This window comes from Streptomyces sp. NPDC029164 (genome assembly GCF_055563995.1).
Window position 1 is genome coordinate 7,273 of sequence record NZ_JBVHWW010000027.1, and the last position, 45,675, is coordinate 52,947.

Annotated in this window: 39 protein-coding genes and 2 pseudogenes; 11 read left to right on the forward strand and 30 right to left on the reverse strand. The window is 72.5% G+C overall.

The genetic code is table 11. The annotated features are described in order from the left end of the window. Positions 1-132: 132 nt before the first annotated feature. Positions 133-1,686, reverse strand: coding sequence for a nucleobase:cation symporter-2 family protein (locus tag ACZ4VT_RS24855; RefSeq protein WP_467952801.1), 1,554 nt, complete (start codon positions 1,684-1,686; stop codon positions 133-135). 466 nt (positions 1,687-2,152) lie between these two features. On the opposite strand from ACZ4VT_RS24855, the gene ACZ4VT_RS24860 reads away from it, so the two are divergent. Continuing rightward, positions 2,153-2,509 (forward strand): alpha/beta fold hydrolase, encoded by a 357-nt coding sequence (locus ACZ4VT_RS24860; RefSeq protein WP_467952803.1) that lies wholly within the window; start codon positions 2,153-2,155, stop codon positions 2,507-2,509. Here ACZ4VT_RS24860 and ACZ4VT_RS24865 read toward each other — a convergent pair. Beyond that, on the reverse strand, positions 2,506-3,201 hold the full coding sequence (locus ACZ4VT_RS24865; RefSeq protein WP_362852562.1) for a TerB family tellurite resistance protein: 696 nt from the start codon (positions 3,199-3,201) through the stop codon (positions 2,506-2,508). The genes ACZ4VT_RS24860 and ACZ4VT_RS24865 overlap by 4 nt on opposite strands. A gap of 216 nt (positions 3,202-3,417) precedes the next feature. Between ACZ4VT_RS24865 and ACZ4VT_RS24870 the strand changes: the two genes are divergently transcribed. Further along, on the forward strand, positions 3,418-4,176 hold the full coding sequence (locus ACZ4VT_RS24870; RefSeq protein ID WP_362812230.1) for an SDR family NAD(P)-dependent oxidoreductase: 759 nt from the start codon (positions 3,418-3,420) through the stop codon (positions 4,174-4,176). 75 nt (positions 4,177-4,251) lie between these two features. On the opposite strand, the gene leuA is transcribed toward ACZ4VT_RS24870, so the two are convergent. Next, positions 4,252-6,015: a 2-isopropylmalate synthase gene (leuA, locus tag ACZ4VT_RS24875; protein WP_467952806.1), complete on the reverse strand. Its 1,764-nt coding sequence runs from the start codon at positions 6,013-6,015 to the stop codon at positions 4,252-4,254. A gap of 366 nt (positions 6,016-6,381) precedes the next feature. Between leuA and ACZ4VT_RS24880 the strand changes: the two genes are divergently transcribed. From ACZ4VT_RS24880 to ACZ4VT_RS24895, 4 genes are all read left to right on the forward strand, one after another. Continuing rightward, positions 6,382-7,455, forward strand: a complete 1,074-nt coding sequence (locus ACZ4VT_RS24880; protein ID WP_467952808.1) for a M4 family metallopeptidase — start codon at positions 6,382-6,384, stop codon at positions 7,453-7,455. 9 nt (positions 7,456-7,464) lie between these two features. Next, the gene (locus tag ACZ4VT_RS24885; protein WP_467952810.1) at positions 7,465-7,734 is read left to right on the forward strand and encodes a protealysin inhibitor emfourin; all 270 of its coding nucleotides are present in this window, start codon (positions 7,465-7,467) and stop codon (positions 7,732-7,734) included. A 27-nt stretch (positions 7,735-7,761) separates the two neighbouring features. Next, positions 7,762-8,583 (forward strand): GNAT family N-acetyltransferase, encoded by an 822-nt coding sequence (locus ACZ4VT_RS24890; RefSeq protein ID WP_467952812.1) that lies wholly within the window; start codon positions 7,762-7,764, stop codon positions 8,581-8,583. Positions 8,584-8,762: 179 nt separating this feature from the next. Continuing rightward, positions 8,763-9,440 carry an SAM-dependent methyltransferase gene (locus ACZ4VT_RS24895; RefSeq protein WP_467952814.1) on the forward strand — a complete coding sequence of 226 codons (678 nt, stop codon included), beginning with the start codon at positions 8,763-8,765 and terminating at the stop codon, positions 9,438-9,440. A 94-nt stretch (positions 9,441-9,534) separates the two neighbouring features. Here the strand turns inward: ACZ4VT_RS24895 and era are convergent, their stop codons facing one another. The 3 genes from era to ACZ4VT_RS24910 all read right to left on the reverse strand — a co-directional run bounded on the left by era (position 9,535) and on the right by ACZ4VT_RS24910 (position 13,865). After that, a complete protein-coding gene (era, locus tag ACZ4VT_RS24900) occupies positions 9,535-10,485 on the reverse strand; it encodes a GTPase Era (RefSeq protein WP_467952937.1) in 951 nt (316 codons plus the stop codon). A gap of 908 nt (positions 10,486-11,393) precedes the next feature. After that, entirely contained in the window at positions 11,394-12,686 is a 1,293-nt protein-coding gene (locus tag ACZ4VT_RS24905) for a WxL domain-containing protein (protein WP_467952816.1), read from the reverse strand. A gap of 117 nt (positions 12,687-12,803) precedes the next feature. Further along, positions 12,804-13,865, reverse strand: coding sequence for a GlxA family transcriptional regulator (locus ACZ4VT_RS24910; protein ID WP_467952818.1), 1,062 nt, complete (start codon positions 13,863-13,865; stop codon positions 12,804-12,806). A 71-nt stretch (positions 13,866-13,936) separates the two neighbouring features. On the opposite strand from ACZ4VT_RS24910, the gene ACZ4VT_RS24915 reads away from it, so the two are divergent. Then, entirely contained in the window at positions 13,937-15,259 is a 1,323-nt protein-coding gene (locus tag ACZ4VT_RS24915) for an MFS transporter (RefSeq protein ID WP_467952820.1), read from the forward strand. A gap of 296 nt (positions 15,260-15,555) precedes the next feature. Here the strand turns inward: ACZ4VT_RS24915 and ACZ4VT_RS24920 are convergent, their stop codons facing one another. From ACZ4VT_RS24920 to hrcA, 12 genes are all read right to left on the reverse strand, one after another. Further along, the gene (locus ACZ4VT_RS24920) at positions 15,556-15,912 is read right to left on the reverse strand and encodes a cytidine deaminase (RefSeq protein ID WP_467952822.1); all 357 of its coding nucleotides are present in this window, start codon (positions 15,910-15,912) and stop codon (positions 15,556-15,558) included. A gap of 73 nt (positions 15,913-15,985) precedes the next feature. Continuing rightward, the gene (locus tag ACZ4VT_RS24925) at positions 15,986-16,339 is read right to left on the reverse strand and encodes an MmcQ/YjbR family DNA-binding protein (RefSeq protein WP_030710957.1); all 354 of its coding nucleotides are present in this window, start codon (positions 16,337-16,339) and stop codon (positions 15,986-15,988) included. Further along, complete coding sequence (locus ACZ4VT_RS24930) at positions 16,336-17,640, reverse strand: hemolysin family protein (protein WP_467952824.1); 1,305 nt, start codon at positions 17,638-17,640, stop codon at positions 16,336-16,338. Before ACZ4VT_RS24930 ends, ACZ4VT_RS24925 begins: the two co-directional genes overlap by 4 nt. Beyond that, a complete protein-coding gene (gene ybeY, locus ACZ4VT_RS24935; protein WP_467952826.1) occupies positions 17,637-18,134 on the reverse strand; it encodes an rRNA maturation RNase YbeY in 498 nt (165 codons plus the stop codon). Before ybeY ends, ACZ4VT_RS24930 begins: the two co-directional genes overlap by 4 nt. 13 nt (positions 18,135-18,147) lie before the next feature. Then, positions 18,148-19,191: a PhoH family protein gene (locus ACZ4VT_RS24940; RefSeq protein ID WP_467952828.1), complete on the reverse strand. Its 1,044-nt coding sequence runs from the start codon at positions 19,189-19,191 to the stop codon at positions 18,148-18,150. Positions 19,192-19,346: 155 nt separating this feature from the next. Next, complete coding sequence (locus tag ACZ4VT_RS24945; protein WP_467952938.1) at positions 19,347-20,456, reverse strand: carbohydrate kinase family protein; 1,110 nt, start codon at positions 20,454-20,456, stop codon at positions 19,347-19,349. 78 nt (positions 20,457-20,534) lie between these two features. Next, on the reverse strand, positions 20,535-21,440 hold the full coding sequence (locus ACZ4VT_RS24950) for a ribonuclease Z (RefSeq protein WP_467952830.1): 906 nt from the start codon (positions 21,438-21,440) through the stop codon (positions 20,535-20,537). 3 nt (positions 21,441-21,443) lie between these two features. Continuing rightward, a complete protein-coding gene (locus ACZ4VT_RS24955) occupies positions 21,444-21,803 on the reverse strand; it encodes a histidine triad nucleotide-binding protein (RefSeq protein WP_467952831.1) in 360 nt (119 codons plus the stop codon). A 79-nt stretch (positions 21,804-21,882) separates the two neighbouring features. Then, positions 21,883-22,626 (reverse strand): 16S rRNA (uracil(1498)-N(3))-methyltransferase, encoded by a 744-nt coding sequence (locus ACZ4VT_RS24960; protein WP_467952833.1) that lies wholly within the window; start codon positions 22,624-22,626, stop codon positions 21,883-21,885. Then, entirely contained in the window at positions 22,623-23,714 is a 1,092-nt protein-coding gene (locus ACZ4VT_RS24965; RefSeq protein WP_467952835.1) for a nitronate monooxygenase, read from the reverse strand. The genes ACZ4VT_RS24960 and ACZ4VT_RS24965 overlap by 4 nt, the downstream gene beginning before the upstream one ends. Positions 23,715-23,870: 156 nt before the next feature. Next, entirely contained in the window at positions 23,871-25,004 is a 1,134-nt protein-coding gene (gene dnaJ, locus ACZ4VT_RS24970; RefSeq protein ID WP_467952837.1) for a molecular chaperone DnaJ, read from the reverse strand. Then, positions 25,005-26,021 carry a heat-inducible transcriptional repressor HrcA gene (gene hrcA / locus ACZ4VT_RS24975; RefSeq protein ID WP_467952839.1) on the reverse strand — a complete coding sequence of 339 codons (1,017 nt, stop codon included), beginning with the start codon at positions 26,019-26,021 and terminating at the stop codon, positions 25,005-25,007. It abuts the gene before it with no gap. Positions 26,022-26,167: 146 nt separating this feature from the next. Between hrcA and ACZ4VT_RS24980 the strand changes: the two genes are divergently transcribed. Further along, positions 26,168-26,896 (forward strand): MBL fold metallo-hydrolase, encoded by a 729-nt coding sequence (locus ACZ4VT_RS24980; protein ID WP_467952841.1) that lies wholly within the window; start codon positions 26,168-26,170, stop codon positions 26,894-26,896. Positions 26,897-26,924: 28 nt separating this feature from the next. After that, complete coding sequence (locus ACZ4VT_RS24985; RefSeq protein ID WP_467952843.1) at positions 26,925-27,728, forward strand: DUF3097 domain-containing protein; 804 nt, start codon at positions 26,925-26,927, stop codon at positions 27,726-27,728. Between the two features lies 1 nt (position 27,729). Here ACZ4VT_RS24985 and ACZ4VT_RS24990 read toward each other — a convergent pair. The 4 genes and pseudogenes from ACZ4VT_RS24990 to lepA all read right to left on the reverse strand — a co-directional run bounded on the left by ACZ4VT_RS24990 (position 27,730) and on the right by lepA (position 33,839). Beyond that, positions 27,730-28,282: pseudogene (locus ACZ4VT_RS24990) on the reverse strand (Uma2 family endonuclease). Between the two features lie 100 nt (positions 28,283-28,382). Then, complete coding sequence (gene hemW, locus ACZ4VT_RS24995) at positions 28,383-29,615, reverse strand: radical SAM family heme chaperone HemW (RefSeq protein WP_467952844.1); 1,233 nt, start codon at positions 29,613-29,615, stop codon at positions 28,383-28,385. A 234-nt stretch (positions 29,616-29,849) separates the two neighbouring features. After that, positions 29,850-31,739 (reverse strand): AMP-dependent synthetase/ligase, encoded by a 1,890-nt coding sequence (locus tag ACZ4VT_RS25000; RefSeq protein ID WP_467952846.1) that lies wholly within the window; start codon positions 31,737-31,739, stop codon positions 29,850-29,852. A 234-nt stretch (positions 31,740-31,973) separates the two neighbouring features. Further along, complete coding sequence (gene lepA, locus ACZ4VT_RS25005) at positions 31,974-33,839, reverse strand: translation elongation factor 4 (protein ID WP_033224019.1); 1,866 nt, start codon at positions 33,837-33,839, stop codon at positions 31,974-31,976. Between the two features lie 199 nt (positions 33,840-34,038). Here lepA and rpsT point away from each other — a divergent pair, with 199 nt between their 5' ends. Further along, a complete protein-coding gene (gene rpsT, locus ACZ4VT_RS25010) occupies positions 34,039-34,305 on the forward strand; it encodes a 30S ribosomal protein S20 (RefSeq protein ID WP_351295561.1) in 267 nt (88 codons plus the stop codon). A 171-nt stretch (positions 34,306-34,476) separates the two neighbouring features. Here the strand turns inward: rpsT and ACZ4VT_RS25015 are convergent, their stop codons facing one another. Together ACZ4VT_RS25015 and holA are read right to left on the reverse strand one after the other, a co-directional pair. After that, positions 34,477-34,707, reverse strand: a complete 231-nt coding sequence (locus tag ACZ4VT_RS25015; protein WP_467952848.1) for a hypothetical protein — start codon at positions 34,705-34,707, stop codon at positions 34,477-34,479. A gap of 31 nt (positions 34,708-34,738) precedes the next feature. Then, the gene (gene holA / locus ACZ4VT_RS25020; protein ID WP_362808323.1) at positions 34,739-35,731 is read right to left on the reverse strand and encodes a DNA polymerase III subunit delta; all 993 of its coding nucleotides are present in this window, start codon (positions 35,729-35,731) and stop codon (positions 34,739-34,741) included. A 76-nt stretch (positions 35,732-35,807) separates the two neighbouring features. On the opposite strand from holA, the gene ACZ4VT_RS25025 reads away from it, so the two are divergent. Beyond that, positions 35,808-36,050 carry a hypothetical protein gene (locus ACZ4VT_RS25025; protein ID WP_467952850.1) on the forward strand — a complete coding sequence of 81 codons (243 nt, stop codon included), beginning with the start codon at positions 35,808-35,810 and terminating at the stop codon, positions 36,048-36,050. Positions 36,051-36,064: 14 nt separating this feature from the next. On the opposite strand, the gene ACZ4VT_RS25030 is transcribed toward ACZ4VT_RS25025, so the two are convergent. The 6 genes and pseudogenes from ACZ4VT_RS25030 to leuS all read right to left on the reverse strand — a co-directional run bounded on the left by ACZ4VT_RS25030 (position 36,065) and on the right by leuS (position 45,362). After that, positions 36,065-36,787, reverse strand: coding sequence for a YceI family protein (locus tag ACZ4VT_RS25030; protein ID WP_467952852.1), 723 nt, complete (start codon positions 36,785-36,787; stop codon positions 36,065-36,067). A 136-nt stretch (positions 36,788-36,923) separates the two neighbouring features. Further along, positions 36,924-39,341, reverse strand: a pseudogene (locus ACZ4VT_RS25035) (ComEC/Rec2 family competence protein); the annotation flags it as partial. Further along, positions 39,338-40,231 carry a ComEA family DNA-binding protein gene (locus ACZ4VT_RS25040; RefSeq protein WP_467952854.1) on the reverse strand — a complete coding sequence of 298 codons (894 nt, stop codon included), beginning with the start codon at positions 40,229-40,231 and terminating at the stop codon, positions 39,338-39,340. The gene ACZ4VT_RS25040 and the pseudogene ACZ4VT_RS25035, both read right to left, overlap by 4 nt. A 320-nt stretch (positions 40,232-40,551) precedes the next feature. Further along, positions 40,552-41,397 (reverse strand): DegV family protein, encoded by an 846-nt coding sequence (locus ACZ4VT_RS25045; protein ID WP_362808331.1) that lies wholly within the window; start codon positions 41,395-41,397, stop codon positions 40,552-40,554. A 166-nt stretch (positions 41,398-41,563) separates the two neighbouring features. Next, positions 41,564-42,352 carry a hypothetical protein gene (locus ACZ4VT_RS25050; protein WP_467952856.1) on the reverse strand — a complete coding sequence of 263 codons (789 nt, stop codon included), beginning with the start codon at positions 42,350-42,352 and terminating at the stop codon, positions 41,564-41,566. Positions 42,353-42,491: 139 nt separating this feature from the next. Next, positions 42,492-45,362: a leucine--tRNA ligase gene (leuS, locus tag ACZ4VT_RS25055; protein WP_467952858.1), complete on the reverse strand. Its 2,871-nt coding sequence runs from the start codon at positions 45,360-45,362 to the stop codon at positions 42,492-42,494. Positions 45,363-45,675: the final 313 nt, after the last annotated feature.

The window sequence follows — 45,675 nt, forward strand, 5'->3', positions numbered from 1 at the left end:
ACCCCTCCCCCCCCCTCCCTCCCCCCCCCCCCCTCCCCCCTCCTCCCCCCCCCCTCCCCCCCCCCCCCCCCCCCCCCCCCCCCCCCCCCCCCCCCCCCCCCCCCCCCCCCCCCCCACCACCCCTTGGGAGGATCAGCCGGCGGAGGACGTCTCCGCGTCGTCCGCCTTCTCGGCGCCGGCCGGGGCGGCCACCGGCTGGGCGGGCAGCTCGGCCTTGGCGGCGTCGGGGGCGGCGTCAGGGGCGGGGGCGGGGGCGTCCGAGCCGGGCGCCGTGCCGACCTCGGCATCGGCGAGGGCCTGGGCTCCCGCCACCGGGGTGTCGTGGGCGCCGTCCTTGGCCGGGCCGTTGAAGACCAGGTTGAGGACGATGGCGGCCGTGGCACCGAGGGTGACACCGCTGTTGAGGAGCGAGGACAGGTCCGCGTCCATGTGCTTGGTGAAGAAGACCGGGACGGTCGCGGGGAGCAGGGCGAAGGCGAGGGAGACGCCGACGATCAGCGCGTTCTTCTCCTCCTTGAGGTCCACCTTGGCCAGGGTCTGGATGCCGGCCAGGGCGACCATGGCGAACATGACGGTCGCGGCGCCGCCGAGGACTCCGTGCGGGACGGCGGCGACGATCGCGGCGGCCTTGGGCAGCAGACCCAGGATGATCATGAACACACCTGCGGCGACGACCACGAACCGGCTCTTCACCTTCGTCATCCGCACCAGGCCGACGTTCTCGGCGAAGGCGACGTACGGGAAGGAGTTGAGGACACCGCCGAGGGCGGTCGCGGCGCCGTCGGCACGCAGGGCGCGGGCCACGGTCTCGCTGTCGACCTCCTTGCCCACGATGTCGCCGACGGCATAGGTGTCACCGGTCGTCTCGACCATGGTGATCAGCATGACGATGAGCATCAGGACGATCGGGAACCACTCGAACTTCGGGACGCCGAAGTGGAACGGGGTGCTGACGCCGACCCAGTCGGAGTTGCTCACGTCGCCGAACTTCGCGTCCCCGAGGAGGAAGGCGACGGTGGTGCCGACGACCAGGCCCAGGAGGATCGAGATGCTGGAGAGGAACGGCTTGCCGAGCTTCATCAGGACGAGGATGAAGAGCATCGTGCCGCCGGCGTAGGCGAAGTTCTTCGGGTCGCCGAAGTCGGGGCTGCCGAGGCCGCCGGCCGCGTCGTTGAGACCGACCGGGATCAGGACGATGCCGAGCACCGTGATCACCGTGCCGGTGACGACCGGCGGGAACAGCCGCATGACCGCCCGGAACGCCTTGGCCGGCAGCCAGGCGAAGGCGAAGGTCGCGATGCCGGCGGTGATGACCGCGCCGTAGATGACCAGCAGGGCGGCGGTTCCACCGCCCGCGCCGAGGCCGATGGCGATCATCGGGGACACGGCGGTGAAGGTCACGCCCTGGATCAGCGGCAGTCGGGCACCGATCCGGCCGATGCCCCAGGCCTGGATGATCGACGCGATGCCGCAGGTGAAGAGGTCCGCGTTGATCAGGTAGACCAGCTGTTCAGGGCTCAGCTTCAGCGCGTTGCCGACGATGATCGGGACGATCACCGCACCGGCGTAGAAGGCGAGTACGTGCTGGAAGCCGTACAGCGCGAGCTTGGGGAGGGGGAGCACCTCGTCGACCGGGTGCGTGCTCTGCTCTCCGCTTTCGGAAAGCCGGGCGGCGACACGTGCCATCTCTGCCTTGCCCTTCAAAAGGTAGGTAACTGAGAGGAATCTCTGGTTATCCCTGGCCGGAGTGGGTCGCTATCCCGTTTTCCGCCAGGGTTGTCAGTGCGTTCACGTGAATCGAAGCCCGCCTGTGTTACCGGCCGCGTCTCCCCGTGTGACCGGAATTGAACGCCTGTGGGGCCGCTCACAGATATCGTCGACTTCCACAAAGTGTTGAGGCGTGGCGATCTTCACTTTGGAGGGTTCTCCCATGGCGCGCAGACCATCGGCGGAGTAAGGCCGGATTCCGGCGAGATGTCCGTTCCTCCTGCGCGACTGCGAATACCACCTGCGGTGACCAGCCCGCGCAGGGTTCACCTCATTCCGTGGCGCAAATCTGAGGGCATGATTCCGGCCACGGGATTGGGTGATCGACCGAGCGCGGAGGGTGCGGCTCCACCCATTGCGCGAGCGTCGGCGGAACGCGGTTCACGTGCGCGAGGCCGGATCGTTACCTGAATTCGCCGTAGTTCGTACGCATTCCGGTATGGCTTGTACGTTTTCCGGGACATGCGCCCGTCGCGAGAGGAGAAGGGGTCAATCCCGCAAGGACATTTGCCTGCGGGCCGCCGAGCGGCTGCGCTCCTTCGACCGTCCGGCCTTCGTCGCCTGGGGCGCGGAGGACCGCATGGTGGCGCCCGAGACCGGCCGCCGGCTCGCCGGGCTGCTGCCGCACGGCCGGTACGAGGAGATCCCCGACGCCCGCACGCTGATCCCGCTCGACAACCCGGCGGGCCTCTGCACGGCCCTGCGCCGTTTCATCGCGCGGACGCCCCCGGACAGGGCCTAGGGGGCGCGTACCGCCGACAGCAGGCGCGCCACCTCGTCCGCGTCGATGCGCAGCGCCGCGCCGACGGTGGCGAGCACCTCGCGCTCGGCCGGGATGTACGGCCCGTCCGCGAGCGCGATGCGGGCGCCCTGCAGCAGGATCGACTCGCGGCCCGGGCCCGCCAGGTGCGGGGCCAGCGGCTCCAGGGCCTCGTGGAGCTCTATCGACAGCGCGGCCCCGCAGCACTCCGGGACGTCGTACAGCCCGAGCCGGCCCTCGTCGGTGGAGAGCGCCTCCACGAGGGACTCCAGCTGTTCCTCGGTGCAGTCCGGGAAGCCCGCGGCCCGGACGGCGCCCACCGCGGCCTCCAGCGCGCTGCGCGAGGCCGTCCCGCCCGCGGTCAGCACGGCCAGCGCGACGGTGTGCACGGCGTCGCGCAGCAGCGCCGTGAAGCGGGTGGTGGTGAGGTGGTCCAGGACGTCGGTGTCGAAGCGGGCACGGCAGCCCTGGCACTCGACGACGGGCCCCTCCTGCCCGCGCGGCAGCACCGGCACCCCGACGACGGTGAACCGGCGTCGCCCGGTGCGCCTGCGGTAGTTGCGGTCTCCACCGCAGGCGGGGCAGAAGAACTCCCCGTCGCCCACGGTGCTCCAGGTGGTACGGATGCCCCAGACCGTCAGCTTCCGGCCGTCCCCACCCCGAACTGGCAGCACGTCGCACCTCCGTAACTCCCCCGTCGCCCTGCGGGCGCGGGAGGGACCACCACGGCAGCATCGCCGGGTTGGCGTGATGTTAGCCACATCGGTGAGGATGCGTCAGTCGTGTGACAAGACAACATGTCCCGGGGCGCGCACTTGGCCGATCTGCGCCCCCCGCGTCCGCCCCTGTCCTCCCCGTGCCCCCGCCGCGCTCCCCCTAAGGTCGGCCGCATGGAAGAGAAGTCCTGTCTGGTGACCGGCGCCGCGAGCGGGATCGGCCGGGCCACCGCACTGCTGCTGGCCCGCTCGGGAGCCCGGGTCACCGCGGCCGATATCAACGGCCCCGGGGTGGAGTCCCTGCGTACGGAACTGGCCGCCGAGGGGTACGAGGTGACCGCGGTCGCCGGTGACGTCGCCGATCCGGAGGCCAACCATGCGATGGTCGCCGCCGCCGTCCGGGCGTACGGGCGCCTCGACGTGGCCGTGGCGAACGCCGGGGTGCTCCCTCTTTCGGACGTACGGGAGACCAGCCCGGAGGACTGGGACCACGTCATGGCCGTGGACGGCCGGGGGATGTTCCTGACCTGCAAGTACGCCATCGAGGCGATGACGGCGCAGCCGCGGCCCGGCGGGGCGCTGGTCTGCGTGTCCTCGATCTCTGGGGTGGCCGGGCAGGCGCGCCAGGCGGCGTACGGACCGGCGAAGTTCGTCGCGTCAGGGCTGACCAAGCACCTCGCGGTGGAGTGGGCCGCGCGCGGGATCCGGGTCAACGCGGTGGCACCGGGCACCATCCGTACGGAGCGGGTGATCGCGCTGAAGGACGAGCCGGGCGGGCCGGAGTACCTGGAGGAGATCGCCGGGGCGCACCCGATGGGCCGGCTCGGCGAGCCGGAGGAGGTGGCCCGGGTCATCGCCTTCCTGGCCTCCGACGCGGCCTCGTTCGTGACGGGTGTGGTGCTGCCGGTGGACGGCGGCTACCTGGCCCGCTGAGGCCGGGAACGACGGTGCCCCGCCCCTCCGGGAGGAGGGACGGGGCACACGTACGGGCGATGGCCGCCCGGGGGATCAGCGGCCCGCGCGGTTGACGGCGGAGATGACCGCCTTCAGGGAGGCGCGGGTGGTGTTGGCGTCGATGCCGATGCCCCACAGGACGCGGCCGTCGATCACGCACTCGATGTACGAGGCGGCCACGGCGGAGGCCCCTTCGCTCATGGTGTGCTCGGTGTAGTCCAGCAGGCGGGCGTCGATGCCGATGCCGGCCAGTGCGTCGAAGAAGGCCGAGATCGGACCGTTGCCGGTGCCGTTCAGCACGGTGTCCACGCCGTCCACGACCGCCTCGACGGTCAGTGTGTCCGTGCCGTCCTTGTCGGTGGCCGTCGAGCCGGAGCGCAGCTGGATGCGGCCCCACGGGTTCTCGGGGTTGGGCAGGTACTCGTCCTCGAATACGGACCAGATCGCCTTGGGCGTGACCTCGCCGCCCTCGGCGTCGGTCTTGGCCTGGATGATCCGGGAGAACTCGATCTGCATGCGGCGCGGCAGGTCCAGCTTGTGGTCGTTCTTCAGGACGTACGCGATGCCGCCCTTGCCGGACTGCGAGTTGACCCGGATGACGGCCTCGTAGGAGCGGCCGACGTCCTTCGGGTCGATGGGCAGGTACGGCACGGCCCACTCGATGTCGTCGACGGTCTTGCCCTGGGCGGCCGCGTCGGCCTCCATGGCGTCGAAGCCCTTCTTGATGGCGTCCTGGTGGGAGCCGGAGAAGGCGGTGTAGACGAGGTCGCCCGCGTAGGGGTGGCGCGGGTGGACCTCCATCTGGTTGCAGTACTCGCTGGTGCGGCGGATCTCGTCGATCTGCGAGAAGTCGATCTGCGGGTCGATGCCCTGGGAGAACAGGTTCATGCCCAGGGTGATCAGGTCGACGTTGCCGGTGCGCTCGCCCTGCCCGAACAGGCAGCCCTCGATGCGGTCGGCGCCGGCCATCAGGGCCAGCTCGGCGGCGGCGACGGCGGTGCCGCGGTCGTTGTGCGGGTGCACGGAGATGCAGATGTGCTCGCGGCGGGTCAGGTTGCGGGCCATCCACTCGAAGCGGTCCGCGTGGGTGGAGGGCGTGGAGCGCTCCACGGTCGCGGGCAGGTTCAGGATGATCTCGCGGCCCTCGGCCGGCTGCCAGACGTCACAGACGGCCTCGCAGACCTCCAGGGCGAAGTCCAGCTCGGTGTCGGTGAAGATCTCCGGGCTGTACTGGTAGCCGAAGGTGGTCTCCGGGCCCAGCAGCTTGTCCGCGTACTCCATGACCAGGCGGGTGCCCTCGACGGCGATCTGCTTGATCTGCTCCTTCGAGCCGCGGAAGACCACGCGGCGGAAGGTGGGGGCGGTGGCGTTGTACAGGTGGACGGTGGCGCGCTTGGCGCCGACCAGGGACTCCACGGTCCGCTCGATCAGGTCCTCGCGGGCCTGGGTCAGTACGGAGATCGTCACGTCGTCCGGGATCGCGCCCTCGTCGATGATCGAGCGCACGAAGTTGAAGTCGGTCTCGCCGGAGGACGGGAAGCCGACCTCGATCTCCTTGTAGCCCATGCGCACCAGCAGGTCGAACATCTCGCGCTTGCGGGCGGGGGTCATCGGGTCGATCAGCGACTGGTTGCCGTCGCGCAGGTCGGTCGACAGCCAGCGCGGAGCCTTGGTGACGCGGGCGTCCGGCCAGGTGCGGTCCGGGATGTCCACCTGCTCGTACTTGCCGTACTTGTGGATCGGCATCCCGGAGGGCTGCTGGGAGTGGGTCGCGTTGGTGATGGGCGTGGGGCGACCGACAAAAGGCTGCTGGCTCATGGCGTTGGGCTCCTCGCGTGTCCGCGTGTAGTTCGCTGGGACGGCCGACGGCGGTCGTAAAAACCGCAACACCAAACTCCGCGGGGAGGGGGCCGGCCTACGACTACAGACCCTCGCCGCGGCAGCTAAGGAGAAGCAGCCCGAAACGCATGATGGGCCGAGCCTAGCCGAGCCGCGCGGTGACGCGAGGACCTGTTTCAGTATGCAAGACCCCAGCGTCCGATTTGCACCAAATGTGAGCTAAGCCTCTTTCAAAGCGCCGGGGTCAGGGCGATCCGTCAATCCGGCGCCGCCGCTTTCAGACAAGCGAATGAATCATGGTCGCAGGTAGTGACACGGTCATGACCCACTGCCACATTGCCGGGCATGGATGCCTCCCACGCTCACCGCCACCCCGTCTTCTGCACCGTGGTGCCGCCCCACCTCCTCGACAAGGCCGCCCTGTCCGGGGACTCGCGGCGTGCCGATCTCGCCCAGCGCACCCTCGAACGCGACTCCCTGCTGCGTACCCGGCGCCGGGTCACCGCCGTCCGCGGGATCGTGCCGACGCTCGGCGCGCCGGTTTCCGACGAACCGAACCGGACGCTCTACGACGCCCAGCACCGCACGCAGCTGCCCGGGAAGAAGGTCCGGGGGGAGGGCGACCCGCTGAGCAAGGACGCCACCGTGAACCGCGCCTACGCGGGGCTCGGGGCGACGTACGAGCTGTTCCTGAAGGGCTTCGGGCGGCGCTCGATCGACGATGCCGGGCTCCCGCTGGACGCGACCGTCCACTACGACGAGGACTACAACAACGCCTTCTGGGACGGGCAGCAGATGGTCTTCGGGGACGGTGACGGGGACCTCTTCCTCGACTTCACCGTGTCGGTGGACGTCATCGGGCACGAGCTGACCCACGGCGTCACCCAGTACACGGCGAACCTGAGGTACCGCGGGCAGTCGGGCGCCCTGAACGAGTCGATGTCCGACGTCTTCGGCTCGCTGATCAAGCAGTACTCGCTGGAGCAGACGGCCGACCAGGCCGACTGGCTCATCGGGGCCGGCCTGCTGGGCCCCAGCGTGACCGGGGTCGCGCTGCGCTCGATGAAGGCGCCGGGGACCGCGTACGACGACGACGAGCTCGGCAAGGACCCGCAGCCGGCCACGATGGACGACTACGTCAACACCCACAGCGACAACGGCGGGGTCCACATCAACTCCGGCATTCCCAACCACGCCTTCTACATCGTGGCGACCGAGCTGGGCGGCAAGGCCTGGGAGCGGGCCGGGCAGATCTGGTACGACACCCTGACCGGCGGGGAGCTCGCCTCGAACGCCGGCTTCGAGGACTTCGCCCGGCTCTCGACGGCGGCGGCCGTGACCCGGTACGGCGACGGCGGCGCCGAGCACCAGGCCCTGCAGAAGGCCTGGTCCGCGGTGGGCGTCCCGCTCGCGGGGTAGACCGCTCCCATGCGCATTCAGGTGGTTCGGACGGGCGGCTTCGCGGGCATCGAGCGCCGGGCCGAGGTGGACACCTCGGGCCGGCCGGACGAGGACGAGTGGCAGGCCCTGGCCCAGCTGGCGCTCCGGCCCGCTCCCCCGGGCGATCCGGCGGACCGGGTGCGGGACGGGTTCTCGTACCGGATCACGGTCGACGGCCGGACGGTCTCCTGCGCCGAGCCGGGCCTGTCGGAGGCGCAGCGGACGCTGATCTCACGGGTCCTGAAAGAAGGTGCCTGAGCAGGACCGCTTTGCTTGGATGTCCGGATGACCGACCACATGATCGATTCGACGCTGTCCGAGCTTGAGCGGTACTACGACACGGTGCCGCGGGTGGGCGGGGCGCGGGCCGAGGACTTCGGCCCGCTGACCCTGTTCGTCCAGGAGGGCTCGGGCTGGCCGTACTACGCGCGGCCCTCCCTCGGCGGCTCCGGCGACGCGACCGCGGCGGACGTCCGGCGCGTGCTGTCCCGTCAACAGGAGCTCGGGATCCCGCAGGCCTTCGAGTGGGTGGCCGAAACCAGCCCCTCGCTGCGGGCCGCGGTGGAGGAGGCGGGACTGGACGTCCACGCCCATCCGCTGATGGTGCTGGACCCCTCCGCCGAGGCCCTCCCCCCGCATCCGGAGGTCCGTCTGCTCGGCGCGGACGACCCCCTGCTGAGGGCCGCGGTGACGGTCCCGGCGCTGGCCTTCGCGGCCCCGGGCACGACGGTGGGCGAGGCCGGACCCGCGGAACTGGCGGCGGCGACGGCGGAACCCTCGGCCGAGGAGGGCCGGGCCCGGGCGTCCGGCAAGCTGGCGGCGGGCACCTCGGCCATGGCGGCGGCCGTACGGGACGGCGTCGTGCTCTGCTCCGGCATGTACAACCCGGTCGGGGACGTCGCCGAGGTGGTGGGCGTCGGCACCCTGCCGTCGGCCCGCCGCCAGGGCCTGGCCCTCGGCGTCACGGCCGCGCTGGTCGCGCGGGCCCGGGCGCGCGGGGCCCGTACGGTCTTCCTCTCGGCCGGCGACGAGGACGTGGCCCGGATCTACGGCCGCGCCGGCTTCCGCCGGGTGGCCACGGCCCTGATCGCCGAACCGCGGACGTGATGCGCCCGCTCGGGCGGCCGCGGCCGGGCTGACCCGGCCCGGCCGGCGCCCTCGTCCGCCCGTCCCCGCCCCGCCCCGCCCCGCCCGAGCCCGTTTGCCGTAACGGCAACAAGGTTTGCCTGCGCGGGCGGGTCGGGCGGAGCATCGGCGTACCGGCACCCGTACTGGAAGAGGGACCCATGACCGAGCACGCGCACACGGACACGCACACGCACTCCCACCACTACCCCGTGACCGGACCCCCGGCGGGCGAGGAGTTCTGGGACGGCCGCTACGGCGAGAGCGACCGGATCTGGAGCGGCGAGGCCAACGCCATGCTGGTGCGCGAGGTGTCCGGCCTCGCCCCCGGGCGGGCCCTCGACCTCGGCTGCGGGGAGGGCGGCGACGCCGTCTGGCTGGCCCGCCACGGGTGGACCGTCACCGGGACCGACATCTCCGGGGTCGCCCTCGGCCGGGCGGCCGAGCACGCCGCCGACGCCGGACTCGCGGACCGGATCTCCTTCGCGCGGCACGACCTGACGGAGTCCTTCCCGGAGGGCGAGTTCGACCTCGTCTCGGCGTGTTTCCTGCACAACTACGGGGACTTCCCCCGTGATGTCATCCTGCGCACGGCCGCCGCGGCCGTGGCCCCCGGCGGCACCCTGCTGGTGGTCGGCCACGCGGGCTGGGCGCCGTGGCAGGAGGAGCGGGAGGAGGCCCACTTCCCCACGCCCGAGGAGGTCCTCGCGCAGCTGGAGCCGGTCACGGCGGGCTGGGAGGTGCTGCGGGCCGAGGAGACCGAGCGGGTCCAGGCGCAGCCCGACGGTACCCCGGGGACCCGTACGGACAACGTGGTGCGGGTGCGCCGGCCCGCGTAGCCGGACGAACGACAACGACAACGACGACGGCGCACGGACGCGGTCCCCGGGCGGGGGCCGCGTCCGTGCGCCGTCGTGTCGTTCGGTCCGGGCCTCAGAAACCGAGCTTGCGCAGCTGCTTGGGGTCCCGCTGCCAGTCCTTGGCGACCTTCACGTGGAGGTCGAGGAAGACCGGGGTCCCGAGCAGCGCCTCGATGTGCTTGCGCGACTTCATCCCGACCTCCTTCAGGCGGGAGCCCTTCGGGCCGATGATGATGCCCTTCTGGCTCGGCCGCTCGATGTAGACGTTGGCGTGGATGTCGAGCAGCGGGCGGTCGGCCGGGCGGTTCTCGCGCGGGATCATCTCCTCGACGACCACGGCGATGGAGTGCGGGAGCTCGTCCCGTACGCCTTCCAGCGCGGCCTCGCGGATCAGTTCCGCGACCATCACCATCTCGGGCTCGTCGGTGAGGTCGCCCTCCGGGTACAGCGGCGGGCTCTCGGGCAGCAGCGGCGCGATCAGGTCGGCCAGCAGCTGGACCTGGGTGTCGCCGACCGCCGAGACGGGGACGATCTCGGTCCACTCGAAGCCCAGCTCCTCGGCGAGCCGGTGGACGGCGATGAGCTGCTCGCCCACCACCTTCGACTCGACGAGGTCGGTCTTGGTGATGATGGCGATCTTGGGGGTCTTCTTGATCCCCGCGAGCTCCTTGGCGATGAACTTGTCGCCGGGGCCGAGCTTCTGGTCGGCCGGCAGGCAGAAACCGATGACGTCGACCTCGGCCCAGGTGGTGCGCACGACGTCGTTGAGGCGCTCGCCGAGCAGGGTGCGCGGCTTGTGCAGGCCGGGCGTGTCGACGAGGACGAGCTGCGCGTCGGGGCGGTGCACGATGCCGCGGACGGTGTGGCGGGTGGTCTGCGGCCGGTTGGAGGTGATCGCGACCTTGGTGCCCACGAGTGCGTTGGTGAGGGTCGACTTCCCCGCGTTGGGGCGGCCGACGAAGCAGGCGAAGCCCGCACGGTGCGGGCTGGTGGACTCGGGGGAACGATCGCTCATACGGGCCATTCTCCCCGATGCCGCTCCCAGCGCCGACCAGATCACCGCGGTGAGGGCGAGCACAGGCGTGAGCAGGGGGTGCGCGGCATGGGCGGCACGGCCCTGAGCTGTGGTTCCCTCGGCCCGGGCGCGCACCGTCAGCTCGGCCCATTCCGCGTCGGGCGGACCCTCCCAGCGGGTGCGCAGGCGCACTTCCTGACCCGGCAGCAGTTCGGCGGGCAGGCCGGTGAGCTCGCGCCGCAGCAGCGTGCGGCCGAGGGCACCGGAGGCGGTGAGGGCGGCGCGCGGGCGGAGGGTGACGTTGCCGGTGTTGTGGAGCGTGTACGAGATCTCCGCGCCCGCGCCGCGGCGGTGTACGGAGACCCCCTCGACGGCGAGGGCGGCGGCGGTCGGGCCGGTCACCCGCAGGTACACGCGGGCGGCGACGGCCTGCCGGACGCCGATCCCCCGGTCCGTGGCGGCGGCGGGCCGGTCCTCCTGGGCCACGATGGCGCCGGGGTGGTCCCCGGGCTCCGCCCGGTCGGGGACGGCGAGGGTGAAGCCGACGCGGACCTCGCCGCGGGCCGGTACGGTCACCCGCTCCTGGTCGAGCTTCGCCCAGGATCCGGTGGCCCGGCGCGGCTCGTCGGGGCCGCGCAGGGCGAAGCCGCCGTCGCGGGCGGTGTTGTAGGCGTCGGCGGCGTAGAGCCGGAAGGTGCGGGGGCGGTCGGTGCGGTTGGTCACGGTGACGGCGTCGGTGACGGCCTGGCCGGGCGCGGCGGCGAGGTAGAGGTACGGCCGCCGGCCGACGCCGTTCGCCGCCGGCAGCACGGACCACTGGCCGTTGTCCGCGGCTGCGGCCGGCGCGGCGAGCAGGAGGGCGGGCCCGGCTGCGACGAGCAGGGCCGCCGCCGCGCGGAGCCCCAGGAGGCGGGGCGTCACGACAGGGTCAGGGTCAGGACCGCCGTGTACGCCCCCGGCGGGGTGTACGGCGGGACCCGCAGCGTCACCGTGGCGTCGATGGTGAAGGTGCCGCCGACCAGCGGGGCGTCGGCGGTGGAGGCCAGGAGGGCGCCCTCCGGGCCGACCGCGCCCGCACTGCCCGCCGTACACGCGCTCGGGCTGGCGGCGGCCGCCACACAGGTCGGGGTCCAGGACAGGGACGCGCCCGGGATCCGCACCCCGCCCGGTCCCGTGAAGTCGGTGACCTTGCCGGTCAGGGACCAGCCGGCCGGGCCGCCGCGGGCGTCGGTGACGGTCACGGTGCCGATCCGGCCGGGGGCGGCGCCTCCGTCGCCGTACGGGACCGCGCCGAGGGTGATGTCCTCGCCGGCCTGGGTCATGCCGAGGGCGCCCGGTTCGACGGTGGCCGTGACCTTGCGGGTGCCCGCCGTCATCGGGGCGGTGTCGATGACGGTGTACGCGGCCGGGCCGGAGCCCCGGTTCGCCGACCAGGCCGGGCCCTCGTAGGCGATCACCGCGGTGGTGGCCTTGTCCGTGACGGGCAGCTCCACCGTGGCCGTGCCCAGCTCGTCGGCGGTGGCGGTCACCCGGTCCGCGGTTTCGGCCGCGCCGGCCCGTCCGGCCACCGTCACGGCCGTGCCCGGGGGGAATCCGGCGGCGGTGACCTTGACCTTGGCGCCCGGTTTTCCGGAGGCCGCGGCGAGGAAGACGCTGCGCAGGTTGGCCGTGGGGAGCGCGGTCGCGGTCAGGCGGGCGGAGGCGGGGGTGGCGGACGGCGCCGCGGCGGTGCAGGTGGTGTCGAGGTCCAGCGGGTGGCTGGTGTGCAGGGTGTAGTCGCCGGGGGCGAGGGTGGCCTCGCCGGGCGCGGTGACGGTGAAGGTTCCGCTCATGGTGACGGCGGGGAGGGGTTCGCCGGCCCGGACGGGGTCGTTGCGCTTGGCCCCCACGACGGTGACCTCGCCGCTCTGGGCTCCGGCCAGCAGGATCCGGCCGGTGGGGGTCAGCACGTCGGCGGGGAGTTCGCCGCCGGCCGGGTTGGCGGCGGGGGTCCGGACCACCTGGTAGGTCACGGTGACGGTGTCACCGACCTGTGGAGCCGGGTTGTCGACGGTGATCCGGGCGGTGGTCGGTCCGTCGGCGGGCGGGAGTCCGGCCTCCTGGGGCGGCAGGCAGTGCGTCGGGAACTCCACCTGGCCGGGCGGCGTCTCTCCCTCGGCTACGGCCGGTGCGCCCAGGGCGCCCCCGGCTGTGGCGGCGAGCACCGCCATGCCGACGGCGGCCGGCCATCTCCGCTTCCGCGCCCCTGTTCGCACTGCCCGCCCCCTGGGTTCCCTCGCGCCGAGCCCCTGCGCAGGGGGCCATTCACGAGCGGGCGGCGGAAGAAGTCAATGCACGGATCCGGCGTCAACTGATGGCCCATCAGGAGATGGCAGGTTCCCGCTCCCCGCCCCGCTCTCCCGCCCCTCTCCGCCCGCGTCCCCGCCCGACGCGCGGAACGTGCGCCGGTAGGCCGTCGGGCTCACCCCCAGCGCCGCCTGCACGTGCTTGCGCAGGGACTGGGCCGTCCCGAAGCCCGTCTCCCGCGCCACCTGTTCCATCGGCAGGTCGGTCCGCTCCAGCAGCCGCCGGGCCCGTTCCACCCGCTGGCCGACGATCCACTCGCCGGGGCTGATCCCGGCCTCCTCCCGGAACCTGCGCGTGAACGTCCGTACCGACATGGCCTCCTGGCGGGCCAGGTCGACCAGCCGCACCGGCTCGTGCAGCCGGTCCAGCACCCAGGCGCGGGCCGCCGCGGTGCTGGCCAGCTGCGGCTGCGGCACCGGGCGTTCGATGAACTGGGCCTGCCCGCCGTCCCGGTGCGGCGGTACGACGGTCCGCCGGGCCACGTCGTTGGCGACGGCCGCGCCGTGGTCGCGGCGCACGATGTGCAGGCACAGGTCGATGCCGGCGGCGACCCCGGCCGAGGTCAGCACGTCCCCGTCGTCGGTGTAGAGCACACCGGCGTCCACCCGCACGGCCGGGAAGAGGCGCTGGAAGTGCTCGGCGTGGAACCAGTGGGTGGTGGCCGGGCGGCCGTCCAGGAATCCGGCGGCGGCCAGTACGTACCCGCCCGTACAGATGGAGACGAGCCGCGTCCCGGCCCGGATGTGTGCGAGCGCCGCGGCGAGCTCCTCGGTCAGGCGGCCCTCCTCGTACACCGGCCCCAGCTCGTACGAGGCGGGCACCACCACGGTGTCGGCCGTGGCCAGCAGCTCGGGGCCGTGCTCGACCCGGACCGCGAAGTCGGCGTCCGTGCGCACCGGCCCGGGGGCCAGGGCGCAGGTGAGGATCTCGTACAGCGGCTCGCCGGCGGGACCCTTGGCGCGGCCGAAGATCCGGTGCGGGATGCCGAGCTCGAAGGGCAGCAAGCCGGTGAGCGCGAGGACGACGACACGGTGCGGGGCCATGGCCCGATCATATCGAAGGGTGTCAGTCAGGCCACTGTCGTACGGGAGCCTCCCGGCCGGAAGCTGTCCGGGTGACGCAGACAGCCCCCACCCCCGCCCCCACGACCACGCCTCCGGCCGTCCCGGGACGCGTCCACCGCGCCTGGTTCGTCGCGGCCGTCGCCTTCGTGACGATCATCGGCGCCGCCGCCTTCGCCTCGCTGCCCGGGCTGCTCATCGAGCCGCTGCACGAGGAGTTCGACTGGTCGCGCGGCACGATCGGCTTCGCCGTCTCGGTGAACCTCGCGCTGTACGGGCTCACCGCGCCCTTCGCCGCGGCGCTGATGGACCGCTTCGGCATCCGCAAGGTGGTGGCGCTGGCCCTGCTGGTCATATCCGGCGGCACCGCGGCCACCGTGTGGATGACGGCGTCCTGGCAGCTGGTGCTGTTCTGGGGAGTGCTGGTGGGGCTGGGCAGCGGCTCGATGGCGCTGGCCTTCGCGGCGACGGTGACCAACCGCTGGTTCACCGCCCGGCGCGGGCTGGTCACCGGCATCCTGACCGCGGCCGGGGCCTCCGGCCAGCTGATCTTCCTGCCACTGCTGTCATGGCTGGTGGAGCACCAGGGCTGGCGTCCGGCGGCGGTGACGGTGTCGCTGGCGGCCCTGGTCGTCGTCCCGTTCGTGTGGCTGCTGCTGCGCGACCACCCGGCGGACGTGGGTCTCGCGCCGTACGGCGGCACCTACGCGGACAAGCCCGCCCCGGTGACGGGCGCGGCGCGGCGGACGGTGACGGTGCTGTTCAAGGCGGCCCGGACCGGCCCCTTCTGGCTGCTGGCGGGGACCTTCGCGATCTGTGGGGCCTCGACCAACGGGCTGGTCAAAACCCACTTCGTACCGGCGGCCCACGACCACGGCATGCCGGTGACGGCGGCCGCGGGACTGCTCGCGGTGATCGGGGTGTTCGACGTCGTCGGCACCATCGCCTCCGGCTGGTTCACCGACCGCTTCGAGGCGCGCCGCCTGCTGGCGGTGTACTACGCGCTGCGCGGGATCGCGCTGCTGTTCCTGCCGCTGCTGCTGGCGCCGTCCGTGCACCCGCCGATGATCTTCTTCATCGTCTTCTACGGGCTGGACTGGGTCGCGACCGTCCCGCCGACCATCGCGCTCTGCCGTGAGCACTACGGGGAGGACAGCGCGATCGTCTTCGGCTGGGTGCTGGCCTCGCACCAGGTCGGCGCGGCGGTGGTGGCCTTCCTGGGCGGCCTGGCCCGTGACGCCTTCGGCTCGTACGACGTCGTCTGGTACGCCTCGGGCGCGCTGTGCGCGATGGCCGCGCTGATGGCGATGGTCATCCGCCGCCGGCAGTCTCCCGGCGGGGCAGCCGATCCCATCGGTGGGGCTCGATACGCCTGACGGCGACCCGCGCGGGGAGGCGCTGTCCTGGCCGGAGCCATTTCAGCCTCGCCGGCGTTTGAGTGGGGGTCCCCCCGGACGAAGTCTGGGGGAGGGTCCGGGCGGAGCCCGGTGCCCGGCGGAGCCGGGTTCCGGGCGGAGCCCGGTGCCCGGCGGAGCCGGGTTTACTGGGGCTCCGCCCAGACCCCACGCCTCAAACGCCGACGGGGCTGGATTTGCCCGGCGGGGCTGAACTGGCCCGGCGAAGCCGGGATGGCGCGGGGCGCGCGGGGATCGGCGGCCACCCCGCCGGGAGGCTAGGGGCCGGCCGGGGTGGTGGACTTCAGGGTGCCGTCCGGCGCGGCCAGCAGCACCGGGGTGTCCGGGCCGCCCAGGTCGCGTACGGCCGCGCGGTCGGCCTCGGCGGGGGTCTCGGCCGCGCTGACGACGGCCGCGGCCTCCAGGGAGCGCGCGCCGCTCGCCACGGCCATCGCGACCGCGGTCTGCAGCGCGCTCAGCTTCAGGGAGTCGAGCTCCACCGTCCCGGCGACGTACGTGCGGCCCGTCTCGTCGCGCACCGCCGCCCCCTCGGGCACCCCGTTGCGGGCCCGGGCGCTGCGCGCCAGCGTGATGATCTTGCTGTCCTCGGGGTCGATCCCGGTGCTCTCGGTCATGGTCGAAAGCATAGGGAGCGCCCCGGCCGGGCCGCGCAACGACCCCGCCGCGGCGCCCGGGGCACAGCCGGGCTCACGGCCGGTCGAGCCTCAGCCGCTCCGCCCGCGGCAGCCCGGCGACGACCAGGTCGTACGAGTCCTCGACGAGCTCGCGCAGCATCGCGTCGGGGATCCCGCCGACGGTCACCGTGTTCCAGTGCCGCTTGTTCATGTGGTAGCCCGGCACGATGGCCTCGTGCTCCTCGCGCAGCCGCACCGCCAGCTCCGGCTCGCACTTGAGGTTGACCTTCAGCGGCTCGGCGTCCAGCGCGGAGAGGGCGAACACCTTGCCCAGCACCTTGAACACCGAGGTCTCCGGGGTGAAGGGGAACTCCTCCACCGACGCGTTGAAGCCCAGACAGAATTCCCGCAGTTCCGCCGGGGTCATTCGCCCTCCGTCCCCGCGGTCTCCGCCGCGGCCACCGGTTCCACCAGCACCGTCACGATCTTGTTCCGCCGCCCCGCCGGGGACTCGGCCGTCATCCGCAGCGGACGCCCGTCGGGCAGTTCCACCACCGCCGAGGCGCCCGCGATCGGCACCCGGCCCAGTGCCTTCGCCAGCAGGCCGCCGACCGTCTCCACGTCCTCGTCGTCGAAGGCCTCGACCTTGAAGAGCTCACCGAGGTCGGTGATGTCGAGGCGCGCCGTGACCCGGTAGCGGTCCTCGCCCAGGTCCTCGACCGGCGGAAGCTCCCGGTCGTACTCGTCCGTGATCTCGCCGACGATCTCCTCGAGGATGTCCTCGATGGTGACGATGCCGGCCGTGCCGCCGTACTCGTCGATGACGACGGCGACGTGGTTGCGCACCTGCTGCATCTCGCGCAGCAGGTCGCCCGCGTTCTTGGTGTCGGGCACGAAGACGGCCGCCCGCATCGCCGTGGAGACCAGGTCGGACTCCGCCCCGCGGCTGATGTGGGTCTTGCGGACCAGGTCCTTCAGGTAGACGATCCCGACGATGTCGTCCTCGTTCTCCCCGGTCACCGGGATGCGCGAGAAGCCGGACCGCAGCGCCAGCGTGGTCGCCTGACGGACCGTCTTGTACCGCTCGATGCAGACCAGGTCGGTGCGGGGGACCATCACCTCGCGCACCAGGGTGTCGCCGAGCTCGAAGACCTGGTGCACCATCCGGCGCTCGTCGTCCTCGATCAGCGATTCCCGCTCCGCGAGGTCCACCATCGCGCGCAGCTCCGCCTCGGAGGCGAAGGGCCCCTTGCGGAAGCCCTTTCCGGGCGTGAGCGCGTTGCCGATGAGGATCAGCAGCTGCGGGATCGGCCCCATCACCCGGGCGAGGGGGACGAGGACGTACGCGGCCGCCGTCGAGGTGTTCAGCGGGTGCTGGCGGCCGATCGTGCGCGGGGAGACGCCGACGGCGACGAAGGAGACGAGCACCATCACGGCGATGGCCACGAGCAGCGCGGTCCAGTTCTCGCCGAACTCGTCGAGGCAGACGTAGGTGACGAGCACCCCGGCCGCCATCTCGCAGGTGACGCGTACCAGCAGCGCCACGTTGAGGTAACGGGTGGGGTCGCCGGCGACCTGGGCGAGCTTCTCGCTGCCGCGCCGGCCCTCCCGTACGGCCTGCTCGGCGCGGAAGATCGAAATGCGGGCGATCCCGGACTCGGCGCAGGCCGCGAACCAGGCCACCACCACCAGCAGTACCGCGCCGGTGATCAGCTGCGCGGCGTTCACGAGACGGTGGGCGCCGGGGACGGACCGGTCATGCCGCGCTCACCGCGCCAGCCGTCGACGATGGCCGCCTGGAGGCCGAACATCTCGGCCTTCTCGTCCGGTTCCTCGTGGTCGTAGCCGAGCAGGTGCAGCACTCCGTGGACGGTCAGGAGCTGGAGCTCCTCGTCCATGGAGTGCTGCGTCGGGGCTTCCTCGCCCTGCTTCTTCGCGACCTCGGGGCAGAGCACGATATCGCCGAGGAGCCCCTGCGGGGGCTCCTCGTCGTCCTTCGCCGGCGGACGGAGCTCGTCCATCGGGAAGGACATGACGTCGGTCGGGCCGGGCAGGTCCATCCACTGGATGTGGAGCTGCTCCATGGCGTCCTCGTCGATGACGATGACGGAGAGCTCGGAGAGCGGGTGGATCCGCATCCGGGCGAGCGCATAGCGGGCGATGTCGAGGATCGCCTGCTCGTCGACCTCGGTTCCGGACTCGTTGTTGACGTCGATCGACATGGTGCGCTGGGTTCTACTTCCGCTGGTGGCCGTTCGCGGCCGGCTGGCCGTCGTCGTACTTCTCGTACGCGTCGACGATACGGCCGACCAGCTTGTGGCGGACGACATCCTCGGACGTGAGCCGCGCGAAGTGGATGTCCGGCACCCCGTCCAGGATCTGCTGGACCTCGCGCAGACCGCTCTTGGCGCCGCCCGGCAGGTCGATCTGCGTGATGTCACCGGTGACGACGATCTTCGAGTCGAAACCGAGCCGGGTCAGGAACATCTTCATCTGTTCGGCGGTGGTGTTCTGCGCCTCGTCGAGGACGACGAAGGCGTCGTTGAGCGTGCGTCCGCGCATGTACGCCAGGGGCGCGACCTCGATGGTCCCGGCGGCCATGAGCCGCGGGATCGAGTCGGGGTCGAGCATGTCGTGCAGCGCGTCGTAGAGCGGGCGCAGGTACGGGTCGATCTTGTCGAAGAGGGTGCCCGGCAGGAAGCCGAGCCGCTCCCCCGCCTCGACGGCGGGCCGGGTCAGGATGATCCGGCTGACCTGCTTGGACTGCAGGGCCTGGACCGCCTTGGCCATGGCGAGATAGGTCTTGCCGGTACCGGCGGGGCCGATGCCGAAGACGATCGTGTTCTTGTCGATCGCGTCGACGTACCGCTTCTGGTTGAGGGTCTTGGGCCGGATGGTGCGGCCGCGGCTGGAGAGGATGTTCTGGGTGAGCACCTCGGCGGGCGTTTCCTCGGGCCCGTCCCCGTTGCCGTTGCCGCTCGCCTTGAGCATGGCGATCGAGCGTTCCACTGCGTCCTCCGTCATCGGCTGCCCGGTGCGGAGCACCAGCATCATCTCGTCGAACAGGCGCTGGATCAGAGCGACTTCCGCCGCTTCGCCGATCGCGCTGACCTGATTGCCCCGAACATGGATGTCGGCCTTCGGGAAGGCCTTCTCGATCACGCGCAACAGGGCGTCACCGGATCCGAGCACCGTCACCATCGGGTGCCTGGCCGGGACGGTGAAGTGGGCTCGCGCCTGCCCCGGCACTGGAATGTGGGCTGTGGGTGTCTGAGTCATGGGCCGGCACTGTGGCCTGCACATACCTCCCGCTGAGGGGCCTCGCCGATCGACGACCTCCGGAATACCAAGCGTACGTCGCCGCCGCTGCTTCCCCGAGAGGTTTTACTCCCTCTCCGCGCGGCCCCGGGCGCCACGGCCCCGCGGCCGTCCGGTCACGCGGAGTGCCGGAAGCCGATCGTGGGCACGGCTCTGCGCCGGGCCGCCGGGCCGGAGCCGGGCGGGATCAGGTCGTCCAGGAAGCCGTAGCGGCCGCGCAGCGCGGGCGGGGCGGTCCGCCACCAGTGGGCCACCTCCGGCCAGCCGGGGGCCGACAGGGAGCCGCCGAACTCCTGGACGGACAGGGCCGCGGTCAGCCCGGCGAAGGCGAGGCGGTCCGCGAGGGGCCAGCCCGCCAGGGTGCCGGTGACGAAGCCCGCCACGTACACGTCCCCCGCCCCCGTCGGGTCCAGCTCGTCCACCGTGATCCCGGGGACCTGCGCCGTCTCCCCGGTGCGCCCGTCCACCGCGTACGAGCCCTCCGCGCCCATCGTGACCACCGCGATCGGCACCTTCTCCGCGAGCACCCGGGCGGCGGCGCGCGGGCAGTCGGTGCGGGTGTAGCGCATGGCCTCGCCCGCGTTCGGCAGGAAGGCCTCGCAGTGCTCCAGGTCGGCCAGGGCCTCCAGGTCCCACCGCCCGCTCTCGTCCCATCCCACGTCCGCGAAGATCCGCGAGCCGTGCCGGGCGGCCTCCCCGATCCACTCCTCGCCCCGGCCGGCGCCGAGCGCGGCCACGGCCGCGCGGGCCCGCGGCGGGCAGTGCGGGAAGGGGCCGGCGTCGGCGGGCGGCGGGGCCTCGTGGCCGTGCGAGACCATCGTGCGCTCGCCCTCGTAGGCCATCGAGACGGTGACCGGGCTGTGCCAGCCGGGGATGGTGCGCGACATGGACAGGTCGATGCCCTCGCCCTGCTCCAGGGCGTCCCAGCAGTATTCTCCGTAGTGGTCGTCCCCGAAGGCCGCGGCCAGCGAGGTGCGCAGGCCCAGCCGGGCCAGGGCGGTGGCCATGTTGGCGACGCCGCCGGGGCTGGAGCCCATGCCGCGCGCCCAGGACTCCGTACCGCGGACCGGTGCCGAGTCGAGGCCGGTGAAGATGATGTCGAGGAACACCGTCCCGGTCAGGAAGACGTCGCAGCCCGGCTCCTGCGGATCGCGCACCGGACCGAGCGGGTCCACTGCGGCTGCGCGGCTGTCGAAGTCCCTACTCGTCACGGTGTACTCCCCGATGAGTTTCCGGCGGAAGCTGCCGGCCCCGCCCGCCCGGGGCAGGGCCAAACCCCAGTGTGGCGCAGATCACCCGCCCGTTCAGCCCCGCTTGGGGAGCGGCACGCGCACCAGGTCCTGCGCCACCGTCAGCTCGCCGTCGAAGCCCGCGGCCCGTGCCTGCCGTTCGAACTCGGACGGGTCGGTGTACCGCTGGGAGAAGTGCGTCAGCACGAGGTGCCGTACGCCGCCGTCCCGCGCCACCCGCGCCGCCTGGCCCGCCGTGAGGTGCCCGTGGTCGCTGGCCAGCCGCTCGTCCTCGTCGAGGAAGGTCGACTCGATCACCAGCATGTCGCAGCCCTCGGCGAGCGCGTCCACGCCGGGACAGAGCCGGGTGTCCATGACGAAGGCGAACCGCTGTCCGGGCCTGTGCTCGCTGACCTCGTCCAGGGTGACCGCGCCGAGCCGCCCGTCGCGCTGGATCCGGCCGACGTCCGGACCCTTGATGCCGTGCCGTGCGAGCAGCTCGGGCACCATGCGGCGCCCGTCGGGCTCGGTGATCCGGTAGCCGAACGACTCCACCGGGTGCGAGAGCCGCCGGGCCTCCAGGAGGTACGGGGGCCCCTGCGCCAGCGGTCCGTCCGCGGCCACCGGTTCCTCGCGCAGCGGGACGGTCTCGCGGTAGGCCGTGGCGTACCGCAGCCGGTCGAAGAACTTCTGTCCGGAGGCCGGGTAGTGGGCGGTGACGGGGTGCGGGACCTGGTCGAGGTTGATCCGCTGGATCACCCCGGCCAGGCCGAGGCTGTGGTCACCGTGGAAGTGGGTGACACAGATCCGGTTGATGTCGTGCGCGGCGACCCCGGCCCGCAGCATCTGCCGCTGCGTGCCCTCGCCCGGGTCGAAGAGGATGCCCTCGCCGTCCCAGCGCAGCAGGTATCCGTTGTGGTTGCGGTGGCGGGTGGGCACCTGGCTGGCGGTGCCCAGCACGACGAACTCTCGTACGGACACGTGCTATCCGGGGGGCCACTGGAGGCCGCGGCCTCCGATGACGTGCGCGTGCGCGTGGAAGACGGTCTGCCCGGCGCCGGCGCCGGTGTTGAAGACGACGCGGTAGCCGTGGTCGACGATCTTCTCGTCGAGGGCGACCTGGCCCGCCTCGCGCAGTATGTCGGCGGCGACGGCCGGCTCGGCGGCGGCGAGGGAGGCCGCGTCCGGGTAGTGCACCTTGGGGATGATGAGCACGTGCGTGGGCGCCTGCGGGTTGATGTCCCGGAAGGCGACCGTGGTCTCGGTCTCGCGGACCACGGTCGCGGGGATGTGCCCCTCGACGATCTTGCAGAACAGGCAGTCCGCCTGCGGTTCCCCGGCCATTGCTGAGCCTCCCGTGATGGTGATCGGTCCGGGCATCGTATCCAGCCGGGCGCCCGCCGCGGGCGGGCATTTCGGCCCGTCAGGCCCAGCGGCCGGTGCGGGCCAGCAGGACCGCCGTGGCCGCGGTGCCGGCCGTGGAGGTCCGCAGGACGGAGCGGCCCAGGCGGTAGGGGCGGGCCCCCGCCCCGGCGAACGCCGCCAGCTCCTCCGGGGAGACGCCGCCCTCCGGGCCGACGACCAGGACGACGGAACCCGAGGAGGGCAGCGCGGCCGTGGCCAGGGCGTCGGAGGGGGTGTCGCGGTCCTCGTGCAGGACCATCCCCAGGTCGGCTCCGGCGAGCAGCGCCGCCACCTGCTTGGTGGACATGGCCTCGGCCACCTCCGGGAAGCGGACCCGGCGGGACTGCTTGCCCGCCTCGCGGGCGGTGGCCCGCCACTTGGCCAGGGACTTGGCCCCCCGGTCCCCGCGCCACTGCGTGATGCAGCGCGAGGCCTGCCAGGGCACGATCGCGTCCACGCCGGTCTCGGTCATGGTCTCTACGGCCAGCTCGCCGCGGTCGCCCTTGGGCAGGGCCTGGACCACGGTGATGCGGACGGCCGGTTCCGGTTCCACTCCGGCCGAGGACACGGCCACGACCAGCCGGTCCTTGCCCTCCGCCGCCTTCACGACCGCTTCCGCCCAGCCGCCCCGGCCGTCGGTCAGGACCAGTGCCTCGCCCGGGTTCAGCCGTTTCACGGACACCGCGTGCCGGCCCTCCGGGCCGTCCAGGACGAACTCCGGTCCCGCGGGGACCTCTTCGACCACGAACACCGGGGCGGTCATGACGCACTCCTCATCTGCATTGCCTTCAACGTGCTCTGCGCCTCTGCCAGTTCGGCCGCCAGTACCTCCACCAGCTCCGCCGCCGGCAGCGCCCGCGCCAGCCGGTGCCCCTGGCCCGCCCACAGGGCCATGCCCTGCGCGTCCCCGGCCGCGGCGGCCGCCTTGCGCAGCCCCGCGGTCAGGTGGTGGACCTGGGGGTAGGCCGCCGGGGCGTACGGACCGTGCTCGCGCATGAAGCGGTTCACCAGCCCTCGCGCCGGCCGCCCGGAGAACGCCCGGGTCAGCTCGGTCCGGACGAACAGCGGGTCGGTCAGCGCCTTCTTGTGCACGGGGTCCGCCCCCGATTCCGGGCAGGCCAGGAAGGCCGTCCCGAGCTGCGCCGCCTCGGCGCCCGCCGCCAGCAGCGCCGCGATCTGCGAGCCCCGCATGAGGCCGCCCGCCGCGATGATCGGCAGGGCCACGGCCTCCCGCACCTGGGCCACCAGCGCGAGCAGCCCCACGGCCGCCGTGCCGTCGGCCTGCGGGTCGTCGCGGTGGCTGCCCTGGTGGCCGCCCGCCTCGACGCCCTGGACGCACACGGCGTCGGCGCCCGCCTGCTGGGCCGTACGGGCCTCCTCGACGGAGGTCGCCGTGACGACCGTGTGCGTACCGGCCTTGCGCAGGGCGGCGAGGGCCGCGGAGGAGGGACAGCCGAAGGTGAACGAGACGACCGGGACCGGGTCTTCGAGGAGGATGGCGAGCTTGGCGTCGTAGCCGTCGTCGCTGGTGCCGATGATGTCCTCCTCGGCGAGCGAGATCGCGTACCAGCTCGCCTCACCGGCCAGCTGCCCGCGGTACGCCTCCACGGCGGCCGGGTCCACATATCCGGTCTGCGGCATGAACAGGTTGACGCCGAAGGGGCGCCGGGTCAGGGCGCGCACCTGCTTGATCTCCTGGTACATCCCGTCGGCGGTCTTGTAGCCGCCCGCCAGGAAGCCCAGCCCGCCCGCCTCGCACACGGCGGCGGCGAGCGGCGGACAGGAGGCGCCGCCCGCCATGGGAGCCTGCACGATCGGGTAAGGAGAGAGACCGTACGGTGCGGAGGACATGGACTGCATCGTGCCATGTCCCGCTCATGGGGCCGAATCATGGCATTCGCCTGGCATAGTCCGCTTCCGGCCCCGGTCACGGGCCGCCGCCAAGCCCATGCGAAGAGCCCGGCAGGGAATCCCCTGGCCGGGCTCTCGGCGGTGTCCGCCGGCCGCTCAGCGACCGTTGAACGCGTCCTTCAGGCGGCTGAACAGCCCCTGCTGACCTGGCGCGAACTGGCCCATCGGCCGCTCCTCGCCGCGCAGCTTCGCCAGCTGGCGCAGCAGCTCCTCCTGCTGGGCGTCCAGCTTGCCCGGGGTGGTGACCTCGACGTGGACGATGAGGTCGCCGCGCCCGCCGCCGCGCAGGTGGGTGACGCCCCGCCCGTGCAGCGGGATCGCCTGCCCGGAGCCGGTGCCGGGCCGGATGTCGATCTCCTCCAGCCCGTCCAGCGTCTCCAGCGGGCATTTCGTGCCCAGTGCGGCCGCCGTCATCGGGATCGTCACCGTGCAGTGCAGGTCGTCCCCGCGCCGCTGGAAGGTCGGGTGCGCCAGCTCGTGGATCTCCACGTACAGGTCGCCGGCGGGGCCGCCGCCGGGGCCGACCTCGCCCTCGCCCGCGAGCTGGATGCGGGTGCCGTTCTCGACACCGGCCGGGATCTTGACCGTGAGGCTGCGGCGGGAGCGGACCCGGCCGTCGCCCGCGCACTCGGGGCACGGGGTCGGGACCACGGTGCCGAAGCCCTGGCACTGCGGGCAGGGGCGCGAGGTCATGACCTGGCCCAGGAAGGACCGGGTGACCTGCGAGACCTCACCGCGGCCGCGGCACATGTCACACGTCTGCGCGGAGGTGCCGGGTGCGGCGCCCTCGCCGGAGCAGGTGGTGCAGACGACGGCCGTGTCGACCTGGATGTCCTTGGTCGTCCCGAAGGCCGCCTCGTCCAGCTCCAGGTCCAGGCGGATCATGGCGTCCTGGCCGCGCCGGGTCCGCGAGCGCGGGCCGCGCTGCTGACTCTGGCCGAAGAAGGCGTCCATGATGTCGGAGAAGTTGCCGAAGCCACCGGCCCCGAAGCCGCCCGCGCCGCCGCCCGAGGAGGACAGCGGGTCACCGCCGAGGTCGTAGACCTGCTTCTTCTGCGGGTCCGAGAGGACCTCGTAGGCGGCGTTGATCTCCTTGAAACGCTCTTGCGTCTTGGGATCGGGGTTCACGTCCGGGTGCAGCTCGCGCGCGAGCCGCCGGAAGGCCTTCTTGATCTCGTCCTGCGATGCGTCGCGGCGCACGCCGAGAACGGCGTAGTAGTCCGTGGCCACTTACGACTCCGCCAGGATCTGTCCGACGTAACGTGCCACTGCGCGTACCGCTCCCATCGTTCCGGGGTAGTCCATGCGGGTCGGTCCGACCACGCCGAGTTTGGCGACTGCTTCGCCGCCCGAACCGTAACCGACGGAGACGACGGACGTGGAGTTCAGTCCCTCGTAGGCATTCTCATGCCCGATCCGTACGGCCATTCCCGACTCGTTGGCCTCGCCGAGCAGCTTGAGGAGCACGACCTGCTCCTCCAGCGCCTCGAGCACCGGCCTGATCGTCAGGGGAAAATCATGTCCGAAGCGGGTGAGATTGGCGGTGCCGCCGATCATCAGCCGCTCTTCGGCTTCCTCGACCAGGGTTTCGAGGAGTGTCGTGAGCACGGTGGAGACCGTGCCGCGGTCCTCGGCCTCGAAGGATTCGGGGAGGTCCTGGACGAGCGGGGGCACGTCGGTGAAGCGCCGTCCGACGACCCGGCTGTTGAGCCGGGCCCGCAGGTCGGCGAGCGAGGCCTCGCCGAAGGGGCCGGGGCAGTCGACGAGCCGCTGCTCGACCCGTCCGGTGTCCGTGATCAGTACGAGCATCAGGCGCGCGGGAGCGAGCGAGAGCAGCTCCACGTGCCGGACGGTCGACCGGGTGAGGCTCGGGTACTGCACGACCGCGACCTGCCGGGTGAGCTGCGCGAGCAGCCGCACCGTGCGGCCGACGACGTCGTCGAGGTCGACCGCGCCGTCGAGGAAGTTCTGGATGGCCCGGCGCTCGGGCGTCGACAGCGGTTTGACCCCCGCCAGCTTGTCGACGAAGAGCCGGTAGCCCTTGTCGGTGGGGATCCGGCCGGCGCTGGTGTGGGGCTGGGCGATGTAGCCCTCGTCCTCCAGCACGGCCATGTCGTTGCGCACGGTCGCGGGCGAGACGCCGAGCCGGTGCCGCTCGGTGAGCGCCTTGGAGCCGACCGGCTCCTCCGTCCCGACGTAGTCCTGGACGATGGCGCGCAGCACTTCGAGTCTGCGTTCGCTGAGCATCGCGCACACCTCCAGCTGTGGTCCGTTGCCGTGTTCTGCCGTGTTCGTTGGCACTCTGTCCGTTCGAGTGCCAGAGATCCCCCGCTCAGTGTACGGCCGGGTGGTGAGACCCTGGCAAGGGAGGCCCGCCAGGGTAGCGTCGCGGCATGGACGTGCGTTGGGAAGAGGAAGGCTGGGAACGGCTGACCGGACGGGCCGGCCGGCGGCGGCTGCCGGTGTGGGACTGCACCGTGGGACTGGTGGTGGGCAACGAGTCGGTCCTCCTGATCGACCCCGGTTCCTGTCTCCGGGAGGGCGCGCAGGTGCGGGCGGAGGCGGAGCGGCTGGCGGGTCGGCGCGTGACCCATATCGCATTCACGCACGGCCATTTCGATCACGTGCTGGGCGGGGCCGCCTTCTCCGGGGCCGAGGTGTTCGGTGCGGTCGGGCTGGACGCGCTGCTGTCGACGGGCCGCGAGGAGCTGCGCGGGGACGCGGTGCGCCACGGCCTGGCGGAGGCGGAGGCGGCCGAGGCCGTGGACCTGCTGGTGGTGCCGAAGCACCTGGTGTCGGGCGAGTGGACGCTGGAACTGGGCGGGCTGCAGGTGCTGCTGGCCAATGTGGGGCCCGGGCACACCCGGCACGACCTGGCCGTCTTCGTGCCGGGCGAACGCGAGACGGTGTTCTGCGGGGACCTGGTCGAGGAGTCGGGCGAACCCTTGGCGGGTCCGGACGCGACGCCACGGCAGTGGCCGGCCGCCCTGGACCGGCTGCTCGCGCTCGGCGGCGACGACGACGCACTGTACGTGCCGGGTCACGGAGCGGTGGTCTCGGCGGACTTCGTCCGTGCGCAACGCGCCACACTGGCAGCCCGTTTCGGCGTGTCGGAGACATGACGCGGGCCGCTCTCCTACTGTCGGCCGGATGCGCGAGTACTCCCCCGACCTGACCCCGCAGTGGAAGCGCCCCCGGGCGGTGCCCGAGGTGGCGGCCGAACCCGATCTGGTGGTCGAGGTGGCGGGTACGGACTTCTGCGGCGCGGTGGTGGCCTGTGAGGCGGGCACGGTGACCCTGGAGGACCGCTTCGGCAAGCGGCGGGTGTTCCCGATGGAGCCGCGGGGCTTCCTGCTGGAGGGCGCGGTGGTCACCCTGGTCCGCCCGCCCCGGGTCCCGTCCGCGCCGGCCCGTACGGCCTCGGGCTCGATCGCCGTCCCGGGAGCCCGGGCCCGGGTGGCGCGGGCCGGGCGCATCTACGTGGAGGGCCGCCACGACGCGGAACTGGTCGAGAAGGTCTGGGGCGACGACCTGCGCGTCGAGGGCGTGGTGGTGGAGTACCTGGAGGGCATCGACGACCTGCAGGCCATCGTCGCCGACTTCGCCCCGGGCCCGGACGCCCGCCTGGGCGTCCTGGTGGACCACCTGGTGCCCGGCTCGAAGGAGTCCCGCATCGCGGCCTCGGTGACCTCGCCGGACGTCCTGGTCGTGGGCCACCCGTACGTCGACGTCTGGCAGGCCGTGAAGCCGTCCGCGCTGGGCCTCCCCGCGTGGCCGGTGGTCCCGCGCGGCCAGGACTGGAAGACGGGCATCTGCCGGGCCCTGGGCTGGCCGCAGAACACGGGCGCCGCCTGGCAGCACATCCTGTCCCGGGTGACGTCCTACAAGGACCTGGAGCCGACGCTGCTGGGCCGCGTGGAGGAACTGATCGACTTCGTCACGGCACCGGTTTGAGCTACGGCAGCGTGCCGAACTCCGCGGTGTCGAGCGTGACACGAGGACGTCCAGCGGGACCGGTTCACCGAACTTGCTGGTCCGCTCGGTCCGGTAGTCGGCTTCTTCTCCGGCGCCGAACGGTTCGGTGAGCACCACACACTTGGCCTGGAACGGTCGATGATCAAGTAGGTGGGGATGTCGCCCGCCGCGTAGATGGAGCGCTTCGTCACGTAGTCGCGCAGCTTGCTGGTCTTGGAGACGACCTCGACCACCATCGCCAGAGCTGGGGCGGGCACCAAACGGCCCGACTCGGGCGCTGCCTCGCTCGGCAGGACCACGAGGTCGGGCTGCGGTTCGGACGACTCCGCCGGAATGTCCACGTCCTGCGTCTGGAGCGGGTACCAGCGTCCCACGGGGATCTGCCGCTGGACGAACAGGACGATCAGGTTGCGGACCACGTCGGGCCCCGCCACCATCACGATTTCCCCTCTGAGGAGCTCAACCTTGACCCCCTCGGGAGCCTCGAAGCTCTCGAAGTACTCGGTCATCCGGCGATCGTCCACAGCGGTCATCTCCGTGCCCTCCACTTCTGCCGCCGGGTGTGCGACAGAAGGCTACGAACAGGCTCGGCCGCGCCTGCCCTCATCCGCAGCGATTCACTCCGTGGAGGGATCAGTCGACCAGGTCCCGGACCACCGCGTCGGCCAGCAGCCGGCCGCGCAGGGTCAGGACGGCCCGCCCGGCCTCGTACGGCGCGGGGGCCAGCAGCCCGTCCGCGAGGGCCTTGCGGGACGCCGCCAGCCCGGCCGGGGCGAGCAGGGACAGCGGGACCCCGTCCACGAGGCGCAGCTCCAGCAGGATCCGCTCGACCCGCCGGTCCTCCTCGGAGAGGAGCTCGCGTCCCGCGCCCGGAGACCGTCCCTCCGCCAGCGCGGCGGCATACGCTCCCGGGTGCTTGACGTTCCACCACCGGACCCCGCCCACGTGCGAGTGCGCGCCCGGTCCCGCGCCCCACCAGTCGGCTCCGCGCCAGTACAGCTCGTTGTGCAGGCAGCGCCCGGCCTCCGAGGTGGCCCAGTTCGACACCTCGTACCAGGAGTACCCGGCCCCGGCCATGACCTCGTCCGCGATCAGGTAGCGGTCGGCGTGCACGTCGTCGTCCGTCATCGGGACCTCGCCCCGGCGGATCCGGCGCGCCAGCTGCGTGCCCTCCTCGACGATGAGCGCGTACGCCGAGATGTGGTCGGGCCCGGCGCCGAGCGCGGCGGAGAGCGACGCCCGCCAGTCCTCGTCCGACTCCCCGGGCGTCCCGTAGATCAGGTCGAGGTTGACGTGGTCGAAGCCCGCGGCCCGTGCCTCGGCGACGCAGGCCTCCGGGCGGCCCGGGGTGTGGGTGCGGTCCAGCACCTTCAGGACGTGCTGCTTCGCGCTCTGCATGCCGAAGGAGATCCGGTTGAAGCCCCCGGCGCGCAGCTCGGCCAGGTACTCCGGGTTCACGGACTCCGGGTTGGCCTCGGTGGTGATCTCCGCGTCCTCGGCCAGGCCGAATTCCTCGCGGATCGCCGCGAGCATCCGTACGAGGTCCCCGGCCGGCAGCAGCGTGGGCGTACCGCCGCCCACGAACACGGTCCGTACGGCCCTCGGGTCGTCCCCGAGGACCTTCCGCGCGAGGCGGACCTCGTCGATCAGGGTGTCGGCGTAGTTCTCCCGGGAGGCGAGCACGCCTCCGGTGCCCCGCAGCTCGGTGGCCGTGTAGGTGTTGAAGTCGCAGTACCCGCAGCGCGTGGCGCAGTACGGGACGTGCAGGTAGAACCCGAGCGGCCGCTCCCCCGCGCCCACCAGGGCATGCGACGGCAGCGAGCCGTCTTCGGGCATGGGTTCACCGTCGGGCAGTGCGGAAGGCATACCCCCATCATCCCGCACCCCGCACATGGTCAGCCCCGCCCGGCACCCCACGCGTCCCCGCCCGGCACCACTCCAGCCCCGCCGGCGTTTGAGGCGCGGGGTCCGGGGCGGGGCCCCGGGAAGCGCACCCGCGGGGCAGCACGGACCGGCAGCCCCTCCCCCCGGGCCCGCCAGGGAGGCGGCGGGGTCCGCGGGGCGGTCCACCGCCCCGCCCCGCCAGGCCCGCGGCAGGCGCTACGCCTCGCGCGACCCCTCGTACATCTCCTCGATCAGGTGCTTGAACTCACGCTCGACCACCGGCCGCTTCAGCTTCAGGCTGGGCGTCAGGTCCCCGTGCTCGACGTCGAGGTCACGCGGCAGCAGCCGGAACTTCTTGATCGTCTGCCAGCGCTGGAGGCCCTCGTTCAGGGTCTGTACGTACGTCTCGATCAGGCGCTCGGTCTCCGGCGCGGCCAGGACCTGTCCGTACGTCTTGCCCTCCAGCCCGTTGTCGGCCGCCCAGGTGAGGATCGACGGCTCGTCGAGGGCGATCAGGGCCGAGCAGAAGTTCCGGTCCGCGCCGTGCACGACGATCGTCGACACGTACGGGCAGATCGCCTTGAACTGGCCCTCGATCTCCGCCGGGGCGACGTACTTGCCGCCCGAGGTCTTGATCAGGTCCTTCTTGCGGTCGGTGATGCGCAGGTAGCCGTCGGCCGACAGCTCGCCGATGTCGCCCGTGTGCAGCCAGCCGTCGGACTCCAGGACCTCGGCGGTCTTCTCCGGCTGCTGGTGGTAGCCCTGCATGATGCCGGGGCCGCGCAGCAGCACCTCGCCGTCGTCGGCGATGCGGACCTCGGTGCCGGGGAGCGGCTTGCCGACGGTGCCGGTGCGGTAGGCCTCGCCGGGGTTGACGAAGGAGGCCGCGCTGGACTCCGTCAGGCCGTAGCCCTCCAGGATGTGGATGCCCGCGCCGGAGAAGAAGTAGCCGATCTCGGGCGCCAGCGCGGAGGCGCCGGAGACGGCGGCGCGCAGGTTGCCGCCGAAGGCCTCGCGGAGCTTGGAGTAGACGAGCGCGTCGGCGATCTTGTGCTTGGTGGCGAGGCCGAAGGGGGCGCTCGCCTGCCCGGTGCGGCGGAAGTTGTCCTGCGTGACCTTGGCGTACTCGCGGGCGACGCCGACCGACCACTGGAAGATCTTGTACTTGGCGCCGCCGGCGGCGCGGGCCTTGGCGGCCACGCCATTGTAGACCTTCTCGAAGATGCGCGGAACGGCGGCCATGTAGGTGGGCTGCACGATCGGCAGGTTTTCGATGATCTTGTCGATCCGGCCGTCGACGGCCGTCACGTGCCCCGCCTCGATCTGTCCCGAGGTCAGCACCTTGCCGAACACGTGCGCCAGCGGCAGCCACAGGTACTGGACGTCCTCGCGGCCGATCAGACCGGTGGCGACCATGGCCTTGGCCATGTACGACCAGTTGTCGTGCGGCAGCCGCACGCCCTTGGGGCGGCCGGTGGTGCCGGAGGTGTAGATGAGGGTGGCGAGCTGGTCGGAGGTGATGGCCGAGACCCGCTCCTTCACCGCCTCGGGGTGCTTGGCGAGGTACTCCTTGCCGCGCGCCTCCAGTTCGGCGAGCGAGAGCACCCAGCCCTCGGGGTCACCGTCGACGGCGACCGCGTCCGCGGCGTCGAGGACCACGACGTGCTCCAGCTTCGGCAGGTCGGCACGCCGCTCGCGCGCCTTCGCCAGCTGCTTGGCGTCCTCGGCGATGAGCACCCGGCTCTCGGAGTCCGCGAGGATGAAGGCCGACTCGTCCGCGTTGGTGCTGGGGTAGACGGTGGTGACCGCGCCGCCCGCGCACATCACTCCGAGGTCGGAGAGGATCCACTCGACCCGGGTGTTGGAGGCGAGCGCGACGCGCTCCTCGGTCTGCAGGCCGAGGGCGATCAGCCCGGCGGCGATGGCGAAGACCCGCTCGGCCGCCTGGCCCCAGCTGAGCGACTTCCAGTCGTCGGCGCCCTGGCCGTCGGACGCGGGCACCGGGAACCGGTACGCCTCCGCGTTCGGCGTCGCTGCGACGCGCTCAAGGAAGAGCACCGCCACGGTGGGCGGGCGGTTCTCGAGATAGGTCTGTGTGTCGCTCACGACATCCTCCGGACCGATCCACGCGGCAGTGCGTGGGCGTGGGGCGCTTGGGGGCGCTGGGGACTGGCGGGTTTGAGACGTACCAGCTAGTGACTGGCGAGTAACCATCGAGCAGTGATCAGACTAAAGCCCGTCCGGCGCCTGCGTAAGGGCCCGCGAGCGGCCGGTTCATAACGAAACAGGCCCCCGCGCCGGAGCGTGGGGGCCTGATTCCGTCGGGTGGCGGCGGCGGCGCTACTTCTTCTTGCCGCCGGACTCGTCGCTGGACAGGACGGCGATGAAGGCCTCCTGCGGGACCTCCACGGAGCCGACCATCTTCATCCGCTTCTTGCCTTCCTTCTGCTTCTCCAGCAGCTTCCGCTTACGGGAGATGTCACCGCCGTAGCACTTGGCGAGGACGTCCTTGCGGATGGCGCGGATGGTCTCGCGGGCGATGACGCGGGAGCCGATGGCGGCCTGGATCGGCACCTCGAAGGCCTGCCGCGGGATGAGCTCGCGCAGCTTGGCGACCAGGCGCACGCCGTAGGCGTAGGCGGCGTCCTTGTGCGTGACGGCGGAGAAGGCGTCGACCTTGTCGCCGTGCAGCAGGATGTCGACCTTGACCAGGCTGCCGGACTGCTCGCCCGTGGGCTCGTAGTCGAGGGAGGCGTAGCCGCGCGTCTTGGACTTCAGCTGGTCGAAGAAGTCGAAGACGATCTCCGCGAGCGGGAGGGTGTAGCGGATCTCGACGCGGTCCTCGGAGAGGTAGTCCATGCCGAGGAGGGTGCCGCGGCGCTGCTGGCACAGCTCCATGATCGCGCCGATGAACTCGGTGGGCGCGAGCACGGTGGCCCGGACGACCGGCTCGAACACGTCCGAGATCTTGCCCTCGGGGAACTCGCTCGGGTTGGTGACGGTGACTTCCTTGCCGTCCTCCATGACCACCCGGTAGACCACGTTGGGCGCGGTGGCGATCAGGTCGAGGCCGAACTCGCGCTCCAGGCGCTCGCGGACCACGTCCAGGTGGAGCAGGCCGAGGAAGCCGACGCGGAAGCCGAAGCCGAGCGCCGCCGAGGTCTCCGGCTCGTAGACGAGCGCGGCGTCGTTGAGCTGGAGCTTGTCGAGGGCCTCGCGCAGGTCCGGGTAGTCCGAGCCGTCGAGCGGGTACAGGCCCGAGAAGACCATCGGCCGCGGGTCCTTGTAGCCGCCCAGCGCTTCGGTGGCGCCGTTGTGCAGGCTGGTGATGGTGTCACCGACCTTGGACTGACGGACGTCCTTCACGCCGGTGATGATGTAGCCCACCTCGCCGACGCCGATGCCGTCGGAGGGGGTCATCTCCGGCGAGGAGACGCCGATCTCCAGCAGCTCGTGGGTGGCGCCGGTGGACATCATCCGGATGCGCTCGCGCTTGTTCAGCTGCCCGTCGACGACACGGACGTACGTCACGACACCGCGGTACGAGTCGTAGACCGAGTCGAAGATCATCGCGCGGGCCGGGGCGTCCTTGACGCCGACCGGGGCCGGGACGGTGGCGACGACCTTGTCGAGCAGCGCCTCGACGCCGAAACCGGTCTTCGCCGAGACGCGCAGCACGTCCTCCGGCTGGCAGCCGATCAGGTTCGCGAGCTCCTCGGCGAACTTCTCCGGCTGGGCCGCCGGCAGGTCGATCTTGTTCAGGACGGGGACGATCGCGAGGTCGTTCTCCATCGCCAGGTACAGGTTGGCGAGGGTCTGGGCCTCGATGCCCTGGGCGGCGTCCACCAGGAGGACGGTGCCCTCGCACGCGGCGAGGGAGCGCGAGACCTCGTAGGTGAAGTCGACGTGCCCGGGGGTGTCGATCATGTTGAGGATGTGGGTGTTGCCCTGGCCCTCGCCCGTGGTCGGCGCCCAGGGCAGCCGGACCGCCTGGGACTTGATCGTGATGCCGCGCTCACGCTCGATGTCCATGCGGTCGAGGTACTGGGCGCGCATCTGCCGCTGGTCGACCACACCGGTGATCTGGAGCATCCGGTCGGCAAGCGTCGACTTGCCGTGGTCGATGTGCGCGATGATGCAGAAATTGCGGATCAGAGCCGAGTCGGTACGGCTCGGCTCGGGCACGTGGCTGGGGATCGCGGGCACGCAGTGTCCTGATTCTCGGTCGCAGTCGGAACATCGGAACGAAGTCTGAGTCCTCCCATGGTCCCATGGATGGGGCAGTGCGCTCGGTTTGGGCCGCCCGGAGCGTGCCTGGTAGCCTGGGCAGCTGTGTCTCGTATGCCCTCTCAGCTGTCGAGGCACAATCCGAAGAACAAAACTCTGAACCTGAAAAGGCTCTTTCGTGGCGAACATCAAGTCCCAGATCAAGCGGAACAAGACCAACGAGAAGGCGCGCCTGCGCAACAAGGCCGTCAAGTCGTCGCTCAAGACCGCGATCCGCAAGGCCCGCGAGGCCGTCGTCGCCGGTGACGTCGAGAAGGCCACCGTGGCTTCTCGCGCCGCCGCGCGTGCGCTCGACAAGGCTGTCTCGAAGGGTGTCATCCACAAGAACGCCGCCGCCAACAAGAAGTCGGCGCTGGCCATCAAGGTTGGCTCCCTCCAGGGCTGAGCTCTCGATGTGAATCGCCGGTAAGGACCCAGCGGGCCCTCTCTTCCGCTCCTTCACCGGCACACCGCGCCGCACGCGGCCTGCGTTCGCCACGCGGGTGCGGCGCACCAATGCAGTGACCGAAGGCCCCGGCCTCCACCCTTCCCCAGGGTGGTGGCCGGGGCCTTCGCGTTACCCGCGGACGGCGGCGAGGACGGTCGAGGTCAGCACCTCGGGGGCGTCGGCCGGGTCCATCCGGCCGGCCTGCACCTCGGCGGCGGCCGCGTGGACCAGGCTGTAGACGACGGTGACCGGCCAGTCGGCGCGTCCGGTGGTGAAGGCTGCCTGGCCGGCGGATTCCCCGTGCCAGGCCGACCCTGAGGCGGCTGCCCCACGCGTCGGCGGCCGGCCGGCCCTATCCACGGGCCCGCCGGGACCCGAGGAGGAAGAGGGCCTAGCGACGCTGCGGGCGGGCCGCGCGGGCCACCGCCACGACCGCCTTCTCCAGGGCGTACTCGGGGTCGTCGCCGCCGCCCTTGACCCCCGCGTCGGCGGCGGCCACGGCGCGCAGCGCGTCCGCGACGCCGTCCGCCGACCAGCCCCGCATCTGCTGGCGGACCCGGTCGATCTTCCACGGCGGCATGCCCAGGTCCCGGGCGAGGTCGCCGGGGCGGGCCCCGCGCGGGGCGGAGGCCAGCTTGCCGATGGCGCGGACGGCCTGGGCCAGGGCGCTGGTGATGAGGACCGGCGCCACCCCGGTGGACAGGGACCAGCGCAGGGCCTCCAGGGCCTCGGCTGCACGCCCCTCGACCGCCTTGTCGGCGACCGTGAAGCTGGAGGCCTCGGCCCGGCCCGTGTAGTAGCGGCCGACCACGGCCTCGTCGATGGTGCCCTCGACGTCCGCGCACAGCTGCGCCGCCGCGCTCGCCAGCTCCCGCAGGTCGCTGCCGATCGCGTCGACCAGGTTCTGGCAGGCTTCCGGGGTGGCCGCGCGGCCCAGCGCGCGGAATTCGCCCCGCACGAACGAGAGCCGGTCCGCGGCCTTCGTCATCTTCGGGCAGGCGATCTCCCGGGCGCCGGCCTTTCGCGCCGCGTCGAGCAGACCCTTGCCCTTGGCTCCGCCCGCGTGCAGGAGGACCAGGATGATCTCCTCGTAGGGCGCGTCGAGGTAGGCCTTGACCTCCTTGACGGAGTCCGCGGACAGGTCCTGCGCATTGCGTACGACCAGCACCTTGCGCTCGGAGAACAGCGAGGGGCTCGTCAGCTCGGCCAGCGTGCCGGGCTGGAGCTGCTCGGACGCGAGGTCGCGGACGTCCGTGTCGGCGTCGGCGGCACGGGCGGCCGCCACCACCTCCCGTACGGCACGGTCGAGCAGCAGCTCCTCCTGCCCCACCGCGAGGGTGAGCGGGGCAAGCGGATCGTCTGTGGGGTTCTTCCTGGTGGCCATCGCCTCCAGCATCCCACGCCGCACTGACAGTCCCCCGCCCCGCGGCCCCCCTCAGCGGATCCCTGAGAATGGTCGCGTGAACGTGCGACATGTACTCGTCCTGCCCGACCGCGACGCCGCCGAGGAGGTGGCGCAAGAAGCCGTCGACCGCTTCGACCTCCCGGAGGAACCGCAGTTGGTCCGCGACGCGCTGGCCGGTGAGGACGACGCCGAGGACGCCCAGTGGCTGGTGGTCGTCGAGGATCCGCAGGAACGTCTCGACACCACCACGCTGGACGAACTCGCCGCCGAGTACGAAGGCTGGCTGGAAGCCCCGTAGAGGAGCGTCCGGGATCAGGCCTTGTGCACGATCTGGACGTCCAGCGTCACGTCCACGCTCGGACCGATCGCCGCGATCCCCTGCGCCAGCACCGACTGCCAGTTCAGGGCGAAGTCCTCGCGGTGCAGTTCGGTGGTGGCCCGGCAGGCGGCCCTCGGCTCGCCCTCCAGACCCGTGCCGAGACCCAGGTACTGGGTGTCCAGGGTCACGGACCGGCCGACCCCGTGGAGGGTCAGGGCGCCGGCCACGGTCCAGCGGCTGCCGCTGCGGTGGATGAACCGCTCGCTGTAGAACTCCACCGTGGGGTGCCGGACCGCGTCGATGTGCCGCGCGGTGAAGGCGATCGACGAGTGCGTCGGATCGAGCTCCCAGTGACCGGGCTGCGGCAGCAGCGGCGGCTCCACCGCGTCGAGGATGATCTCCCCGGTGCCCGGCTGCGCCGGGTCCCCCACGAGCGTCGCGCCATGGAACGGCGCGTACCCCTCGGCGGTGACGGACAGCCGGTACTCCCCTTCCGGCACGGCCGCCGTGAAACCGCCGTACGGGTCGGTCTCCCCGCTGACGATCCGGCGCCCGATCGGGTCGGTCACCTCGAACGTGGCCTGCCGGACCGGCTGGTGGACCGTGTCGAGAACCCGGCAGCTGAGCAGACGCGCCGTCGGCGGCAGCGTCAGTGTCGCGGATGTGTGTGGGCTGGAACTCCCGGCCGACTCCATCCCCCGTCGGCGACCGAACATGACTGATGCACCCCCGTGCTGTGTGGACTTGGACCGTTCTGGCGAAGACGCATTCGATCATGCTGTCGGGTTGTGGGCAAACAGAGCGGTCGCGCCCGGTATGACCACGCCGGTTCCGGCGCCGGCCGGCCGGAAACGCACGCATCCGAACACCGGTTCCGCTGACGGCGATAGAGCCATCGGTGTCGGTGCGCAGCACCGTCGCCCCCACCGCCCGCAGGCGTGCGAGCGTACCCGGCGCCGGGTGCCCGTAGCGGTTTTTTGTGCCGACGGGAACAATCGCGAGCCTCGGCCGGACTCGTGTGGTCAGTCCGGGGTCCTGGTGCGCGGAGCCGTGGTGGGCGACCTTGAGGACGTCCACCGGGCCGAGCTGCGGATGCTCCCTCAGGAGTGCCTGCTGTGCGGGTGGTTCGAGGTCGCCGAGCAGGAGCAGGGTCAGGCCGGCCACGCGTACCAGCAGGGCGACGCTCGCGTCGTTGGGCCCGTCGGGTGGCGGTCCGGCCGCGGGCGGCCAGAGCACCTGCCACTCCAGCGGGCCGGCCCGGCGCCGCTCCCCCTGGGCCGCCCGTACGACGGGCACACCGGCGGCCGCCGCGGTCCGGCGGACGAACTCGGCCTGCGCCGAGGGCTCTTCCAGCGTGGTGGCCTGAATCACACCCACGGACCGGCCGTTCAGCACCCCGGCCAGCCCTCCGACGTGGTCGGCGTGAAAGTGCGTCAGCAGCAGCATCGGCACCCGGTGCACGCCCAGCGCGCGCAGGCAGCGGTCCACCGGGCCGGGCTCCGGTCCGGCGTCCACCACCAGGGCCTCGCCCGGGCCGACCGAGAGGACGGCGGCGTCCCCCTGCCCCACGGCGCACTGGACGTAGCTCCAGTCGGGCGGCGGCCAGCCGGTGAGCGTACGGGTGAGCTGCGGCGGCCGCAGCACGGTGAGGAGCAGCAGCACCGCCAGCGCGGGGCAGAGCCACCGCCACCACCCCCGCCCGGTCCTTCCCCCCACGGTCACCACGGCCACGGTGACCAGCACGGCCGCGGCCAGCAGCAGGCCGCCGGCGAGCCCGCCCGGCCACGGCAGCTCCGCCCCCGGCACCCGCGCCCCGGTCCGGGCCACGGCCGCGATCCACCCGGCCGGCACCCCCGCGCACCAGGCGAGCGCCTGCGCGGCGGGCATCCACAGCGGGGCCGCGGCGAGGGAGGCGAAGCCGAGGACCGTGGCCGGACCAGCCGCGAGCTCGGCCAGCAGGTTGCACGGCACCGCCACCAGGCTGACCCGGGCCGCGAGCACGGCCACCACCGGCGCGCACACCGCCTGGGCGGCCGCGGCTGCCCCGAGCGCCTCGGCGAGCCGCGGGCCCATCCCGCGCCGCCGCAGGGCTTCGCTCCACCGGGGAGCGAGGGTGAGCAGCGCCCCGGTGGCCAGCACGGAGAGCAGGAAGCCGTAGCTGCGGGCCAGCCACGGGTCGTAGAGCACGAGCAGCAGCACGGCCGCGCCCAGGGCCGGGATCAGGGACCTGCGCCGACCGGTGGCGATGGCCAGCAGGGTCACCGCCCCGCAGGCGGCGGCCCGCAACACGCTGGGCTCCGGCCGGCACACCACCACGAACGCCAGCGTCAGGGCCGCCCCGCACAGGGCCGTCACCCGCAGCGAGAGCCCGAGCCGGGGCGCCAGCCCGCGCCGCTCGGCCTGCTGCGCGCGGGCCGGCGGCCCGATGAGCAGGAACAGCACCACGGTCAGGTTGGACCCGGAGACGGCGAGCAGGTGCAGCAGGTCGGTGGCCCGGAAGGCCTCGTACAGGTCGGGCGGCACCCGGGAGGTGTCCCCGACGACCAGCCCCGGCAGCAGGGCCCTGGCATCCGGCGCGAGCCCCTCGGTGGCCTCGCGCAGCCCGGCCCGCAGCCGCCCCGCGATCCGCTGCGCGGTGTCCGGGCCGCCGGTGACCCGGGGCGGGGTGTCGGCGGCGGGCCGGAGCAGCGCCACGGCCCGCTCCCCGTCCCGCGCCGGAGCCAGCCGGGCGACCACCGCCACCCGGGTGGACGGCTGCAGCCGGGCCCATCCCGCATGCCCGGCCAGCACCCGCACCGGGGTCTCGACCCGGGTGCCCGTCCCGTCGGGCCCGGTCACCCGGGTCACCACCGCGTCCAGCACCACCACCGGCGGCCCGTTCCCGCCGCGGGCGGTCCTCGGGTCGGAACCGACGGTGAGCTCGGCGAGGACGCGGGCGTGCTCCCGCGCGAGCCCTGCCACCGGTCCGGCCCGCGCCTCGGCCCGCTGGAGCCCCGCCACCCCGGCCCCGGCGGCCGCGCAGAGCAGGGCCGCGGCCAGGGCCGGCGCGACCCTCCACAGCGAGCCGGGGCGCCGGTACCCGGCCAGGACCAACAGGCCCGCTCCGACCACCCCCAGCCCCACCCCGAGGGCGGTCCGGCCCGCGGGCGCGTCCAGGGCGAGGGCGGCCGCCGCCCAGGCGGCCACGGCCGGCACCGCGAGGCGCAGATCCACCGGGCCCGTCTCCACGGGCCGCAGATCCACCGGGCCCGTCTCCACGGGGCGGTTCACGGCCGCACCCGCGTGCGCAGGTCGGCGAAGCGCCGCTCCCCGATGCCGTCGACCTGGCGCAGCTCCTCCACGGACCGGAAGCCGCCGCGGGCGGTGCGGAAGTCGACGATGTGCTGGGCCAGCACCGGCCCGACCCCCGGCAGACCGTCCAGCTGCGCGACCGTGGCCGAGCCCAGACTGAGCGGGCCCGGACCCGGACCCGGACCCGGACCGGCGCCGGCGACGGCCCCGCCCGGCGGCGGCTGTGCCGGGACGCCCACCAGCACCTGCTCGCCGTCCACGAGCACCCGGGCCCGGTTCAGCCCGGTGGTGTCGACGCCCGGACGCACTCCCCCGGCGGCGGCCAGCGCGTCCTCCACCCGGGAACCGGCGGGCAGCCGGCGCACCCCGGGATCCCTGACCTTGCCGCTGACGTCCACGACGATCCGCGCGCCGCCACCGGCGCCACCGCCCCCGGCCGACGCGGCAGCCGGCCCCGGTGCCGCCGTGGCCGCCGCCGGAACCACCCCAGGGGCGACCACCTCCGGAACGGTCACCGCCCGCGGCCGGGCCGACCAGTACTGCTGCCCGGCGAAGCCGACGGCGGCGACCAGCACCACCGCGACGGCGGCCACCGTGCGCGGCTCCACCCCGCACCGGGCCTGCAGCCACAGCGGCAGCCGCTCCCGCACGGCCAGCCTCCGCGCGGCCCCGGCGGACAGCCCGGCCGTCCCGAGCCCGGCCGTCCCGAGCCCGGCCGCCTCGTCGGGCAGGCTCCCGGGATCCGCCCCCGGACCGGTCCCGGAATCGGCCCCCGGACCGATCCCGGAATCCGTCCCGCGACCCGCCTCGGCCGGCGGCGCCTGCGGGGGACCGCTGCCGCCGAGCAGGGCTTCGGCCCGCCGGCGCACCGCGCCGGGCTCCGGAGGGGGAACCCGGTGCACCGGACGCCCGCGACGGCCACGGCGGTGACGGAGCCGACCGCCCGCGAACCGGCCGTCGGAGAATCGGCCGTCGGAGAGACGGCCATCTGCGAAACGACTGTCGGGGGGACGACCGTCGGAGGGACGGGGGCGGCCCGGACCACTGGTGGAGCCGCCCGACGGATGCGAAGTACGCGTTCGAAGAGTCATGCCACGACGGTAGGGGCCCGCCCCGACCCCCGTTCGGAGCCTTCAATTCCGGTGGACAACAAGCCCGTTGTGGATAACCCGGCCACTCGTTCCGGTGATCAGCGGGGGGAGACGACCGCCGCCAGCAGACCCGGACCGGTGTGCGCGCCGATCACCGCACCGACCTCGCTGACGTGCAGCTCGACCAGTCCGGGGATGCGCTCGCGCAGCCGCTGGGCGAGCTTGTCGGCCCGCTCCGGAGCCGCCAGGTGGTGCACCGCCACGTCGACGGCCGCGGACCCGGCGCGCTCGACGGCCAGCTCCTCCAGGCGCGCGATGGCCTTGGAGGCCGTACGCACCTTCTCCAGCGGCTCGATCCGGCCGCCCTCCAGCGTCAGCAGGGGCTTCACCGCCAGGGCCGAGCCGAGGAGGGCCTGCGCGGCCCCGATCCGGCCGCCGCGGCGCAGATAGTCGAGGGTGTCGACGTAGAAGTACGCGGACATGTCCGCCGCCCGCTTCTCGGCGGCCGCCACGGCCTCGTCCACGGAACCGCCACCCTCGGCCACCTCCGCGGCGGCCAGCGCGCAGAAGCCCAGCGCCATCGCGATCATGCCGGTGTCCACGACGCGCACCGGCACGGGCGCGGTCTTCGCGGCGAGCACGGCGGCGTCGTAGGTGCCGGAGAGCTCGGCGGACAGGTGCAGGCTGACGATGCCGGTCGCCCCGGCGTCCGCGGCCGCCCGGTAGGCCCGGACGAACTCTTCCGGGCTGGGGCGCGAGGTGGTCACCGACCGGCGCTTCTGCAGGGCCACGGCGAGACTGCGCGCCGAGATCTCGGTGCCCTCCTCGAGCGCCTCGCCGCCGAGCACCACGGTCAGCGGGACGGAGGTGATTCCGTGCCGCGCCATGGCCGGTTGGGGCAGGTAGGCCGTGGAATCGGTGACGATGGCGACATGGCGGGACATGAGGCGGAGGTTACCGCCAGTGGAGGCGTGACGGCAGCCTGGGCCCCTCGCCGGGGCCGGCGGTCGGCCCTGCGGGACTCCCCGATACCGCGGCTGCGCCCCCGAACCCGCGCCTCAATCTCCCCGGACTCCGTCCGGGGGGGGACCCCCGGCGACGCTGAGGGACTCAGGTCGTGCTCTCCGGGCGGCGCGTCTTCTGCCAGGGGTACTCGGGCGCCGGCGCGGCCGGGTTCAGCGCCGCCTTCCGCGGCTGCTCACGCGGCTGCTCACGCGAGTGCTCACGCTGCTGCGCCTGCGGTGCCTGCTGCGTGTTCTGCGTCTGCTGCGTGTGCTGTGCCCGCTGCGTGTGCTGTGTCTGCTGCGCCGCGTCCCACTCCGCGGCCGCCGCCGCCAGGTGGTCCACCGACTCCGGCGACCAGTCCCGCAGCGCGCCGGACTCCATCTCGATCTGCGCCGACAATGCGGACAGGTCGTCCTCCGCGAAGCGGCTGGCGCGGTCCCGCGCGGCCCAGCGCAGCGAGTCCGAGGCCTGCGTGATCTTGGCCGTCCGCTCCCGCAGGTCGGGCAGGCGCTCCGCGATCCGCTTGCGGTCCGGGTCCTGCTCCAGCCGCTTCAGCTCGCCGTCCAGCTCGTGCCCGTGCGCGCTGAGCTGCTCGAACAGGGCGATCGACTCCCGCAGTGAGGCGTCCAGCCGGACCCCCTCGTGCAGTGCCTGCTGCGTGGAGCGCATCGACGTCCGCAGGTCCAGCCGCAGCTGCGCCAGCGCACCCGTGACCCCGACCTGGCCGAAGCTCTTGGCCCGCAGGGTGGTGTCCTCCACCGTCCGCCGGGCCTGGGTGATCGTCCGGTCCACTCCGCGCTTGGTCGCCTGCACCACCTTGACGGTCGCGTACACGCCCAACCCAAGGAAGGTGAAAAGCACCATCAGCGCGAAGATGATCAACGCGGCCTCCATGAGTGTCCCTTCCCCAGTCCCCGCGGTTTCTGCCGTTCCCTCAACCGTAAACGCCACGGGCAGGCTGGGGGTTCCATTCGAACCCCCAACCTGCCCGTACGGGATCTCCCCCATGGAGGGGTGCCCCATCCGACCAAGGTCAGATGACGATGTTCACCAGCTTCGGCGCGCGCACGATCACCTTGCGGATCTCCGCACCGCCCAGCGCCGCCACGACGCCCTCATCGGTCACGGCCAGCTGCTCCAGCTCCGCCTCCGAGATCGTCGGCGACACCTCCAGCCGGGCCTTGACCTTGCCCTTGACCTGCACCACGCACGTCACGCTCTCGTCCACGACGTACGCCGGGTCCGCGACCGGGAAGTCCTGGTGGACCACCGATTCCCCGTGGCCCAGGCGGCTCCACAGCTCCTCGGCGATGTGCGGGGCCAGCGGGGCGATCAGCAGCACCAGCCGCTCGGCGACCGAGCGCTCCAGCGGCCGGCCCGCCTTCGTCAGGGCGTTGTTCAGCTCGGTGATCTTCGCGATGGCGGTGTTGAAGCGCAGTCCCGCCATGTCCGCGCCGGCCCCGTCGATCGCCTTGTGCAGCGCGCGCAGGGTGTCCTCGCCCGGCTCCCCGTCGACGACGGTGACCCGGCCGGTCTCCTCGTCGACGATGTTGCGCCACAGACGCTGCAGCAGGCGGTACTGGCCGACCACGGCACGGGTGTCCCACGGACGCGAGACGTCCAGCGGCCCCATCGCCATCTCGTACAGGCGCAGGGTGTCCGCGCCGTACTCCTCGCAGATCTCGTCGGGCGTGACGGCGTTCTTCAGGGACTTGCCCATCTTGCCGTGCTCGCGCTTGACCTGCTTGCCCTCGTAGAAGTAGCCGCCGTCGCGCTCCTCCACCTCGGCCGCCGGGACGTACACACCGCGCTCGTCGGTGTAGGCGTACGCCTGGATCATGCCCTGGTTGAACAGCTTGTGGAACGGCTCCGCCGACGAGACGTGACCCAGGTCGAACAGCACCTTGGACCAGAAGCGCGCGTACAGCAGGTGCAGCACCGCGTGCTCGGCGCCGCCGACGTACAGGTCGACACCGCCGTGCGGCGCGCCCTCGCGCGGGCCCATCCAGTACTGCTCGATCTCCGGGTCCACCAGGGCCGACGCGTTGTTCGGGTCCAGGTAGCGCAGCTCGTACCAGCAGGAACCGGCCCAGTTGGGCATGGTGTTGGTCTCGCGGCGGAAGGAGCGCACGCCGCGGCCGTCGCCCAGGTCCAGCTCGACGTTGACCCACTCCCCGTTGCGCGACAGCGGGGTCTCCGGCTTCGAGGTCGCGTCGTCCGGCTCGAAGGTGCGCGGCGAGTAGTCCTCGACCTCCGGCAGCTCCAGCGGCAGCATCGACTCGGGCAGCGGGTGCGCGACGCCGTCCTCGTCGTAGACGATCGGGAAGGGCTCGCCCCAGTAGCGCTGCCGGCTGAACAGCCAGTCGCGCAGGCGGAAGTTGACGGTGCCCTCGCCGATGCCGCGCTCGGTCAGCCAGTCGGTGATCGCGGCCTTGGCCTCGACGACGCCCAGGCCGTCCAGCGAGATGCCCTCGCCCGTCGAGTTGACCAGCTTCGCGTCGTACGCGACGAAGGCGTCGTCCCACTCGGCCGGGTCGATGTCGCGCCCGTCGGTCGGCTCGACCACGCAGCGGACGGGCAGCTCGAAGGCGCGGGCGAACTCGAAGTCGCGGGCGTCGTGCGCCGGGACCGCCATGATCGCGCCGGTGCCGTAGCCCATCAGCACGTAGTCGGCGATGAAGACCGGGACCTTCTGGCCGCTGACCGGGTTGACCGCGTACTCGCCGGTGAAGACACCGGTCTTGTCCTTGGCCTCGGCCTGCCGCTCGACGTCCGACTTGGCCGCGGCCTGCTTGCGGTACGCGGCGACGGCCTCGGCCGGCGTCGCGTGTCCGCCGGTCCACAGCTGGTGCGTGCCCTCGGGCCAGGCGGCCGGGACGAACTTCTCGACCAGCGGGTGCTCGGGCGCCAGCACCATGTAGGTGGCGCCGAACAGGGTGTCCGGACGGGTGGTGAAGACGGTGATGGCTTCGTCGCCCAGCGCGAAGTCGACGCGGGCGCCCTCGCTGCGGCCGATCCAGTTGCGCTGCTGCAGCTTGATGGCCTCGGGCCAGTCCAGCGCGTCCAGGTCGTCCAGCAGCCGGTCCGCGTACGCGGTGATCCGCATGTTCCACTGACTCAGCCGGGACTTGAAGACCGGGAAGTTGCCGCGCTCGGACCGGCCGTCCGCGGTGACCTCCTCGTTGGCCAGTACCGTGCCCAGCCCGGGGCACCAGTTCACCGGCGCGTCCGAGGAGTACGCCAGCCGGTACCCGTTCAGTACGTCGGCCCGCTCGCCCGCGGTCAGCTCGGCCCAGGCACGGCCCCCGGGAACCTCACGGGAGCCGTCCTCGAAGGCGGCGACCAGCTCGGTGATCGGCCTGGCCTTGCCCGCGTCGGCGTCGTACCAGGAGTTGTAGATCTGCAGGAAGATCCACTGGGTCCACTTGTAGTAGTCCGGGTCGATCGTCGCGAAGGACCGGCGCTTGTCGTGGCCCAGGCCCAGACGGCGCAGCTGGACCTTCATGTTCTCGATGTTCGCCTCGGTCGAGACCCGCGGGTGCGTGCCGGTCTGCACGGCGTACTGCTCGGCCGGCAGGCCGAAGGCGTCGAAGCCCAGGGTGTGCAGGACGTTGTGGCCGGTCATCCGCTGGTGGCGGGCGAAGACGTCGGTGGCGATGTACCCGAGCGGGTGGCCGACGTGCAGGCCCGCACCGGACGGGTACGGGAACATGTCCATGATGAACTTCTTGGGCCGTGCGACCACCGCGGGGTCCCCTGCCAGGTCACCGGTCGGGTTCGGGGCCTCGTACGTGCCCTGCGCGTCCCATACGTCCTGCCAGCGTGCCTCGATGTCGGCGGCCATGGCAGCCGTGTAGCGGTGCGCCTCGGCCGCCTCGGGGGCCGGGGTGTTCGTCTCGCTCATGATTTCTGAAGCTCCATCGATCGTCTTCGCCGTCTCTGCCTGCCCAAACGAAAAAACCCCTCGCACAGGAGGGGACGCCGCGCCGATGCCGACCTCACGAAGGTCGGCGCTGATCAGCGCGGCTCGGTAAGCAGAAGGCGTACGGCACGCATGGCGTCAGGGTACCGCAGCACCCGTGGCGCCCGCTCGGACGACCGCACAACGAGAAGCGGGGGGGGGGGGGGGGGGGGGGGGGTGGGGTGTGGGGGGGGGGGGGGGGGGGGGGGGGGGTGGGGGTTTTGTTGTCCTCTGGTGGGGTGCCTCGCCGACGCGA

Bases quoted from the DNA above. Each gene is read 5' to 3' on its own strand.
- ACZ4VT_RS25030 (WP_467952852.1), bottom strand. From the start codon at position 36,787: ATGTTCGGTCGCCGACGGGGGATGGAGTCGGCCGGGAGTTCCAGCCCA.
- ACZ4VT_RS25045 (WP_362808331.1), bottom strand. From the start codon at position 41,397: ATGTCCCGCCATGTCGCCATCGTCACCGATTCCACGGCCTACCTGCCC.
- ACZ4VT_RS24890 (WP_467952812.1), top strand. From the start codon at position 7,762: ATGACCGACCACATGATCGATTCGACGCTGTCCGAGCTTGAGCGGTAC.
- ACZ4VT_RS24885 (WP_467952810.1), top strand. From the start codon at position 7,465: ATGCGCATTCAGGTGGTTCGGACGGGCGGCTTCGCGGGCATCGAGCGC.
- ACZ4VT_RS24920 (WP_467952822.1), bottom strand. From the start codon at position 15,912: ATGACCGAGAGCACCGGGATCGACCCCGAGGACAGCAAGATCATCACG.
- ACZ4VT_RS24905 (WP_467952816.1), bottom strand. From the start codon at position 12,686: ATGGCGGTGCTCGCCGCCACAGCCGGGGGCGCCCTGGGCGCACCGGCC.
- holA (WP_362808323.1), bottom strand. From the start codon at position 35,731: ATGGCCACCAGGAAGAACCCCACAGACGATCCGCTTGCCCCGCTCACC.
- ACZ4VT_RS24895 (WP_467952814.1), top strand. From the start codon at position 8,763: ATGACCGAGCACGCGCACACGGACACGCACACGCACTCCCACCACTAC.
- ACZ4VT_RS24855 (WP_467952801.1), bottom strand. From the start codon at position 1,686: ATGGCACGTGTCGCCGCCCGGCTTTCCGAAAGCGGAGAGCAGAGCACG.
- leuS (WP_467952858.1), bottom strand. From the start codon at position 45,362: ATGAGCGAGACGAACACCCCGGCCCCCGAGGCGGCCGAGGCGCACCGC.
- ACZ4VT_RS24960 (WP_467952833.1), bottom strand. From the start codon at position 22,626: ATGACCGCCCCGGTGTTCGTGGTCGAAGAGGTCCCCGCGGGACCGGAG.
- leuA (WP_467952806.1), bottom strand. From the start codon at position 6,015: ATGAGCCAGCAGCCTTTTGTCGGTCGCCCCACGCCCATCACCAACGCG.
- ACZ4VT_RS24985 (WP_467952843.1), top strand. From the start codon at position 26,925: ATGCGCGAGTACTCCCCCGACCTGACCCCGCAGTGGAAGCGCCCCCGG.
- ACZ4VT_RS24955 (WP_467952831.1), bottom strand. From the start codon at position 21,803: ATGGCCGGGGAACCGCAGGCGGACTGCCTGTTCTGCAAGATCGTCGAG.
- hemW (WP_467952844.1), bottom strand. From the start codon at position 29,615: ATGCCTTCCGCACTGCCCGACGGTGAACCCATGCCCGAAGACGGCTCG.
- ACZ4VT_RS24880 (WP_467952808.1), top strand. From the start codon at position 6,382: ATGGATGCCTCCCACGCTCACCGCCACCCCGTCTTCTGCACCGTGGTG.
- ACZ4VT_RS25050 (WP_467952856.1), bottom strand. From the start codon at position 42,352: ATGGAGGCCGCGTTGATCATCTTCGCGCTGATGGTGCTTTTCACCTTC.
- ACZ4VT_RS24965 (WP_467952835.1), bottom strand. From the start codon at position 23,714: ATGTCCTCCGCACCGTACGGTCTCTCTCCTTACCCGATCGTGCAGGCT.
- ACZ4VT_RS24980 (WP_467952841.1), top strand. From the start codon at position 26,168: ATGGACGTGCGTTGGGAAGAGGAAGGCTGGGAACGGCTGACCGGACGG.
- ACZ4VT_RS24925 (WP_030710957.1), bottom strand. From the start codon at position 16,339: ATGACCCCGGCGGAACTGCGGGAATTCTGTCTGGGCTTCAACGCGTCG.
- ACZ4VT_RS24910 (WP_467952818.1), bottom strand. From the start codon at position 13,865: ATGGCCCCGCACCGTGTCGTCGTCCTCGCGCTCACCGGCTTGCTGCCC.
- ACZ4VT_RS24940 (WP_467952828.1), bottom strand. From the start codon at position 19,191: ATGACTCAGACACCCACAGCCCACATTCCAGTGCCGGGGCAGGCGCGA.
- ybeY (WP_467952826.1), bottom strand. From the start codon at position 18,134: ATGTCGATCGACGTCAACAACGAGTCCGGAACCGAGGTCGACGAGCAG.
- hrcA (WP_467952839.1), bottom strand. From the start codon at position 26,021: ATGCTCAGCGAACGCAGACTCGAAGTGCTGCGCGCCATCGTCCAGGAC.
- ACZ4VT_RS24870 (WP_362812230.1), top strand. From the start codon at position 3,418: ATGGAAGAGAAGTCCTGTCTGGTGACCGGCGCCGCGAGCGGGATCGGC.
- era (WP_467952937.1), bottom strand. From the start codon at position 10,485: ATGGCCCGTATGAGCGATCGTTCCCCCGAGTCCACCAGCCCGCACCGT.